This window comes from Mesorhizobium sp. M0052, assembly GCF_040323255.1.
In the GTDB taxonomy this organism is placed as follows: domain Bacteria; phylum Pseudomonadota; class Alphaproteobacteria; order Rhizobiales; family Rhizobiaceae; genus Mesorhizobium.
The window spans coordinates 114,041-163,328 of record NZ_JAMYUS010000017.1; the positions used below are offsets into that span (position 1 = coordinate 114,041).

The window sequence follows — 49,288 nt, forward strand, 5'->3', positions numbered from 1 at the left end:
GACAGCGATCCTGTCCGCGCCAATTTGATTGCGCCGCGCACGGGCGAGGCTATCAGCAGCGCCAGGCTTTTTGCAAACACCTTGGCGCCGGCGAATGGCGTGCCGGCGCGCTTCTTCTTTTCGACCAGCGTCGAGATTACACCGTTGCGTAAGGATCGGGCGCGGATCCAGTCAGCCTCGACGCGCCGGGCCGGAACGCCTTCGCGCACCTTTGCCTCGGCGCACCAGCCAAGCACGAAACCTTTCTGCGCCGAGCGGCTGAGGAAGTCGGAATCGCCGCCGCCCATGAAGTTGAACCGCAGGTCGAGGAAGGGTGGCCCCATGATGGTGAGCACATTGCGCCCGACCAGAAGGTTGCCCGAGGAATAGAGTGCGGCCACGCGCCCGGTCTGGCGATAGGGCGGCGCAAACACCGGGTGCTCGGCCCATTTGGCGTGAGCAGGATCGGTAAACACCGGCACTTGCGGGCCACCGACAATGTCGGCGCCAAGCGTCTCCGCCGTCCTGCACATGCGCTCCAGCCAGTCCGCGTCGGCGATCTCGTCATCGTCGATGACCAGCAGGTGGCGGAAATCCGGAAAATGCAGGATCGCCGTCTGCCAGCCAGCATTGTAGGCACTGCAATTGCCCCGCTCATGCGCGATGATGACCATGCCCTTCATATCGTCGCGTTCGAACAGCGGCACGGCCGCCTGGGCGCCCTCACGCGCCTCGGCCTCGTTTTCGATGACGATGACGGCGAAGCGCCGGCTGGTTTGCTGTGCCTTGAGCGACGCCAGCGTTTCGAGCAGCAGTTGCGGCCGCTTGAAGGTCGGCAGCGTGACGACGGCTTCCATCGTCTCTGCGGCGAGCCCCGGAGAGCGTCCCGCAATCGATACCGAACCGTCCGATGGCAAAGGGATCATCCGCTCCAGCCGCATGTTTTGAATCTGGCTTTCGATAACACCGCGACGATAACGTTTCGTTAATCACCTTTCGCAGCGGCGCCTGCCGGTCCGCGCCTTTCAGCCGTTGCGTTGCGTGATTTAATCAAGGGTTCACCCAGCTTTGCTAGTGGCTGACGCCTGGATAGGTGAGATGCATCTGCTGTTCGCCACATCGATCGTGCCCGACGGCGCTCTCGCTTCGGGCTATGAGATCGCCAATGCTGCGATCATCGCCGCCTTGCGGCGCGCCGGCGTGCGCGTCACCGTCATCGGCTTCATCTGGCCGGGCAAGGCGCCCAGCGACCCCGAAAACACCATCGTGCTCGGCGCCGTCGACGTGCGCACGGAAAGCGCCTCGGCGCGGCAGAAGCTCGCCTGGCTTGGCAAGGCGGTGCTGTCAGGGCTCACCTTCGCTTCCGTGAAGCTGCGCGCGGTTTCCGACAGCGAAGTCCGTGCCGCGATCGAGCGCGCCGGTCCCTTCGACGGTTATGTCCTGAATTCCGTGCAGTTTGCCGGCGCCTTCGAAAAACTATTCGCCGACCGTCCCTCGATTTTCGTCGCCCACAATGTCGAACATGGTTCGGCCAAAGAGAATGCGGCGGCAGCAAACAGTCGCTTCCAGCGCCTGCTGTTTACCCGCGAGGCCAGGCTGCTCAAGACCATGGAGGAGCGGCTCTGCCGCCGGGCTCGCTTCGTCTTCACGCTGGCCGAGGAAGACCGCGCCGCACTCGGCGTTGCCAGCGACGACCGCTCGGCGGTGCTGCCGCTGGTGACCACTGCCACGGCGCCAAAGCCGGTCAAGCCGCGCCGTATCGATTGCGACGCGGCGCTGATCGGCACCTGGACCTGGCAGCCGAACCGCATCGGCCTCGACTGGTTCCTGGAAAAGGTCGTGCCGCATCTTCGCCGGAGTTTTCGCGTCAGGGTCGCCGGCAACATGCCGTCGGATATCACCTCTGCCCATCCCGGTGTCGAATTTGTCGGCCGCGTGCCCGACGCCCAGGATTTCGTGCGCGGCGCCGCCGTCATTCCACTGATCAGCACCGCAGGCAGCGGCGTTCAGCTCAAGACCATCGAAACCTTCGAACTCGGCCTGCCGTCGGTCGCCACCAGCCGTTCGCTGCGCGGCATCGATCATCGCCCGGCAAATTGTTTCATCACCGACGATCCGGCCGCCTTCGCCGGCGCGCTGGAGGCAGCTGCGGCCGATGTCAGGGATGTCGATGGCAGCGCCTTCCATCGCCGGCAGATCAAGGCACTGGATGCCGCCATCAGGCTCGGCCTGGAAAAGCTTGGGCCGGTGGGGGAGGAGGCGTTTGCATGAACATGCACACCGCCCGCGCCGCCTTCGGGCTCGATACGCTGAAGACGATCCTTGGCATTTCGGTCCTTGCCATCGGCTGGGATGACGCGATCGCGCTGCTCGCTCGTCTGATCGCCGAGCGGCGCTTTACCAAGGTCAGTTTTCTCAACGCTCACAACGCCAACATCGCCTCTACCGATCCGGTCTTTGCCGAGGCGCTCGACGATTTCCTCATCCTGCCTGACGGCGTTGGCGTCGATCTGGCGGCAAAGCTGCTCTACGGCGCGCCGTTCCCGGACAATCTCAACGGCACTGATCTCATTCCGGCCTTTCTGCAGGCATCGGCGAGGCCGCTGACCGTCGGGTTGCTTGGCGCCACCCGCGCCAACGCCGAGGCGGCGTCGGTCAGGCTGGCCGCGCTGGCGGTGCAGCACGAATTCGTCGTCATCCATGACGGCTATTTCTCCCCCGCCGAAGAGCAGGCGATCGTCGATCGCATCGAGGCATTGCGGCCCGACGTGCTGCTTGTGGCCATGGGCGTGCCGCGCCAGGAATTGTGGATCGCCCGTCATATCGATGCCCGCCACTGCACGCTGCCGATCGCCGTCGGCGCGCTGCTCGATTTTCTCTCCGGCACGGTGCCGCGGGCTCCTCTGTGGATGCGCCAGCTGAGGCTCGAATGGTTGTTCCGTCTGTGCATCGAGCCCGGCCGGCTGTGGCGCCGCTACGTCCTCGGCAATCCGGTGTTCCTGCTGCGTGTCGTCAGGCAGAAATTCTCGCGTCGGCCCGAGCCCGCCGGAGAGTTGCGGTGAACAGCCGCGTCGTGCCGAGCCCTGCAGCCGAGACCGGTGCCCTGCCGCAAACGCCGACGGCGGCGGTGGTGACCGCCAGCTATGCGCCGGATTTCGAACGCTGCCGCCTGTTGTGCGAGACCCTCGACCGCCATGTCTCCGGCGTGGCGCATCATTACATTCTGGTCGAGCACCGCGACGTGGCGCTGTTTCGCCAGTTGGAAAACGACCGCCGCAGCGTTGTCGACGAGCGCGACCTGCTACCGCGCTGGTTGCGTGTGTTCGACGATCCGATGAGCCTCTTTCGCCGTCGCATCTGGCTCAGTCTCAAGACCCAGCCGCTGCGCGGCTGGCATGTGCAGCAGCTGCGCCGCATCGCCATCGCTGCGCATGCTGAAGAAGACGTGCTGGTCTTCTGTGATTCCGACGTCGCCTTCCTCAAGCCATTCGATCTGAGCGCCTTCTGGCGCGACGGCAAGGTGCGGCTGTTCCGGCGCGACGGCGTGCTGTCGAGCGACGGTCACGACGAGCATCGCATCTGGTCGCGCAATGCGGCCTCGGCGATTGGTATCGATGCATCCGAGGTTTCGAACCACGACTATATTTCGACGCTGATCGCCTGGCGCCGTCAGACCGTGACGGCGATGTGCGCCGAGATCGAGAAGGTGCACGCGCGCGGCTGGGTCGAGGTCATCGCTTCAGTGCGCCGGTTCTCCGAATGCATGATCTATGGCCGCTATGTCGACGATGTGCTGAAGGGCGCTGGCCATTTCCGCGGCTCGGAGGAATTCTGCCGCGTGCACTGGACCGGGGAGGCGCTGTCGGATGACGAATTCCGCAGCTTCGTCGCCGCTATGGCACCGGGGCAGGTGGCGATCGGCATGCAATCCTTCATCGGCACCGATATCGGCCGCATCCGCCGCCTGATCGGATTGGCTTAGATTGCCTTGGCGGGCTTGCGCAGCGCCGAATAGGTCAGCAGCGCCGAGGCGAGATAGAGCAGCAGGAAGACGACATTGAGCGATACGACAAGCCTGGGCGTGTCGGCAATCGTGGTCAGCACATAGGTCAACAGCACCGCCTTCAGCCCCGCCAGCAGGCCGAGGTTGAGCGCCCTGAGCGCGGTCTGGCCGCGCGCGAACAGCAGCTCGGCCTGGTATTCGACCAGGTTGCGCAGTCCCGGCACGCCGATTGCCAATGCCACCAAGGGCGACGCCTCGGCGACATTCCGGCCAAGTGCATTGGGGAAGAAATGCAGCACGATGCCGAGTGCGGCCAGCGCCAATGTCGACACCAGGAACACGCCGGCTTCGATACCGCTCTTGACCCGCAGTCGCGACAACAGCTCCGGCGACCGCATCATCTTCTGCACCAGCATCATCGAGAAGGTGCGGATCGGTATTGCCGTCAGGTCGACCAGCCGCATGATGATGGCATAGATGCCGGCCAGATGCGGCCCGCCGATCGCCAGGACAAGCAGCTTGTCGAATTCCGACTGCAGGTAGAACAGCACTTCGGCGCCGGCAACATAGATCGAATCGGCAAGCCGCCTGAGATAGAGCTCGGTGCGCAGCCTCAGCCGCTGGCGTGGATAATAGAAGCCGAAGGCCAGCAGCAGCGAGGCGGCGTTGGCGCCGATGTAGAACAATGACCAGATCCAGACGCTGTGCTGCCCCGACAGCATGAACAGCACGGCGCCCAGCGCACGGAACGCCGTGGTCACGATCGACAGCACCGCGGCGCGGCCGAATTTGCCGAGCCCGTTGTTGACGATCAGCACCACCTCGACCGGCCGCCACAAAAGCGCTTCGGCAAAGACGATTGCGGCAAAGACGGCCAGAGGCACGGTGCTGGCGAAGAAGATCAGGTAGACGCCCCAGGAGGCCGCCGCCAGCAGTGGTAAGGACACGGCGCCAAGCAAAAGGAAGCCGGCGGTGAAGGTGCCGATCAGATTGGGGCGGATGGTGGCTGTGCGGTAAAGCGCCGAGATGAAGCCGAAGGCGAGGATGCGCGACAGCATGACGCCGGCCGCCGAGGCGGTGGCGAACATGCCGAACTCGGCAATCGACAGCGTGTTGGCAAGTGCGATGAAATAGGCAAGCGAGAACACCAGCCGCCCGCCGGCGCCGCTGATGGCTGAAAGATAGTCGCGAACCAGCCCCCGTCTTTCGGCAAGGAAGGTGCCGATGCGGGCGAGTGTCCGCCTTTGCGGTATGTCGCTGGCCTGCGTCATATCGAGGAAAGCCGTAAGCCGGAAAGCTTAACGTGCGGTTCTGACGCCATTTTACAGATCCCGGCAATGCGTGGCGAAGCGAGAAACTTTCACTTGCAGACTTCGGAAATTAACCTTTTGTTTCCCATGCCTGTTTAGCGTGACTTAACGATTGGCCGACCGCCGCTCCCGCGCCGTCGAAGGTAAAGTTTCGAGACAATGGTCGACAGGGAAAACCGTGAAGACTGGAGGCGCGAGCGCTCCCTCCTGGCGCTCGGCAAAGCCGTGCGCGGCGATGAGGCGGCGGATGCGTCGGCGGTCTCGATCGGTGACCGGGTGGATCCGTCATGGCGCGAGGATGCCGCCACGCGTCACCGCATAGCCCGCTCGCAACGCGAGGCGCGGTCGAATCCGGCGCCAACGTCACCGCCCGAGCCGCCGCAGTTCCAGGCCGACGGCGAACCCGTTTCGGCCGCCAGCGCGCGTGAGGAGCCTGTTTCCGGCCGGCGTCAGCAGCACGCCGCCTATGAGCCCCGCTCTTTCCACGAGCAGCGACCGGACCGCGACGACGATGACGGGCAGGAATGGAAACCGCTGATCGATCCGCTCCAGGTCGTCCGCGGCATTAGTCGTTCCAAGTTGCTGATCGTCTCGACGACGATATTGGGGACGGTGCTCGGCGTCGCCGTCGCCGTTTCGACACCGAAGAAATACGAAGCCACCACACAGATGGTCATCGAGCCAGGCGACCTGAAGCTTTCCGACAACGATCTCACCCAACCGGTCGGGCAGCCCGATGCGGCGCTGGCTGTTGTCGAAACCCGCATCAAGATGGTGACATCCGGCAAGGTCCTTGACAAGGTCGTGGCCGATCTCAATCTCGTCGACGATCCGGAGTTCAACGGACAGGGCTCTGGCGGCCTTGGCGTCCTGTCGCTCATTCGCTCGATACTGTCGCGCCAGGATGGCCCTGGCGGCGGCGGTGAAGTGCGCCGCCAGGCGCTGGCGGTCGGCAATCTGGCCAAGAGCCTGTCGGTTGAGCGCAGCGGCAAGAGCTTTGTCGTTTCCATCAGCGCCACCACTCAAAGCGCCGACAAATCGGCGAAGATAGCCAATACGACCAGGGACGTTTTCCAGCAGGAGGCGGCCCAATACCAGTTCGGGATGGCCGGGCGCGCGACGGACCAGCTGACGGCCAAGCTCGATGACCTGCGCAAGGATGTCGAGACAGCGGAGCGCAAGGTCGAGGATTTCAGGGCCACGCATGATCTCGTCGACGCGCAGGGCCATCTGATCAGCGACGACCAGATGCTGAAGCTCAACGAGCAGTTCTCAGTCACCCGGGCCCGTACGCTGGAACTCAATGCCCGGGCCGCGTCGGCGCGTTCGCTGGACGTTAATTCGGTCATCAACGGCACGTTGCCGGAAGAAATCAATTCCAACACGATGAGCGAACTGCGCGCGCAATATGCAGCTTTGAAGCAGGAGGCCGACCGCGCCGCCGTGCGTCTGGGACCGCGTCATCCCGAATACCAGGCGCTCAGTGCCCAGCTCGACGGCTCGCGCGAGCGCATCGCAGGCGAACTGCGCCGCATCGCCTCGTCGCTGCAGGTCGATTTGAAGCGCTCGGTCCAGCTTGAGCAGGATCTCGCTTCCCGCCTGGCTCAGGCAAAGGTCCAGAGCGGCGACGTCAACAGCGATCTGGTCAGCCTGCGCGAACTGGAGCGTGATGCCACGGCCAAACGCTCCGTCTACGAACAGTACCTTCTGCGCGCCAAGGAGACCGGCGAACAGCAAAACATCAACACCACCAACATCAATCTGATGACCCCCGCGCAGCCGCCGCTCGAGCCCAACGGACCGTCGCGGGCTGTAATAGCGCTGGCTGGCCTGCTGCTCGGACTTGCTTCGGGCATCGGTCTCGGCGCCATGCGCGGCGCCTTTGCCAGCCTGCGCGGCGCTGCCAATTCGCGTTCGCGCGGCAGAATGGACGAACGCCGCCCTCCGGTCGAGGACAAGATCTATCGCGCGCCGCTGCCTGCGCCGCCGCCGCCAGCAGCACCTCCGGTGTTGCCGGTCGAGACCGCTCCCGCCCGCAGCCCGGGTCTGTTCGGCGGACTGTTCTCGGCGATGCGCAAAGCCACGCCGGGTAGCGGGACGTCAGGCGATCGGCCCGTCGAGACCTACCGCGCCCAACCAGCCGCCGAAGATATAAGGCCGGTGCAGGAGCCTGTGGGCTATCGCCAGCCGGACTTCCGGAACGAGGTTCCGCACGCCAATCCCCCTGCGCAGCAGCCTGGCTACGCGCAGCCTCGTCAGCCGGCTGGCTATGCCTATTCGCAGGCTCAGCCGATGCCCGCGGCGTCCGGGCCGTGGTCTTCTCCGCAGCCCGCTGGGGCGGCGCAGGAAGACCAGCAGGCGCAAATCGACGATATCCGCGCCAGCCTGCGCGAATTTCGCGAAGCGGTGCGCGAACTCACCGAAAGCCGTTCGCACCGCCGCTATTTCTGAGCAATTCCAGGAAAAATGTGAAACGGTTTTCCCGGGAAAAGCGCGTAGCGCGCTTTCCCTTGGGAATTGCGTCAAAACAAGAAATAGACCGGTTCAGCCTTTCCGTGAAAGGATGAGTCGCTCTGAGCCCGTCAGCACAGAATAAAAGCTGCCGGTTTCGAGTTTACGGCATGTGACGGCGCTTTGACGGGATTGCTTAGGCCAAATTTCGTGACAATGCCGCGCAGCATGGCGCCCAAAAAGCGCTGCCGTCGGGCTTTACCCGAATGGGCGGAACGTTTGGAACAACGACATGCACGAAGCAACGTTCAAGGCGGGCGCCGCGCCTTGGCTGGAATGATGTCGAGGATGGTTCATGGCCGAAGTGATTGACGGAAAGATCGTCGCCGCAGACGTGGTTCAGAAGGTCAAGGCCTTGACCGACGACCTGGTCGCCAAGGGAAAGGCCCAGCCCGGCTTGGCGGTGGTCATCGTCGGCGAGGATCCGGCAAGCCAGGTCTATGTCGCGTCGAAGTCGCGCACCGCCAAGGAATGCGGCTTTCATTCGCTGCAGCACACACTGCCGGCCGACACGTCCGAAGCGGCACTGCTGAAGATCATCGGCGAACTCAACGCCGATCCGGCCATCAACGGCATTCTGGTGCAGCTGCCGCTTCCCGCCCATATCGATGCCGGCAAGATCATCCAGGCCATCGCACCGCAAAAGGATGTCGACGGCTTTCATTTCATCAATGTCGGCAAGCTCGGCACCGGCGAACTCGAAACAGCCTTCGTGCCCTGCACGCCGGCCGGCTCCATGCTTTTGATCGAACGCGTGCGCGGCAAGGATCTTTCCGGCCTCAACGCGGTCGTCGTCGGCCGCTCCAACATCGTCGGCAAGCCGATGGCAAATCTGTTGCTTGCCGCCAACTGCACCGTAACCATCGCCCACAGCCGCACCAAGGATCTGCCGGCACTGGCCCGCACAGCCGACATTCTGGTTGCCGCCGTCGGCCGGCCCGAAATGATCAAGGGCGACTGGGTCAAGCCCGGCGCCACCGTGATCGATGTCGGGATCAACCGCATTGCCGCACCCGAGAAGGGCGAAGGCAAAACCCGCCTCGTCGGCGATGTAGCCTATGCCGAAGCGGCCAAGGCCGCCGGCGCCATTACCCCCGTGCCCGGCGGTGTCGGACCGATGACCATTGCCATGCTGATGGCCAATACGTTAGCCTCAGCCTACCTTGCGGCCGGCTTGAAGCGGCCTTCCTTCTGACCCAGAAAGCAGCTTCTTTGCCGAACCTTACTATACCCTCTGAACGGCCGGTCGTGGATGATCCCGTTCAAGGGGGCCGGCAATTCGCGTTCCTGCTGGTCGACAAGTTTTCGATGTTTTCGCTGGCAGCGGCGATCGATACCTTCCGCTCGGCCAACCGCCTGCTCGGCCGCGATTTCTATGGCTGGACGACGGTCTCGGCCGACGGCGATCCCGTCATGGCCTCCAACGGCCTGCCGCTCAAGATCGACTATGCCGTCGCCGATTTGCCGCCCGTCGATATCCTGTTCGTGTCGGTGGGCCTGTCGGTCGAGTTCCCCGGCAAGAGCAAGGTGCTGGCGGCGCTGCGCAGCTGGGGCCGGCGCGGCAATGCGCTCGGCGCGCTGTCGGTCGGCTCTTACCTCCTGGCCGAAGCCGGTCAGCTCGAAGGTTATCGCTGCACCATCCATTGGGAAAACCGCGCCGGCTTCGTCGAGCGCTTTCCCGACATCAATTGCACCGGCAACGTCTTCGAGATCGACCGCAAGCGCTACACCTGCGCCGGCGGCACCACCTCGATCGACCTGATGCTGGAGATCGTGCGTGGCGACTTCGGCTCGAACCTCGCCAACGGCGTTGCCAACCAGTTCCAGCATGAGCGCATCCGCTCCGCCGGCGACCGCCAGCGCGTCGGGCCGGAGCGCGACCTGACCGGCAAGTCGGAGAAGCTAAGGCGCATCGTCGAACTGATGGCCGACCATCTCGACGAGCCGCTATCAGCCGTGCAGCTTGCCAAATCGGCGGGCCTGTCGGTGCGCCAGGTCGAGCGCTTGTTCCTGCGCCATTTGAGCGTCACGCCCGGTCGTTACTACATGCGGCTCAGGCTTGAGCGGGCGCGCGAACTGCTGCGCCAGACCAACATGCCGATCCTCGACGTGGCCATTGCCACCGGCTTTACCTCGCACTCCTATTTCGCGCAGAGCTATCGGCTGCAGTTCGGCCGTCCGCCTTCCGAAGAGCGGCGCACCACGTACTGACGCGGTGCTGAGCCGGCCTCGGAACAGGCCTCGGCCGGCGCCGATCCTGTTACACGGCAACCGTTCGTGACCCGCTCCGGGGCTTGTGCCCGGACGCGCCGTCAAATAGCTTCCGGCGCGGATCAGAGGGCGGTCTCAAGGAGATTTCCATGGCGGGACTTTTGCGGAGCGTCGCTGCGGCGCTGCTCCTTTTGTCGATGACTTCGCTCGGCTTTGCCGCCAACAAGGTCATCATCATTCTTGACGCTTCGGGCTCGATGTGGGCCCAGATCGACGGCAAGCCGAAGCTCGAGATCGCGCGCGAATCGCTGAGGACCGTACTGCAGTCGGTCCCGGGCGACGACGAGATCGGCTTAATGGCCTATGGCCACCGCGAAAAGGGCAGCTGCGACGACATCGAGCTGATCGTGCCGCCGCAAGCCGGCTCGGCTAGCGCCATTTCGGCCGCTGCCGACAGCCTGAAATTCCTCGGCAAGACGCCGCTGACCGCAGCCGTCAAGCAGGCGGCCGAAGCTCTGAAATACACCGAGGACAAGGCGACCGTGGTTCTCATCACCGATGGGCTTGAAACCTGCGAAGGTGACCCGTGCGCGCTGGGCAAGGAACTGGAGGCCTCAGGCGTCGATTTCACCGTCGACGTCGTCGGCTTCGGCCTGACCGCTGACGAGGGCAAGCAGATCGCCTGCCTTGCCGACAACACCGGCGGCAAATATATCCAGGCCTCGGACGAGAAGGCGCTGCAGGAAGCACTGGTCGAAACCGTCGCCGCGCCGGCTCCGGCGCCGGCACCCGAACCCGCTCCGGCGCCTGCCCCTGAACCGGCAAAGCCCGAATTCAATTTCATCCCGACCGTGGTCATGGCGGAAGGCGGCGATCCGATCACCGACGGCAATGCCTGGGAGGTCTACAAGGCCAAGCCTGATGGCACGCGTGGCTACAACGTCACCACCGAATACGGCGCCTACAAGGGCAATCTGGAGCCGGGCGACTACATCATCGTCGCGCGCGACGGGGAGGCCAAGACCGAACAAAAGCTCAAGGTCGAGGCAAGCCAGATCTACAAGCCGCTCTTCACCCTGAATGCCGGCACGCTCATCATTCATCCGCGACCAAGCGTGGGGGCGGATGTTGTCGATGGCGCGGCTGTCGTGATCGACTATCCGGGCGCCGATAACCCCGCGACCTACTATGGCACCACCAAGGTGGTGTTGCCGGCCGGCGACGAGAAAGTGACTGTCACCATCGGCCAGGGCGTGGCTACCGAGACGATTCCGCTCGCTGCCGGCAAGACGGTCGAAAAGGACATCATCGTCGGCGTCGGGCATGTCGTGGCCAACGCCTACTATGTCGCCGGCGGCGACAAGGCCGATGGTTCAGGCATCGGCTTCAAGGTCTTCAAGGCGAAAAAGAAGATCGACGGGACCAGGGAAGAGGTGACCTACTCCTATGGCCCTGACAGCAAGTTCGATCTGCCGGCCGATGACTATGTGTTGATTGCGACGGTCGACCTCGCGGTCGTCGAGCGGCCGTTCACCGTCAAGGTCGGCGAATTCCAGGATGTGAAGGTCGCCATGAACGCCGGCGTGCTGGCAATCACCGCGCCCGGCGCTTCAAAGATCGAGATTTTCGAGGCTAAGAAAGACATCAACGGCAATCGCAAGTCGCTTGGCTACGCTTACGACCAGAAGTATCAGGCGGCGATAGCGACCGGCGATTATGTGGTCGTTTCGGAGAAGTCGGACAACAGCTCGAAGGAAGGCACCGTAACGGTCAAGGCCGGCGAGCGAGCCGAGCTCACGGTGCAATAGGATCGTATGGACGAACGCAAAAAAGGGCGGCCACGAGTCGCCCTTTTTCATGGATAAGGCAATCTGGTCAGGCCGTGCCGAAAGCACTGGCGCCGTGGTCGGCGCGGCCGACCAACTGGCGGAAACCAGCGAACAGCTCGCGGCCGAAACCGAACTCGTTGCCGATGAGATCGATGTCGGCCGTGCGGCGCAGCGCGAGCTCAGGCCCCGGCACCAGCACTTCCAGCGTGCCGGCATCGGCGTCGAGCCGGATGATGTCGCCGTCATGGATCCTGGCGATCGGCCCTTCCTCGACCGCTTCCGGCGTTACATGGATCGCCGCCGGCACCTTGCCGGAAGCGCCAGACATGCGCCCGTCCGTGACCAGCGCGACGCGCTGGCCACGATCCTGCAGGATGCCGAGCACGGTGGTCAGCTTGTGCAGTTCCGGCATGCCGTTTGCCTTCGGGCCCTGGAAGCGGATGACGGCGATGAAGTCGCCGGTCAGCGTGCCGGCCTTGAAGGCTTCGTTCAGTCCCTGCTGGCTGTCGAACACCTTGGCCGGCGCCTCGATGACGCGGCGTTCCGGCTTCACGGCGGACGTCTTGATGACGGCGTGGCCGAGATTGCCGGCGAGCACTTTCAGGCCGCCGGTCGGCTGGAAGGCCTTCTTGAACGGCGCCAGCACCTTCTCGTCGCCGCTTTCCAGCGGCGAGGCTTCACGCACGACGCCGCCATCTTCGCCGAGCCGGGCCTCGACCGCATAGGGCCTCAGGCCTTCGCCCCATACCGTCTGCACATCCTCATGCAGGATGCCTTCGTCGAGCAATTCGCGGATCAGGAAGCCGAGCCCGCCGGCGGCATGGAAATGGTTCACGTCGGCAAGCCCGTTCGGATAGACGCGCGCGAGAAGCGGCACCGCTTCCGACAGGTCGGAAATGTCCTGCCAGGTAAGCGTGATGCCGGCCGCCGCGGCCATGGCGATGAGATGGATGGTGTGGTTGGTAGAGCCGCCGGTGGCGTGCAGGCCGACGACGCCATTGACGAAAGAGCGCTCGTCGATCATGCGGCCGACCGGCGTGTAGGCGTTGCCGAGCGCGGTGATCGCCAGGGCTCGCCTGGTCGCCTCGCGCGTCAGCGCGTCGCGCAGCGGCGTGCCTGGATTGACGAAGGACGCGCCGGGCGTATGCAGGCCCATGATCTCCATCAGCATCTGGTTGGAATTGGCGGTGCCATAGAACGTGCAGGTGCCCGGCCCGTGATAGGATTTGGACTCCGCTTCGAGCAGTTCTGCGCGTCCGGCCTTGCCCTCGGCATAGAGCTGGCGGACCTTGGCCTTCTCGTCATTGGGGAGGCCCGTCGTCATCGGCCCTGCCGGCACGAACACCGCCGGCAGATGGCCAAAGGTGAGGGCTGCAATCACCAGCCCCGGCACGATCTTGTCGCAGACGCCGAGATAGACGGCGGCGTCGAACATGTTGTGCGACAGGCCGATCGCCGCCGACATGGCGATGACGTCGCGCGAAAACAGCGACAGCTCCATGCCGGGCTGTCCCTGGGTCACGCCGTCGCACATGGCGGGCACGCCGCCGGCCACTTGCGCGATGCCGCCAACTTCCTTCGCGGCTTCCTTGATCAGCGCCGGGAAGGTTTCGAAGGGCTGATGCGCCGACAGCATGTCATTGTAGGAGGTTATGATGCCGAGGTTCGGCACCTTGTCGGCGCCGAGCGCCAGCTTTTCAGACGGGCTGCAGACGGCAAAGCCATGCGCGAGGTTGCCGCAAGACAGGACGCCCCGGTTGGCGGTGCGGCTGGACGCCTCGGCGATGCGGCCGAGATAGCGCTCGCGGCCGGCTTTCGAGCGTTGGCGGATGCGTTCCGTGATGGCTTCGATGTCGCGTCTGGCTGTCATGGTCGGTCCTTTCGAGCCCCGGAAGAACGTCCTCCACCGTCTGCCGGGACTACTTTGCGTGAAATCAGGGTGCCCAGAACACCTCTACCGGGGTGGGTGCCGCTTCGAGCACTTTGCGGATGGGCTTTTTCGCACCCGGTCCCATCGCACCGTCGAAGGCGGTGCGCTTGTCCTCGCCTTCTATATGCAGCGCGATGAAGCCGGCGTCGACGATCCGCGCCAGCGGCAGCGTCAACCGGGGTTCGCCGGCGCTTGCCGCGTGAACCGGCAGCACGATCCTTGATGAGGCCGGGTCGAGCAAATCGCCGAGATTCTCGGCGTCGGGAAAGAACGAGGCGGTGTGGCCGTCGCCGCCCATGCCGAGCACGACGACATCGAGGGGCCAGGGCAGAGCCTTCAGCGCCGCATCGTCGGCCGCCGCGGCGGTCTCGATGCTTGCCGCCTCATGGTAGAGCGGCACGAAGTGCGCGGCAGCCGCCTTGTTCTGCAGCAGGTTGGCCGCGACCAGCCCCGCATTCGAGCGCGGCGAGGAGGCCGGCACGAACCGTTCGTCGACCAGCGTCACCGTCACCTTGTTCCAGGCGATCGGAATGGCCGAAAGTGCTGCAAAGAACTTTGCCGGCGTGGTGCCGCCGGAAACGGCAAGCAGGGCCGTGCCGCGCTCGTCGATGGCCTTGGTCAGGCGCGCCGCGACATTGCCGGCAAGGGCTGCCGCCAGATCCTGGCGCCCGGCAAAGCCGTTCCAGTTATAGACGGGCTCGCTCAATTGCTTTCGTGCCATGTCCGCCCGTCGCGTTCGATCAGCGCAATCGAGGCCGAGGGACCCCATGTGCCGGCCGTATAGCCTTGCGCCTCCTGCCTGGCGCTTTCCCAGGCGTTCTGGATCGGGTCGATCCACTTCCATGCCGCCTCGACTTCGTCGCGGCGCATGAACAGCGTCTGGTTGCCGCGGATAACATCCATGATCAGCCGTTCATAGGCGTCCGGCGCGCGGCCGTCGAAAGATGTTGCAAAGCTCATGTCGAGCGGGATCTGGCGCAGCCGCATGCCGCCCGGGCCTGGATCCTTGATCATGATGAACTGCTTGACGCCTTCGTCGGGCTGCAGCCGGATCACCAGTTGGTTGGCTGAGATCGGCCCGGCGCTGTCGCCGAAGATCGAATGCGGGATCGGCTTGAACTCGATGACGATTTCCGAAACGCGGGTCGCCAGCCTTTTTCCGGTCCTGAGATAGAATGGCACGCCGGCCCAGCGCCAATTGCCGATCTCAGCCTTGATGGCGACGAAAGTCTCCGTGGAGCTGTCTTTGCCAAGTTCCTCGACATAGCCTTTCACCGCGCCGCCTGCAGAGGCGCCGGCGCGGTATTGGCCGCGCACGGTGTGCTTGGGTGCCTCATTGCCGTTGATGCGCTTCAGCGCCCGCAGCACCTTCAGCTTCTCGTCGCGCACGGCATCGGCATCCATCGACGATGGCGCCTCCATGGCAACCAGGCAGAGCAACTGCAGCATGTGGTTCTGCACCATGTCGCGCAGCGCGCCGGCCTTGTCGTAGTAGGTGACGCGGTCTTCAAGACCGACGGTCTCGGCCACCGTGATCTGCACATGGTCGATATGGGCAGAATTCCAAAGCGGCTCATAGAGCGCGTTGGCAAAGCGCAGCGCCATCAGGTTCTGCACCGTCTCCTTTCCGAGATAGTGGTCGATGCGGAAGATCTGGCTTTCGTGGAAGTCGTCTCCAACCACGTCGTTGAGCTTGCGCGCCGAATCGAGGTCGCGGCCGATCGGCTTCTCCAGCACGATGCGCGAATTCGGCGTGATGAGATTGTGGGCTTTCAGCTGGTGCGAGATGTCGCCGAACAGCGCCGGCGCAACCGCCAGATAGAAAGCGCGAATGCGGTCGCTTTCGCCGATCGCCTTTTTCAGCTTGTCGAAGCCGGCACCCGTCGTCGCGTCGGCCGACACGTAGGACAGCCGGGCAAGGAATGTCTTGAGTTCCTCGGCGTCGATGTCGGCCGGCTTCACATGCTGGGAGATCGCCTGCTTGGCGAAAGCCTGGAATTCCTCGTCGCTCATTTTCGAGCGCGAGGTGCCGATGATGCGGGTCGGCTCGGAAAACTGGTGGTCGCGCTGGCGGTGGTAGAGCGAGGGAAGCAGCTTGCGTTCCGACAGGTCGCCGGTGCCGCCGAAAATGATGAAGTCGAAAGGATCGACGGGAATGATCTGGCTGGTCATGGTCTGTCCGCTTTGACGCCGCTCGCTGTGACGCGGCAGGATATAATCTAATCGATTTAAACTATCCAGTGCCATGGTGTCACATCGAGGCCAAATCACTGCATATTGATTCGCTCCAAATGTGCCTTGACACTGGCTGCCACCCGGAGGCTTTTCGTCAAGCGATGGTCCCGGGGCTTTCGCGCCTGCAACATAAAGCGGGAATGTGACGAAAGCTAATGCGTGTCGCCCAGAAGTGCGAAGCGGTTCTGGGAGACAGACACGCATCAAACAAAAAGGAAAATGCGCTTGCGACGTGGGTCTTCAATGAGCGGAAAAAGCATGCGTCTGGAAAACAAGGTTGCCGTCATCACGGGTGCTGCGTCAGGTTTCGGCGAAGGCATGGCCAGGCGCTTTGCCGAAGAGGGCGCCAAGGTCGTCGTCGCCGACCTCAACGCCAAGGGCGCGGAGCGCGTTGCAGCAGAGATCGGCCAGGCCGCGATCTGGACCCAGACCGACGTTTCGCAGCGTTCCGAATTCGACGAGATGGTCTATGCCGCAAAAAGCGCCTTCGGCCGCATCGATATCATGGTCAACAATGCCGGCTACACCCATCGCAATGGCGACATGCTCGACGTCGACGAGGCGACCTTCGACCTGATCACTTCAGTCAACATGAAGGCGATCTATCACGCCGCACTTGCCGTGGTGCCGATCATGGAGCGGCAGGGCGGCGGCGTCATCCTGACCACGGCTTCGACCGCCGGTCTGCGGCCGCGGCCGGGGCTCACCTGGTACAATGCCTCGAAGGGCTGGGCGATCACCGCGACCAAGTCGATGGCGGTCGAACTCGCGCCCAAGAACATCCGCGTGAACTGCCTTTGCCCGGTCGCCGGCGAGACCGGCATGCTGGAGAAATTCATGGGCACTGACACGCCCGAGATCCGCGAGAAATTCCGTGCCTCGATACCGCTCGGCCGTCTGTCGACGCCACTCGATATTGCCAACGCTGCGCTTTGGCTCGCGTCGGACGAAGCCGCCTTCATCACCGGCGTGGCGCTGGAGGTCGACGGCGGCCGCTGCATTTGAGCAATTCGGGAAGTACCTCGCTGTTAGCAATGCATGGCAGACAGAGCCACGTCGGCAAGAGTTCGCATTGGTGCGCCGGCCAGCCGAGGAACGAACAGTTGACGTCGTCACGCCGGACCCCAGTTTGACTTCTCGATCCCCCGAAAGGCATAACGGATCGTGGATAGTGTTGGCGGGTGATGAAGATCAGGCAGCAGAAAAGTCGCTACGATCTGGGATGGCGGCTGCGGCTTTACCTGGCCACGCGTGCGCGGGCACAAAGCAAGGCAATTTTCATCGGCATTACCGGAAGCTCCGGCAAGACCACGGCGGGAAGCCTGCTTGGACACATCCTGGCCGGTCATGGTTCGGTCCATACACAGGTTCTGGCCAACACGATGAAACTGTTGGTCTCGACGCTATCCAGGCGAATGGGAAAGGGCGGCAAAACCGACTACGTCGTCTTCGAGGCTGCTGCATTCGGCCCGGATACAATGAAGCCCATGGCCGAATTGCTTCGCCCCAACGTGGCTGTTGTCACAATGGTCCGGCTGGAGCATCGGGCCAGTTTCAAGACTGTGGAAAACGTCGCTCGAGAAAAGAGCGCCCTGGTCGCGGCGCTGGAGCCGGGCGGCTTCGCGATGCTCAATGCCGATGACCCTCTTGTGATGGGCATGGCCTCGGCGAGCGACTGCCGTTCCGTCACATTCGGCACATCGGAGCAGGCGGATTATCGCGTCAGCGATATCGAGGCCTCCTATCCCAAGCCGTTGCGGTTCTCGCTCCACTGGCGCGGCGGTGTGCTCAATATCGAGACGTCGTTCCCCGGCGAGCATTTCTGGCTGCCGACTTCAGCGGCGGTGGCAACCGCTCTTGAGCTGGGCGTGCCTGCGCAGATGGTCAAGCACAGGATCGCGACGTTCCAGCCTCTGGAAAATCGCGGCCAGGTGCTCGTCCCCGCGGGTGGCCCCCACTTCATCGTGGATGCCGCAAAGGCGCCCTGGCATTCGCTGAGCCTTGCCTTCGACATGGTAGCCGGATCGACATTTGGGCGAAAACGTATCGTTCTTGGCCAGCTATCGGATTTTTCCGGCTCGAATAACAGATATGCCCAAGCTTACAGCAGCGCGCGCGAGATTGCAGACCAGGTGATTTATGCCGGCGATCATGCCCATCGCTCCAAGGCGAACCAGGCAGATCGCGACAGCGGCCGCTTCATCGAATTGCGCACGGCGAGGGAAGTGTCGGACTACATCGCCCAAACCGCGCAGCCTGACGAGTTGATCCTGCTCAAGAGCTCGTCCAATCTGCACCTCGAGCGTGTCGCACTTGCCTGGACCCACAACGTCGAGTGCTGGGTTTCGGTATGCGGCAAAACCGAGGGATGCGAGCAATGCGGCCTCTATGAAGTGCCGTTTGAGCAGCACCGTGAGTTTGTGGCGCAGAGAAAATCGAAGCGCCGCAAGCACAGACTGCTGCGGCTCCTCGGTCGCTAGAACTCTTTGGCTCAAGCACGCCAGCGCCCGTTTGACTCTGGAACTTGGCACGACGCATATTAGGCTGAGCTAAAAGCTGGCGGGGTGTGAAACTGGAATCGCTGAAAATTCGCAAGGACTTGGGCTGGGCGCTGCGACGGCTGCAGGCGCGCTGGGTGCGGGCGCGTAACGAGGCGACGTTCATCGGCATTACCGGCAGCTCCGGTAAATCCACATCCACCAGCCTGCTTGCACACATACTGGGCGCCCAAGGCAAGGTGCATCTACAGGCCCAGGCCAATACAATGCCTGCGCTCATCCGAACGCTTTACAAGCGCCTGAGGAAGGCCGGCAAAGTCGATTACGTCGTTTTCGAAGCCGGCGCTTCCGACTTCGGCACGATCAGCGCCATGGCGCAGATGCTGAAGCCGAGTGTGGCGGTGGTTACGATGATCCGTCTGGAGCATTTCGGCAAGTTCAGGACTCTGGAAGCTGTGGCGGGAGAGAAGCGGGCGCTGGTCGAGGCACTCCAACCCGATGGACTTGCGGTTCTCAATTGCGATGACCCACTGGTGATCGGCATGGCGTCTGGCGCGAAATGCCGGATTGCGACCTTCGGCCAGTCCGGCGAGGCAGACTACCGCGTGAGTGACGTGCATGCCGCGTATCCGGAATTGCTGCGGTTCACCCTTCATTGGCGCGGTGGCAGCCTGAATATTCAAGCGCCTTTTCCCGGCGAGCAATTCTGGCTGCCGACTGCAGCGGCCATGGCCGCCGCCTTGGAACTTGGCGTCCCGCCAGAGCAAGTCGTAGCAAGAACGGCATCGTTTGCACCACTGCCCAACCGCTCTACGGTGCAAGAGGTATCCGCGGGTCCGAAATTCCTGGTCGATACGGCCAAAGCGCCCTGGCATTCGCTCAACATTGCTCTGGAGATGATTGCAAAGGCCAAGGCCGCTCGCAAGCGCATTGTGCTTGGGCAGATATCCGACTACGCCGGCTCGTCGAGGAAATACGGCAGTGCGTACAAGATCGCTCGCGAAATCGCCGATGAGGTCATCTACACGGGCGGCAATGCGCATCGCTCGCGCGCCAGCCAGGCCGACCGCGACAGCGGCCGGTTCATTGAGCTTCGCAGTCCCAAGGAAGTTTCGGATCACATCAAACAGACGGCAGTCCCAGGAGAACTGATTCTGCTGAAAAGTTCGTCCAACCTTCATCTGGAAAGGATCGCGCTCGCCTGGACGCACGATGTGAAATGCTGGACCCCGCTATGCGGCAGGTCAGAAAGCTGCCAAATGTGCGGCCTCTATGAGGTGCCGTTCGAGGAACACCGGGATTTCCTGGCGAAGCGCAAACTTGCTCGCAGGAGACACCGTTTCAGGTGGTTGCTCGGCGGCTGACCAGATCTGGCGGCTTGTGTCTCAAGCCCCGGTCTTGATGTAGCTCTTGTAGATCCAGCCGCGCTTGCCGTTGTAGACGATCTGGCACCATTTCTTGCAACTCACCACCTGCACCGACGACTTGGCGGGCACGGTGCCCATGGCGGCGGCGTTTTTCTGCGGACCGCTGCGCATTGTCACCGTCCTGAGGATGCGTCCGGTGCCGGCGGCAGCAGCCACCTTCTGTGGCTTGGCCTTGGCCTGGGTATCGTTCGTTGCGGCGGAAGATTGCTCGTCTGGAAGTTGCGGTTTTGGCGTCGGTATGGCGGCGGTTTCCGCGTCGTCGTCATTGGCGGGAGCAGCGACCTTTGACAACTGCGTCGTGGCGTCGCCCTGGGCCGCCGGTTCTTCGAATGCCGCGGCATCGGACGGTTTGGCGGCAGCCTGCTCGGTAGGCGCCTGATCGGATGGCGTCGCGGCAGGGTCGCTGTTGGATTGCGCCGCAGTCCAGCGCGGATCGTTGGCCGACAGCGGCGGCATCGCAGCCCCACCCACAGCGACCGTCGATGAAACCGCGTCGCCCTTGCGCGCGGCTTGTGGCGCCGCTACCGCTGCAGCCGTCGCTGCGACCGGGGCAATCTTGGTCGTCTTGACCGGAAAAGTCGGAACGTTCTGCTGTGTGCTGGCGATCGCTTGCCGGTCGTTGGCCGGCAATGCCAGCCAAAGCGCTATGCCTGCCACGCCAAGCAGCGCTGCGGTGCCGACCGCGGCGATCACCAGATGCGAATTCGTGCGCACCCCCTGCCAGAAGGAGGGCCGCATGTCATAACCGAATTGCATGGCGAAGCGCCGACGTTCCGGCGCGCCGAAACTGAAGGGCTCGTTCACTCTTGCCACCTCCAAAAGATGGGCCGGTGTTCTTTCGATCGGCGCCGGCAGCCCGGCATTCGATCGGCATCGGTCCCAACAACAAAGCGGGCAGGCCCGCAGAAATCCCCGTTCAATCGCCCAGAACCGGCATCCTTTGCCCTTGATTGTGGCATCAGTGCGCCCTCAGGGGAATTGTGCGCTCTTGTTAAGGATTCTGCAACGTCTCGCTGCGGCAACCAACAGCTCAATAGAATCAGCTCAGTACCAGCCCCGGCTGATATGAGATACTTTCCCTATATTCGGTCCCTCAGGGCAAACCAGTTCAGTGCGAGGAACAATAATGGCGTTCTAAAGCGCCGGCCACCTGGAAAAGCCGGGATGTTCAGGTCCTCGATCAGCTTCAGTCTTTCGCGGTTGCCCGCGACGGCCTGGGCATAGAGCTTGCCGAAGAAGTTCGACAGCATCACGCCGTGGCCGGAATAGCCTCCGGCCGAGATCACATTGGGCATCACCTCGCGCACGAACGGTTTCCTGGGCATGGTGATGCCGACATAGCCGCCCCAGCCATGGGTGATCTTGACATCGCTCAGCTCCGGATAAAGCTCGGCTATCTGCCGGCGGATATGGACATGGATGTCCTTCGGATTGTTGACGCCATAGACCTCGCGCCCGCCGAACAGCAGCCTTCCATCCCTGGATTTGCGGAAATAACGCACGACGAAACGCGAATCGTCGACCGCCTCGCCGCCCGGCAGCACTTTCGAATCGACGCCCAGCGGCACCGTCGCGCCGATGAAGGAACCGATGGGCAAGATGTGCGCGGCACTCACCGGCTCGAGCGTGCCGCCATAGGCATTTACACCGATCAGGCATTTCTGGGCGGTGATGGTGCCTCTCGAAGTCGTCACCCTGACCTTGCCGCCGCTGGAGGTAACACCGGTCGATAGTGTCTGCTCGAACAGGTGCGCGCCGGCCGCTGCCGCGACCTTTGCCGTGCCGATCACCAGCTTCATCGGGTGGATGTGTCCGGTGCCGGTGTCGCGGGTGCCGCCGAAGTAGCGTGTGGAGCCCAGCCGTTCGGCCGTTTCCCTGGCATCCATGAAGGCGGTGTGCGGATAATTGAAGCGGCCGGCCATGATCTCGGCATGCGCCTTGTAGTCGTCGAGATAACGCGGCTTGTGCGCCACGGACAACTGGCCGGGCATATAGTCGATGTCGATCTGGTTAACGGCGGCGAATTCGAGCAGGTGCGCTTTCGCCTCCTCGGCAAGGTCGAACAGCGCCTTGGCGCGGGAGAAGCCGTATTCGGCCTCCATCTCTTCGGCCCAGGCGCGCTGGCCCGTGCCGAGCTGGCCGCCATTGCGCCCTGAAGCGCCGTCGCCGAAGCGATGCGCCTCGATCAGAACGACGTCGGCTCCCGCCTTCGCCAAATGAGCGGCCGCCGACAGCCCGGTGAAGCCACCGCCGACGACGACGACGTCGCAGCTGCGGTCGCCGTCCAGGGCAGGGTACTCAGGGCGTGGTCCGGCTGTGTCTTCGTACCAGGAGCGACCGGGGGAGATAGGTGATTGGTAAGGCATGGGGACACCAGCCAATGGTGAATGGTGAATGGCTGCGAGACGCACGACGTCTGCGCTCATCCATCCAATATGAAACTACTCACCATTCACTATTCACCATTCACACGACGAAGTCGCCGCTCACACGTTGAGCAACAGATACTCCCGCTCCCACGGGCTGATCACTTCCATGAAGGTCTCGAACTCCGCCCGCTTGATCGCTGCATAGGTTGCGGCGAAGGACTTGCCCAGAAGAGCGCACAGCTCCTCGTCGCCTTCGAAAAGATCGACGGCTTCGAGCAGGCCTCGTGGCAGGTCGATCTCATCGGCGTTTGCGGTGGTCAGCACCGGAGGCTCGGCCTTGATCTTGTTGGTGATGCCGATCAGCCCGCAGGCAAGTGAGGCCGCCAGCGCCAGATAGGGGTTGGCGTCGGAAGACGGGATGCGGTTTTCGACACGCCGCGCCGCCGGATCCGAGCGCGGCACGCGGAACGCCGTGGTGCGGTTGTCATAGCCCCATTTGTTGTTGACCGGCGCCGAGGCCGACTGCGTCAGCCGGCGGTAGGAATTGACGTAAGGGGCAAACATCACCAGCGCGTTCGGCACATGCTTCTGCATGCCGCCGATGAAATGGAAGAAGTGGTCGGTTTCCGAGCCGTCCTTCGCCGAAAAGATATTCAGCCCGGTCTTCTTGTCGATGATCGACTGGTGGATGTGCATGGCAGAACCTGGCTGGCCCTGGATCGGCTTGGCCATGAAGGTGGCATAGATCTCATGCTTCAGCGCTGCCTCGCGGATGGTGCGTTTGAACATGAACACCTGGTCGGCGAGCTCGACCGGATCGCCGTGACGCAGATTGATCTCGAGCTGGCCGGCGCCTTCCTCGTGGATCAGCGTGTCGATCTCCAGGCCCTGGCTTTCGGAGAAATGGTAGATGTCGTCGATCAGTTCGTCGAACTCGTTGACGCCGGCGATCGAATAGCCGGCTCCGCCGCCGATTGCCCGTCCGGAACGCCCGACGGGTGGGGTCAGCGGATAATCCGGGTCGGGGTTCTTGCGCACCAGATAGAATTCGATCTCGGGCGCCACCACCGGCTTCAGCCCGCGCTTGTCATAGGCTGCTACCACGCGCTTCAGGACGTTGCGCGGCGTGAACTCGACCGAACGGCCATCCTGATGGACGAGGTCGCAGATGACGGCGGCCGTCGGGTCTTCTTCCCACGGCACGACGGTCAACGTCGACAGATCCGGCATAAGCTTCAGGTCGCCATCATCCTCCGGATAGTGGAAACCGTTGCCATCCTCGGGATAGCCGCCCGAAATCGTCGTCATGAACACTGCCGATGGCAGCGCCAGCGAGGTGTTGGAAGTGAATTTCTTCGACGGCATCATCTTGCCGCGCGCGACGCCAGCCTGATCAGGCGTGATGCATTCTATGTCTTCGATGCCGCGCCATTCCAGCCAAGCGCTGACTTCCTTCCAGTTCTTCACGCCGCGTTGATTTTTCACGAAGGCAGGCGTTCGGACGCGTCCTCCGCGGGTCGACGGACGGACTTCCTTTTTCGCAGGCGGCATCATTCACCAGTTTGGGTTGCAATTATCACAGTATAGCTGTTGCCGGTGATGGAAGGGAAGGGGAGCCGGCCCGATAGGTGCGGCAACGAGGCTGGACGGCCTCTGTCAGACGGCCTTGCCGGGCAGCGCATTTGCATCCAGCCATCTGCGCAAGGCACCGGCATAGAGCCTGCGCCATCCGCTTTGCGGCGCGGTCAGGAACCAGGATTGGCTGAGGTCCCAGCTGTCTGCGCACAGATCCCTGAGCCTTGTGTTGATGATGCCTTTGCCGGATAGCGGATAGACCGAGAATTCGGAAAAGAAGATCGCGCCGTCGATTTCGTAGAAATCGCAACGCATGTGATCGAACGGCACGGTCAGCCGCTCGGCGATGGCAAGCATGCGCGGGAAGGATGCCGGCAGGTCGATCCGGACCCACTGGGGGCCGCTGCCTGGCGGTGGCGGCGCATAGGTTCCGTCCCGGTCGAAATGACATTTCTGTTCGTTGCCGTGCTCATCCCGACGTGCGGCATAGACATAGGCCGTCGTCCCGTTGGACACGTGGAATTTGTACTCCAAAGCGACAGGCTGACTGTCCTGAAGGAGCATCTCTTCCACAAGGATGCGCCTGCTGGCGTACTTGTAGCCCCATTCGCCGAATTTCCTGCCGTAGCGACGGCGCATCCAGCGAGCTGTACGCCGGCGCAGCCTGGCTCTGTCCACCTCACCGTTGCGCACCATCATGTTCCAGCGGCAGCCATGATTGGCCTTCACCATGACATTGCCGGCAAGAACCTCCGCCGGAATCTTTGTTGCGTCTTCCCCGGACCATAGGACCTCGGCAGTCTTTAGTTCGGGGCAGGTGGACAAAGCGTAGGTTTTCGAGGCGAGCTTGTCGCAAGCTGTCGTGAAAAACGGATTGTGATCGAAAAGCTTTCGCCACAGGAACTTGTCTGCATAGGAAGCCGGTCTCGCCGGATCCGGCAGCATGCCGCTATGGTCGAATGTGCGTTTGCAAATCATGGGATGGCGCACCAGGCACCATGCCCGCGCCAGGGCGAGGATCACTCGATCGCTCTTTCCAAGAGCCGACACGATCAGCCCAGCTGCCGGGTCGAAGATGAACCGTCTCGTCGGGCGACGAACACGTCTCTGGTCATGTTTCGCGAGATGCTCGTGCGGCCGATGACCTCTAGCCGAGGGTCAAGTGTGCGTTCCGCATTTTCAGCCCAAAGCCTGCCTAGCGAAACAGGCTCCCACAAAACGATCTGCACAGTCTCGGCCGCGGTATCGGCGATACGAGACACGACAGCTGCCTTAGGCGAAACCATGCTCGCGACATAGACAACCTGAGCGTCGCTGTAATCATAATCGCATCCGTCGCACAGCTCGGCCCGCATGCGCGCATAGCTGAGCTTGGCGGCGAGCCTGTTTGCCGTTTCGACGGCTTCGGGAACGATGTCGAGGCCGATGATCTCAGGGACAGTTGTCTGGTCGTGAATACGGAACATGGTGAACGGTCGCCCGCCGCAGCCGACCATGACAGCGCGGCGGCAATTATTGAAATCGACATGATCGAAGACTTCGTCGAGGCGGTTATAGGCATCCTTTGATGACAGCACGCCGATGCTTGTTTTCCCCGCTGCGATCTGTCTGAACGATGCCGGACCGCTCAGGTCCTGATCCAGCATCTGCCTGATCTCGGCGGCATCTTGCGCCTGCACCATCTTGCCGAATGCGGCGGTCAGCGCCGGTCGGTGCGAAAGGATCTCCGGGTAGGTTTCAAGCAACGCCTCGCCGGTATCGTGTCCCATGGCGATGCCAAGATCTCGGATGGCATTTATGAGTTCGGTCGGAGCGCGACCTGGCAAGGAGCTCAGAATTTGCTCCAGTTCACGCTTCCAGGCGCCCAATTCCGGCATTGTTGCCCACCATTCCCCTTGCCGTAGCTAGCAGTGCGCGGCGACAACGTCTACATCACTGCCTTCACTTGAAACGGGACAGTCGACCATGCCCCTGACCACCATCGGCTTCGACGCCGACGACACGCTGTGGCAGAACGAACAGTTCTTCCGCCTGACCGAGAAGCACTTTGCAGCCCTGCTCGCCGATCATGGCGAGGCCGAGCACATCTCGGCGCGGCTGCTGGAGGCCGAGAAGCGCAACCTCGCCGTCTACGGCTTCGGCATCAAGGGCTTTACCTTGTCGATGATCGAGACTGCGATCGACTTGACCGAGGGCCGCGTTCCGGCCTCGACCATCGCCGAAATCCTGGCTGCCGGCCGCGATATGCTCGGCCATCCTGTCGAGGCGTTGCCGCATGCGCGTGAGACCGTGGAAAGGCTCGCCGGCGCCTACCATCTGGTGCTGATCACCAAGGGCGATCTGTTCGACCAGGAGCGCAAGCTGGCGGCGTCCGGCCTTGGCGACCTGTTCGATGCCGTCGAGATCGTCAGCGACAAGAGCGCCGCCACCTATGCCAGGATCTTTGGCCGTCACGGCAGCCCGCAGACCAGCATGATGGTCGGCAATTCGCTCAAGTCGGACGTGGTGCCGGCCCTCGAGGCCGGGAGCTGGGGTGTGTACATCCCGCACGAACTGACCTGGGTGCTCGAACATGTCGAACCGCCGGTGGCAGCACCGCGCTTCCGCCAGATTGTCGATCTTGGCGAACTGCCGGCTTTGATCGAGAGCATCGGCAAGGAAGGCTGACCGCCCCGCACGCGTTCGGGCGGATTGCGATCAGCCGCGCCCGAGACTGATCAGCCGGTCGACCACCGGCTGTAGCCTTTCGGTGGTGATCGGCTTGGTTACCACCACATCGACCACGCTCGACAGGCCCAGGCTGTCGGGCGTGCCGGTCTTGGTTGAAAGCAGGATCACCTTGGGGAGCGACCGCCCAGATGTCCGCCGCAAGGCGTCGATGGCCGCCATCAGCGCGCGGCAGTCCTCGTTGTCGGGGCCGCCATCGAGAACGACGGCGCCCGGAATGAGGGTTCGCAATGTCTTGGCCGCCATTTCGGGCGACTCGGAGATCGGCTTCAGTCCGGACTTCTCGACGATCTTCGACACCACCACCCGGTTGATCGGCGATTTTCCAACGACCAGCACGTGGGAGAAATCCGTTGATATCTCGGAGTTCGCGTCCCTGCTTGACGAATTCAGATGTTTGGCGGTGTCGGTCTCGCGGTTCACAGGGCACATGGGCGGGGCGGGCACTCGGCGCTGCTTCAATGCAGGGTTGAAATCCGAGAGCCAATTGGCGTGAGATCGCCCGCCATGTCAAGCTGAAATGACGGACCTGCGAAATATAGCCGGAAATATTAAACCCCCGAGACAAGGTCTGTTTTCGAACTGTAGTTAAGTTTACGCTCAAAATCAAAAGTCACCCGCGCTGAAAACCCGCGGGTGACGTTGAAATCGGCCAGTGAGCGGCGGGGTTCATAGGTTCCACAAGCACAAAGCTTCCGTTAGGGAAGATCAGCCGTGACTCTTCTGCGTGACGATCACCGGGATCAGCAGGTCGCCCCAATTGCCGTCGCCGCCATGATGCCGGGCCGAGCGCACCAGTTCCACCGAGACGCCGGCCTCCACTGCCTTCATCACCGATTGATTGAGCCGGTGCAGGTCGTTGGCCAGCATGCGGATGGTCGCCTGTTGGTCGACACTCATCGTGGTGGACTGCTCTTCTGCACGTTCCTTGACGCGGCTTATCGATGCCATTTTCTTCTCCCTTGCCCTTCGGGCGTTTCCTCTGTTGGTTATGTCGATCGGTTCATTCCGCTGCCGGCTTGAACTGGACGTGCTCGGTCGATTCATGCATGGCGGTGGTCGACGACTGGCCGCCGCTGATTGCCATCGACACGGCGTCGAAATAGCCGGTGCCGACCTCGCGCTGGTGCTTGGTCGCGGTGTAGCCGTGGACTTCGGCCGCGAACTCGGCTTCCTGCAACTCGGAATAGGCCGCCATCTGCCGCGCCTTGTAGCCGCGGGCCAGCTCGAACATGCCGAAATTGAGCTGGTGGAACCCGGCCAATGTGATGAACTGGAACTTGTAGCCCATGGCGCCGAGCTCGCGCTGGAACTTGGCGATCGTCGCGTCGTCGAGGTTCTTCTTCCAGTTGAACGACGGCGAGCAATTATAGGCGAGCAGCTTGCCCGGATGATGCCTGCGCACGCCTTCGGCGAATTTCTTGGCCTGCGCCAGATCGGGCTTGGATGTTTCGCACCAGATCAGGTCGGCATGCGGCGCATAGGCAACGGCGCGCGCTATGCACGGTTCGATGCCGTTCCTGACCTGGTAGAAGCCTTCAACCGTGCGGCCGGCATCGTAGTCGACGAAAGGCTGGTCGCGCTCGTCAATGTCGGAGGTCAGAAGCTTTGCCGCTTCCGCATCGGTGCGTGCCACGACTAGCGTCGGCGTCCCCATCACGTCGGCCGCCAGACGCGCCGCGTTGAGGTTGCGGATATGCGCGGCGGTCGGGATCAGCACTTTGCCGCCGAGATGGCCGCACTTCTTCTCAGAGGCCAGCTGGTCCTCATAGTGGACGCCGGCAGCGCCGGCCTCGATGAACGCCTTCATGATCTCGAAGGCGTTGAGCGGTCCGCCGAAGCCGGCCTCGGCATCGGCGACGATCGGCGCGAACCAGGTGTCGACCGACAGGCCGTTGCCTTCCGAGGTCTCGATCTGATCGGCGCGCTGCAGCGTGCGGTTGATGCGCTTGACCAGTTCGGGCGCCGCATTGGCGGGATAGAGCGACTGGTCCGGATACATGGCCGACGCGGTGTTGGCGTCGGCGGCGACTTGCCAGCCCGAGAGATAGATTGCCTTCAGCCCGGCACGCACCTGCTGCATCGCCTGGTTGCCCGACATGGCGCCGAGTGCATTGACGAAGTCTTCCTCGTGGATGAGCTTCCACAGCCGGTTGGCGCCCATTTCGGCAAGACTCTGGCGTATCTGGACCGACCCGCGCAGCCGCTTCACATCGTCCGGCGAATAGGCTCGTTCGATGCCGTCGAAGCGGCCTTCGGGCGCGGATGGGACAAGATTGTAAAAATCAGTCATTGGTCACTCCAGATCAATCGATGCCAGTGTCTTGAAACGCCGCGCCCTGGGATGGTGTGCGTCGTCTGTGTGTGACATCATTTACATTGCGCCGCGACGAGAGCGAGGAAAACCGCCATTTCCGATAGAAAATAAAAGAAAACCTGTGTTGTGTTTGACTGCTTGCCGCTGTAAATCTGTTATGATTGTAAAAAGATGGTGCGCCGTTCATCGCTCGCAAGCCGTGTAAATTCCTGTCAAAGAAAGCCGATGGCCGACCAGAAGATATTCGCCGGGCCGCGCATCCGCCGCATCCGCATCGCCAAAGGCCTGACCCAGACGGCGATGGCCGAGGGGCTCGGCATCTCGCCGTCCTATCTCAACCTGATCGAGCGCAACCAGCGGCCGCTGACGGTGCAGCTGATCCTGAAGCTGGCCTCTGTCTACAAGGTCGACCCGCATGAATTGCAGGGTGAGGCGAGAGGGTCAATCTCGGCCTTGAAGGAAGTGTTCGGCGACCCGCTGCTTGCCGGTGAACTGCCGGGCGACCAGGAATTGATCGAACTGGCCGAGGCAGCCCCCAACGCATCGGCTGCGATGATAAAACTGTTTCGCGCTTACCGCGAGCAGGCCGAGCGGCTGTCCGATCTCAACGAGCTTCTGGCGCGCGAGGGCCGCGCCACGGCGGCGTTCGGTGCGCGGCTGCCGATCGACGAAGTGCACGAGATTTTCGAGCGCCGGGCGAACCATTTTGCAGCACTCGAGGAAGAGGCCGAGGCCTTCACCTCGGTGCTCGACCCCGGCGACGATCTGTTCGGCGCGCTGAAGGCGTGGCTGAAGCGCGAGTATGGCATCGTCGTCAAAGTGCTGCCTGTCGCCACCATGCCGAACTGGCGCCGCCGTTATGACCGTCATTCGCAACGCCTTTTCCTGTCCGAGCGGCTGTCGCCGTTCGACCAGTTGCGCGAAGTCGCCATGGAGGCCTGCCTGATCCGCATGACGGTCGCGATCGCCAGCGAAATTCAGGCGCTGAAGCTCGGTACGGACGAAGCCCGCCGGCTCGCCCGCTTCGAGTTCGGCCGCTACGCCGCCAATGCCTTGATGATGCCCTATCAGGCATTTCATGCCGCCGCCGTGCGGGCTCGTTACGACATCGATGTGCTGCGCTCGCGTTTCGGCGTCTCCTTCGAACAGGCGGCGAACCGCCTGACCATGCTGCAGCGTCCTGGCTTGTCCGGAGTGCCGTTCTTCATGCTCGAGGTCGACAATGCCGGCAACCGCTTCCGCAAGGCCGGCGGACAGGGCTTTCCGCAAAGCCGCTTTGGCGGCGGCTGCCCGAAACTGCCGGTCCATGCCGCTTTCGCTTCGCCTGGCCAGATCCTGGTCGAGGCGGTGGAAATGCCCGACGGCGCCGAGTTCCTCTGCATCGCACGCACGCTCGAGGGGCCGCAGGGTTCGTTCTCTGAGCGCCCGCGCCGCACCGCGCTGCTGTTGGGCTGCGATATCGGCTTTCGCGACGAGATCGTCTATGGCGCCGGGCTGCCGGCAAAGGCCGGACAGGGCGCCGCCACGCCGGTCGGTCCCGCTTGCCGGCTGTGCGAACGCATCGGCTGCCTCGCCCGCGCCGAGCCGCCGGTGACCCGCCCGCTGGGCCTCGACGAGATGGTGACGGGCCTGAGCGCCTTCGATTTCCAGTGATGCTTCTCGGGCTGGAGGTCGCGGAAGACTGCAGCTGTTTGCGCTAAGCAATAGAGCGCGGCCCGAACCATCGCCGAACCAAATATTGATTAAGCATCGGCGCTGCGCTATCGAAGGTGAGCTGCAGGGCAGCCAAGGGGGGACGGCTTATGAACAGGAAAGCTTTGTGGCTTGGCGTGGCGCTTGCCCTTTTGGCGGGGCCTGTTCTGGCAGAAAAATCCTCGGAATTCTTCAAGGACTATCAACAGTATAGTGACGACGGCAAGGCATTCCTGGACAAGATCGATCCAAAGACCGGCGCGGTCGACCTTCCCGAAGGCATCCATCTCGATCTCAAGGACAAGTTCTATTTTCTGGGCAAGAAGGACGCGACGTCCGTCCTGACCGAGGCCTGGGGCAATCCGGCTGATACCGCGTCCGAAGCAATCGGCATGATCTTCCCGGCCAAGTACGAGCCCATCGCCGGCAACGGTTGGGGCATCGAATTGCGCTATGAAAAGATCGGCCATGTCGATGACGCGGACGCCGCATCCATCGACTACACCGAATTGCTGAGCAGCATGCAGGCGGACACATTGTCGGCCAACGATCAGCGGGTGAAGGACGGCTTTCCCCCGATCAAGCTGATCGGCTGGGCCTCGCCGCCGGTCTATGATTTCGTCCACAAGCGGCTGCACTGGGCCAAGGAACTGCAGTTCGGAGACGATACCGTCCACACGCTCAATTACGACGTCCGTTTCCTCGGCCGGGAAGGCGTCTTCGTGATGAGCTACATCGCTACGGTCGAACAATTGCCGGAGATCAAGCAGAGCCTGGACGAAGTGCTGGGCGTGGCGGACTTCAACACCGGCAAGAAATACACCGATTTTCTGCCAGGCACCGACACGGTCGCCGCGGTTGGCATTGGCGGCCTCATCGCCGGAAAACTCGCGGCAAAGGCCGGCCTGATTGCGGTCGCGCTCATCGCCCTGAAAAAGTTCGGCATTCTGCTGCTGGTACCGTTGGCCGGTCTTTGGCGCTTTATCCGCGGCAACAAGGGCACGTCCTAGAAACGGCGGTGTTTGCCCGTATGGCTGCCGGTTGGCGGTGCGCCAAAGGGAATGCCGGGCTGGATCACGTCCGGCGGTAGCCTATGCGCTAGGCGAATACGGCACGTTTCTGTCGTCCATTGTGCATTATGCCACCCCGAGATAGCCGACAGTCGCACCCCATGACCGATACCGCATCTTCTCCAATCGCCGCACCGCCGATCGTCTCGCCGCGCGAAGAGCGGGTCGGCTTGCTGCTGGTGTTCCTGTCGGCGCTGATGTGGAGCTTTGGCGGCACCATCGCCCGCTTCATCGACACCGCTGACAGTTGGACGGTGGTGTTCTGGCGCTCGCTGTGGGCGGCTGTGTTCCTGATTTGCTTCATGGCCTGGCGCGACGGCTGGCGCGGCATGTTGCGGCTGTTTCGCGACATGGGCCTGCCCGGCCTTGCCGTGGCCGTCTGTTTCGCCACGGCGTCGACGTGCTTCGTTGTCGCGCTCGCCTACACCACCGTTGCCAATATCCTGTTGATGCAGGCCGGTGTGCCGCTGCTGGCGGCATTGCTTGCCTGGGTGCTGTTTCGCGAACGCGTCGCCGTCGCGACCTGGGTGGCGATCGCCGCCGTCATCGCCGGCGTCGCCATCATGGTGTCGGAATCGCTCGACGGCGCCGTATCGCCCATCGGCGACGGGCTGTCGCTGCTGATCGCCGTCATGTTCTCGATTGCCACCGTCATCACCCGGCGCTTCGCCCATGTGCGCATGACGCCGGCGACGTGCCTCGGCACGATGCTGGCAGCGGCTTTCGCCGCATCGCAAGCCACGCAGTTTGCCACGTCGGCCCACGACATGGCTTTCCTGTTTGCCTTCGGCGTCATCAATCTCGGCCTGGGCCTTGCCTTCTTCGCCACCGGCGCGAGGCTGGTTCCGGCGGCGATCGCAGCACTCCTCGGCACGTTCGAGCCGATCCTCGGACCGATCTGGGTCTGGCTCGTTCATGGCGAGGTGCCCTCGGTGCGCACCATCATCGGCGGCGCGGTGGTGGTCGCCGCGCTGCTCGTCCATATCGCGCTTGAATTCAAGCGCCAGGCGAGGCCTGCACGGCCGGGGACCACCGGCCTGCCATCGCCTAATTGACCTGCCTTTCCCTTAGTTGAGCCCGTCTTCCCTAATTACGCCCGTCTTTCCCCAATTAGCGAAGCCGCACGCCCTATTGACCGAGCTTCCCCGCGCGGGCCATTGACAACCTTGCTGCGGCACGGGCAGGCTGGGGGCACGGCAACAACAAGACAGGCTTATCTTGCCAAGTGTCCCCGCCGGTCGGACCAAGACCGGACCACAGCGTCGTATCCCTGCCCGCGCCACGGCGAAAGCCTCTGACGGCGTCAGCGCGCCCGCCATGCGGGCACACAGAGCCATGATCTGCCGCTTGTCGAACCGCCCGGATGGCGCCGGCAGTTCACGCTTGTGGCTGCCCGGAAAGCTCAATACTCTGAAGCAAATGCCCAATCGCGCTCGAACAGCGACGACTTGGCGAAGGAACACTCATCAAAGGAGAACAGCATGATCCGCAAAGCGCTCTGGCTTTCGGCAACCTCGGCATTTCTGACGCTTTTCGCCGTCGGCGGCCATGCCGAGGATCGCGTCGTCAACGTCTTCAACTGGTCGGATTACATCGACAGTTCGATCATTGACGACTTCACCAAGGAGACCGGCATCAAGGTCGTCTACGACACCTTCGATTCCAATGAAATCCTCGAAACCAAGCTGCTTGCCGGCGGCAGCGGCTATGACGTCGTCGTGCCCAGCGGCAACTTCCTGGCCCGCCAGATCCAGGCCGGCGTGTTCCAGAAGCTCGACAAGTCGAAGCTGCCCAACATTTCCAACATGTGGGACACGGTTTCGGAGCGCACCGCCAAATACGATCCGGGCAACGAATATTCGATCAACTACATGTGGGGCACGGTCGGCATCGGCTACAACATCAAGAAGGTGAAGGCAGCACTCGGCACCGACAAGATCGACAGCTGGGATGTGTTCTTCAATCCCGACAGCCTGGCCAAGCTGAAGGACTGCGGCGTCTATGTGCTGGACTCGCCGGCCGACATCATCCCGGCGGCGCTCAAATATCTCGGCCTCGATCCGAACAGCACCTCACCTGACGACATCGCCAAGGCCGAGGAGACGTTGCTGAAGGTGCGGCCGTATATCCGCAAATTCCATTCGTCCGAATACATCAACGCGCTCGCCAACGGCGATATTTGCCTGGCGGTCGGCTGGTCGGGTGACGTCTTCCAGGCGCGCAACCGCGCGGTCGAGGCCAAGCAAGGCGTCGAGATCGGCTATTCCGTGCCCAAGGAAGGCGCCCAGATGTGGTTCGACCAGATGGCGATTCCCGCCGATGCGCCGCATGCCGCCGAGGCACTCGAATTTCTCAACTACATGATGAAGCCGGAAGTGATCGCCAAGTCGTCCAACTATGTGCTGTACGCCAACGGCAACAAGGCTTCGCAGCAGTTCGTCGACAAGGCACTGTTGGATGACCCGGCTGTCTATCCGGACGCCGAGACCCTGAAGAAACTCTATACGGTCCAGCCCTACGATCCCAAGACCCAGCGCCTGATCACGCGCAGCTGGACCAAGATCGTCACCGGCCAGTAAGCAACGCGACTGGTCCCGGCAGTCATCTGCCGGGACCATTCTTCTCTGGGGCAAGAAGCAAAAAAACAGGACGGAGTGGGACATGAAATCGCTTGGCAGCATCCGCAGGGATTTTGCGCCTTGGACTGATCCGAATGCCAAGCCATATATTCAATTCGAGAACGTCACCAAGAAGTTCGGTGACTTCACAGCCGTCAACAATCTATCGCTGACCATTTTCGAGCGCGAGTTCTTCGCCCTGCTCGGCGCGTCCGGTTGCGGAAAGTCGACTTTGCTCAGGATGCTTGCCGGCTTTGAGGAGCCGACCGCCGGCCGTATCCTTCTCGACGGCCAGGATTTGCGCGGCATCCCGCCCTATCGCCGCCCGGTCAACATGATGTTCCAGTCCTATGCGCTGTTCCCGCATATGACGGTGGAAAAGAACATTGCCTTCGGCCTCAAGCAGGAAGGCATGCCGGGACCGGATATCGAAAAGCGCGTCGCCGAGATGCTGAAGCTGGTCAAGCTCGAGCAGTTCGCCAAGCGCAAGCCGCACCAGCTCTCCGGCGGGCAGCGCCAGCGCGTCGCACTCGCCCGCTCGGTCGCCAAGCGGCCGAAAGTGCTGCTGCTCGACGAACCGCTCGGCGCGCTCGACAAGAAGCTGCGCGAGGAAACGCAGTTCGAGCTGATGGACCTGCAGCAAAATCTCGGGCTCACTTTCGTCGTCGTCACCCACGACCAGGAAGAGGCGATGACCATGGCCGACCGCATCGCCATCATCGACAAGGGCGAGGTGATGCAGGTGGCGACGCCGGCGGAAGTCTATGAAGCCCCCAGTTCGCGCTTCGTTGCCCACTTCGTCGGCAATGTGAACATGTTCGAGGGCAAGGTCGCCGAGCGTGCGGCAAACACCACGCGCATCACCGGCGCGACAGGGGCCCAGATCGTGGTCGAAAACAGCACCGATACAAAGGCCGGTTCCGACATCGTCTTCGCCATCAGGCCGGAGAAGATCAAGGTGTCGTCGACGAAACCGGCCGACGCCGTCAATGCGCTTGAGGGCGAGGTCTACGACGTTGCCTATCTCGGCGACATGACCGTCTACCACATCCGGCTGGATGACGGGCAGATCATCAGGGCAAGCGCGCTCAACGCGGCGCGAGTCACCGAGGACCCGCTGACCTGGAACGACCGCGCCTGGGTCTCCTTCCGGCCGGATGCCGGCGTCGTGCTGACACGGTAGGGGGCGGCCATGTCCAACATTGCACTCACCGACGCCGGTCCATCGGCCGCGGCCAAACCGTTCCTGATGCGGCTCGGTGCCGGCTTTGTCAGCCGGCTCGTCATCATCGTGCCTTATCTCTGGCTGCTGTTCTTCTTCTTCATCCCGTTCATCATCGTCTTCAAGATTTCGCTGTCGCAGTCGGCGATCGCCATGCCGCCCTACACGCCGGCGCTCGATTTCAGGGACGGCGTGTCCGGGTTCTTTGTCCGCTTCCGCGAACTCAGCGTCGACAATTATGTCTGGCTAACGCAGGACGCGCTTTACTTCAAAGCCTACGTGACCAGTGTTATCATCGCTGCTGTCTCGACGATCCTGACCTTGCTCGTCGGCTTCCCGATCGCCTACGGCATGGCCCGCGCGCCGGCGACGATCCGTCCGACCTTGCTGATGCTGGTTATCCTGCCGTTCTGGACGTCGTTCCTGATCCGCGTCTATGCCTGGATCGGCATCCTCAAGCCCGAGGGTCTGCTCAATCAGATGCTGTTGTCGCTGCACATCATCAATCAGCCACTGATCATCCTCAACACTTACACGGCGATCTTCATCGGCATCGTCTATTCCTACCTGCCATTCATGGTGCTGCCGCTCTATTCGTCGCTGGAAAAGATGGATTACTCGCTGATCGAGGCGGCAAAGGATCTCGGCTGCCCGCCGACATCAGCCTTCTGGAAGATCACGTTCCCGCTGTCGCTGCCCGGGGTCATCGCCGGCTGCCTGCTGGTGTTCATTCCAGCGGTTGGCGAGTTCGTCATTCCCGATCTGCTCGGCGGCTCGCAGACGCTGATGATCGGCAAGACCTTGTGGAATGAATTCTTCGCCAACCGTGACTGGCCGGTGTCGTCGGCCGTCGCCGTCATCCTGCTGCTGCTCCTGATCGTGCCGATCATGCTCTTCCAGCAGGCCCAGGCACGCGCCCAGGAGCAGGACAAATGAACGCCACCTGGAGCCGCTTCAACGTCACCTCGGTCGTGCTGGGCTTTGCCTTTCTCTATCTGCCGATCGTGCTGCTCATCGTCTTCTCCTTCAACGAGTCGAAGCTGGTCACCGTCTGGGGCGGCTTCTCGACCAAATGGTATGCCTCGCTGTTCCACAATCAGGGGCTGATGGACGCCACCTGGGTGACCGCGCGTGTGGGTGTCATCTCCGCCACTGTGGCAACCGTGCTCGGCACGCTGGCAGCACTGACCTTGACCCGCTACACCCGCTTCCGCGGCCGCATCCTGTTTTCCGGCATGGTGTTTGCGCCGCTGGTCATGCCGGAAGTCATCACCGGCCTGTCGCTGTTGCTGCTGTTCGTTGCCGTCGGTCTCGACCGTGGCTTCCTGACCGTGACGCTTGCTCACATCACCTTGACCATGTGCTTCGTGGCTGTCGTCGTGCAGTCGCGCCTGGTGTCGTTCGATCGTTCGCTGGAAGAAGCTGCCTTGGACCTCGGCGCAACGCCGGTAAAGACCTTCTTTCAGATCACGCTGCCGGTCATCATGCCGGCCATCGTCTCCGGCTGGATGCTGGCCTTCACCCTGTCGCTTGACGACCTGGTCATCGCCTCCTTCACCTCCGGGCCTGGCGCCACCACGCTGCCGATGAAGATCTACAGCCAGGTGCGTCTCGGCGTGACGCCGGAAATCAACGCCGCCTGCACCATCCTGATCGCCGTCGTGGCGGTAGGCGTCATCATCGCTTCGGTCGCCAACAAGCGGCGTGAGGTGCAACGCCAGCTCGACGAACAGGCCGCGCAGCGCGGTTGATTGCGTCAAACGAGGGATAGGGCGGTCCCGGTAAGGGTCCGCCTATTCGCCTGAGACGCCGCGGCTGATCGGCGAGATGAACGGCGTGCTCCAGGTGCCGCCGACGAAGAATGACGACTGGTTGGATCCCTGCTGGCCATTGACCGGTGCCGCTGCCGGGTCGGCCTGGGTGACACCCCCCGAAAGCGCCAGCCCGCGTCCGCCGTAAGAGGCGATGCCGGACAGCCAGACCTTGTATTTCGCCGAATTGGCCTCGGCCTTGTCCAGCCTTGCCACACCCTTCGAGATGGTGGCCTTGAGCTCGGCGCCGTCCATCGGCAGTGTCCCGTCCGAGACGTCGTCGAGCGCGAAGAAGCCGCCCTGTTCCGTGTGCTTCAGAAATGCCGGCAAATTGAGCCCGCTCAGCGCGCCCGGCCCGAACGTCGCAGAGACCGAGCCGTCCGCGTTCTCGAAGATCGAGTCCCAGGATTTGCCCGGCCCTTTGAGAATGACCGAGACAGTGCCGGTGCTGGCCGGCACCAGCCGCGTCATTCCGGCCGCGGTGCCGAAAGCGGCGCCGTCAATGTCGGAGGCGAGCAGCCGGATCTCGACCTGCGAGCCCTCCGGTTTGCGGTCGAAACGCAGGCTACTTTGCACGTTGCCGCCAAAGGCCGACGCATCGGAGATATCGAAGACGGCAAGCCCGTTCTTCACCTGCGCCGTAGCGGCGACGTCGGCAAGCTGGATTGCGCCGGCCGAGGCATGTGCCGCTGACAGCCTCAGATCGAGATTGATCCGGTCGGCGAAGCTGGTGTCGATTTCGCCGGGACCGGTCTCGCCGGTCGGCGCCAGCGGCGTGAAGGCCGAAAACAGCGACCTGAGGTCGAGCGTATCGAAGGCGAGTGTGCCTGATATCACCGGCAAGGCGTCGCCGAACGAAAAATCCAGGGCCCCCATTCCCGGGTTGCTGTCGAGCGTCACCGCGGTGTTTTCGAATTTGACGCGGCCGGCGGTCGCCGTGATCTTGCTCGAAATCGAGACCGAACCGATCGCCGTACCAGGGGCAATGCCGGCCTGCGACCATTCCAGCACGCGCCGCAGCGAGGGCGCGGCGAATTTCGCCTGGCCATCGAAATAGGCGTTTTGCGACATGCTGGCCGTACCATCGAACGAGAAGCTGGCCGGCGCTGCCTTGAACGAAAACGTGACCGGTGCGGCGCCGCCGGCAAACAGCACCAGCGGCTTGGGCGAGGCGGCATCGACGGTGACGCTCTCGCCGCGCCAGATTCCGGTCGCCGACAAGGTCGCGTTGCTGTTCATCGCTGCCCAGCTCGCCTGGCCGGACAGGCTGGTCAGCAATTCGACGTCCTTGCCGCCGATGGAGGCGACCATGCGGCCGTCCCTGAATTCCACTGTGCCGAACGGATCGGCGGGCAGCTTGCTCAGGTCCGGCTTCGTCGGATCGGCGTTGACTAGGCCGCGCGCCGTGTCGATGGAGCGGGTGATGCGTCCGCCCGTTGGTATGGCGGGCAGGAATATGCCGTTTGCGGCGCGCTGGACCCGGATTGTCGGCCGCACCAGCCGCGCCGTCGAAAACACCACATCGCCCTGCAGCGCCGCCATCGCCGAAAGGTCGACCTCGACCCGTTCGGCCTCGATCACCGGCGGCGCGTCGGTCTCGGTCCACTGGGACAGCGTGACGTCGCTCAATATGGCGCGGAACTTCGGCCACACCTCGATGCGCGGCGAACCGGCGATGGTGACCCTGAAACCGCTCCACGCGCTCATCTCCCAGGCGATGCGATCGCGCACGATCCGGGTCGAGGCAAACAGCGGCAGAGCGGCGACGACCAGCGCGATGACGAGCACGGCAACGCCGATCGCCCATATTCCGCGCCGGATCAAAGGTGATGGCATATTGCCCCGGTTGCTTTCATTCCGATAAAAATCGCCTGACGGGTGTAACCGCCAGTTGTCACCACGCCTTCCAGTCGTCACTACGACTTAGGGCTGAGGCATTTCAAGTCTTTATGGCCCGGCGATGGCAATTGCGAACATATGGCCGAGTTTTAGCGGAACAAAATCTTGCTCTGCCGCACGGTGGTAGGCATAAGCGATGCAGCTTCAGCCTGCTACGAGGCGCGGCGTTTTTGGGACAGCGGCGCCTGTAAAGCTGAGGCTAGTGCATGTCGCCCGGAAGAGTGCAGCGGTTCCGGGACAACGACGTGCATCAAAACAAAAGCATATCTATCTTGCGACGCGACGGGCTTCAAGGAGGATCGATCATGGCTGCCGAAGCACCGCTCTGGACCCCGCCGCAAGACCAGATCGACGCAGCACCACTGACCGCGTTCATGAAGGCAGCAGCGGCCAAAAGCGGCACATCCTTCGCCTCCTACGCCGACCTGCACCGCTGGTCGGTCGAGGATCGCGAAGGCTTCTGGAGCCTGCTGTGGGACTTTTGCGGCATTGTCGGCGACAAAGGGACCGATGCGGGCGAGACCGTGCTCGTCGATGGCGACAAGATGCCCGGCGCATCGTTCTTTCCCGATGCGACGCTGAACTTCGCCGAGAACCTGCTGAAGAAGATCGGTTCCGGCGACGCGATCGTCTTTCGCGGCGAGGACAAGATCGAGCGGCGGCTGTCGTGGAGCGAACTGCACCAGCTGACCTCGCGCTTTCAGCAGCTTTTCCTGTCGCTCAAGGTGAAAAAGGGCGACCGCATCGCGGCGATGATGCCCAACATGCCGGAAACCGTCGCCGCCATGCTGGCGGCCGCCTCCATCGGCGCGGTCTGGTCGTCCTGTTCCCCCGATTTCGGCGAGCAGGGCGTGCTCGACCGTTTCGGCCAGATCGAGCCGGTCATATTCATTGCGCCGGACGGCTATTGGTACAATGGCAAGGCAATCGAGGTAGCCGACAAGATCGCTGCCGTTGCGGCGAAGCTCGAAACCGTCCGCAAGGTCGTGATCGTCGACTATCTCGGTACCTCGCGCGATATCGCAGCGATCATCGACAAGGCCGTGGCGCTCGAAGAGGCGCTGTTACCCTTTACCGCCAAAGCGGTCACGTTCGAGCGGCTGCCGTTCGCGCATCCGCTCTACATCCTGTTCTCGTCAGGTACCACCGGCATTCCCAAATGCATCGTCCATTCGGCCGGCGGCACGCTGGTCCAGCATGTCAAGGAACACCGGCTGCATGCCGGACTCATCGAAGGCGACCGCTTCTTCTACTTCACCACCTGCGGCTGGATGATGTGGAACTGGCTGGTGTCGGGCCTGGCCTCGGGCGCCACGCTGCTGCTCTATGACGGCTCGCCCTTCCACCCCGACGGCAATGTGCTGTTCAGCTTCGCAGATGCCGAGAAGATGACCTTTTTCGGCACTTCGGCCAAATTCATCGATTCCGTACGCAAGGCCGGGCTCAAGCCGATCCGCAGCCATGATCTGTCGTCCGTGCGGGCGATTTCCTCCACCGGCTCACCGCTGTCGCCGGAGGACTTCCGCTTCGTCTATGACGGCATCAAGAAGGACGTGCATCTGGCCTCGGTTTCCGGCGGCACCGACATCGTCTCCTGTTTCGTGCTCGGCGTACCGACGCAACCGGTCTGGACCGGCGAGATCCAGGGTCCCGGCCTCGGCCTTGCCGTCGATGTATGGGACGATGACGGCAAGCCGATCCGCGAGCAAAAGGGTGAGCTGGTCTGCACAAAAGCGTTCCCGTCGATGCCGATCGGCTTCTGGAACGATCCTGAGGGCAAGAAATACCAGGCCGCCTATTTCGAGCGCTTCGACAATGTTTGGTGCCACGGCGACTTCGCCGAATGGACCGCGCATGGCGGCATGATCATCCACGGCCGTTCCGACGCGACGCTCAATCCGGGCGGTGTGCGCATCGGCACGGCGGAGATCTACAATCAGGTCGAACAGATGCCGGAGATCCTTGAGGCGCTGTGCATCGGTCAGGATTTCGACAATGACGTCCGCGTCGTGCTGTTCGTGCGGCTGGCCGCCGGCGTGACGCTGGACGAGGATCTGGAAAAGCGCATTCGTTCCAAGATCCGCAGCGGCGCCAGCCCGCGCCACGTGCCGGCAAGGATCGTCGCCGTCAGCGACATTCCGCGCACCAAATCGGGCAAGATCACCGAGCTTGCAGTGCGCGACGTGGTGCATGGCCGCGCCATCAAGAACAAGGAAGCGTTGGCCAATCCAGAGGCGCTGGAGCTGTTCACGAACCTGCCGCAGCTGGCTGAGTGACGCGGCCGGGATGGTTAACCAGATATGTCGGTCGAATTTACCTAGATTTCATGAGTGGTACACATTCGTAAATTTTTTGGACGGCCGGTAAGGATTTGTTAAGGCCCGGCGTTGATAGTCGCACGTAACTTGAGGGAGAAATCCCGTTCCTCGTCCCCTGAGGATCAGATTCGCTCAAGCCCCCGTTGTGACAGCAAATCCCATTTAAGGCGTCCTGTTGGACGCCTTTTCTTTGTCCGGGATTCTCGCCCGGGAATGGCCGGCCCTATTCGGCCAGCACCCGCGTCGACGGGAAGGCGACCTCGACCAGCGTCCCTTCGCCCGGCGTCGAGGTGATGGTGAAGCGGGCGCGGTTGGCTTCCACCATCGCCTTGGTCAGCGGCAGGCCGAGACCGGTGCCGTCGCCACGCCCGCGCTTCAGCGCATTGATCTGCTTGAACGGCTTCAGCGCCTGCTCGATCTCGGCATGGCTCATGCCAATGCCGGTATCGCGCACCCGCATGACAACGTCGCCGGAGGTTTCATAGGCGGTCGACACGATCACCTGTCCGCCGGCTTGCGTATAGCGAATGGCGTTGGACAGGATGTTGAGCGCGATCTGGCGCACGCTTCTGAGGTCGGCGACGACTTCCGGCAGTCGCGAGGCGAAGCTGGAGCGAATGATGACACGCTCGCGGTTGGCCTGCGGCTGCATCATCGCCACCGTCTCGGCCAGCGTATCGTTGAGCGACACCGCCTCGTAGTCCATTTCCTGCTGGCCGGCCTCGATCTTCGAAATGTCGAGGAGGTCATTGACGAGATCGAGCACATGGTTGCCCGAGCGGTTGATGTCTCTGAGATAGTCGCGGTAGCGGTCATTGGCTACCGGGCCGAACTTCTCGTCCACCATCAGCTCGGAAAAGCCGATAATGGCGTTGAGCGGCGTCCGGATCTCGTGGCTGATGCGGGCGAGGAAATCGGTCTTCTGCGAGGAGGCGCGCTCGGCCACCGCGCGCGCCTGGGTCAGATCCTCTTCGGCCCGCTTCCACTGCGTGATGTCGCGCACCACGGCGCAGAAGCCGCTGTCATTGGGCAGCCTGCCGATGGTCATGAACAGCGGGATGAAGCGCCCTTGCGCCTCGCGCCCGATCACCTCGCGGCCATCGTTCATCACACTCGCCACGCCGGGCTCGGACAGGCCGTTCAGATAGTCGCGCGCCGCGCGCTGGCTTTCGATGGCAAACAGCGAGGCGAACGGTTTACCGGTGACGTCGTCGCTGTCGAAGCCGAACAGCGCCTCGGCCGGCCGGCTGATCGAGCGGATGTCGCCGTCGCGGCCGATCAACACCACACCATCGGTCGCGGTGTCGATGATGGTGCGCATCTCGGCAATGCGCGCTTTGAGTTCGGAGACATCGGGCTGCGTCTGCTCCTCGGCTGCGAGATGCGCAACCATCGGCGGCTCGTTATCGCCGGTACGTCGCACCACCAGCATCAGCGCCTTGCCGGCGCGCCACGGCACCGAACGCAAAATGGCTTCGATCGGAAATTCCTGGCCCTCGCGCGTCTTCAGTTTGAGTGTGTGGTCGCTTTCGCCGGCCGTTTCTGAATAGGGGTCGGCAAACAGCGCGTCGAGCCCGCCGGCGTCGCTCAGGTCCTCAAGCGTGTCATAGCCGGTCAGGCCGAGGAATTCCTCATTGGCGTAATGAAGCTCGTCGCCCGAATGGATGAGCAGCGGCACCGGCAGCTTGCCGAGGATCGACGTGTCAGGGGCCTTGTGTTCATCTCCGGCCGAGAATGCCGAAGGCATGAACCCCTCAAGCTTGAGCGGCGGCACTTTCAGGCGCTGTGGTTCTGCCGGCACTGTGTCCGCATCGCCGGCCTTGTCCCCGTCTTCCACGGCCGAGTCAGTCGCCTCGTCGGACGGCGCCCAATCCTCATTGTCCTCGGCATCGCGGAAATCGGCCGACGTCATGCTGTCGTCTTCACCGGCATTGGCCGGCGTCTCGGCAACAACCGGCTGTGGCTCTGCGGCCTCGACGATCTCTTGGGCTTGCGTATCATCCGGTTCGGAAGCCGGCGCAGGTTCGTCGTTGGACGACGTTGCTTCCGTACTGTTTTCGGTGACGGAGCCTGGTTCGGGATCGGCATAGTCGAGCAGGGAGCGCGACACTGTCGGCGCCTTCGCCTCGCCTGCTTCGCCGTCCGCAAGGCCGTCGTCCGGCTGCTCGCCGTCAAGCCGCGCGAGATCCTTTTCGTCCTCGGCATCGCTTTCCGGCGGTTCGGCCTCAGCCGTTTCATTTTCGGGTGCGGTTGCCGATGGTTCAGCCACGGCAGCCGGGCCGGCTTCGCCCGGACTCGAGACCTCGGCGGGCCGCCGGGCTGGCGCGGCTGTTTCAGCCTGGTTCGCCTCGACATGATCCGGCTTGAGCTCATCTGCCTTGGCCTGGTCTGGCGTTACCTGATCCGGATTGGCCGGTTCGGCCTGCTTGGCAGTCTCCGGCTGCTCCGGCGGGGGATTGTCCTTCTTCAGCCGCTCGCCGATTTCGCGGAAAGCGCTGCGCTCCAGCGTCGACAGGCCCCTCTCGCTTGTCGGCTGCTTGTCGTTGGCGGGCTGCCGATGCTCGGCCAGCCGGATGACCTTGTCGGCAAAACGACGTTCCTGCTTCGGCACGATGGTCAGCGCCGGCACTTCGCCCTCGAACGGATCGGCCGCCTTGGGAGCTTCCGCCACGGGCTGTTCCGGGGCCGGCTCAGCTGCTGCCGCTGGCGCGCCATTGGGGACCAGCGCCATGCCGATTGCTTCCGGATCGACCACCGCATCGCCGGCGCGGGCGACGCCGAAACCACGAAAACCTTCGAAGGCGCGGCTGCGGCCATAGACAGGCAGTGCTGCCAGATCGACCGGTATCTTCAGGTCGGAGCCGGCAACCGGCCACAGTACCGAGCGGCCCGACCAGGTGTCGCGCCGTTCAAGCAGGCCCGCGATCTCGCCCGAGGCGTCGAGGCCGAAAGTTGTCGCGACGTCCTTGAAGCGGCGGCCGATCACGTCGGCGGCGGCTTTGCCGACAATGTCGCCGAATTCCGGCGACAGCGCGCTGAACTTGCCGTCGGCGTCGGTGCGCCAGACGAAGCGCAGCGGCGGCGTCGAGCGGTCGACCTCACGTTTGGCGGGAGGCGCAGCCGGTAGGGCTGCGTCAGACGGCAGGGCGGGCGCAGCGGCACCGCTGTCCAACTGCGCACTCTCGGCCGGGGAAACAGAGTCCGGCTCGGCCTGCGCCGGGCTGTCCGGCTCGCCCGCCTGCGGCTCTTCGCCGGCATGGAAGTACCAATGATCATGTTGCGCCGGCGCGCTGTCATTCGCCGCCTGCTCGCGGCCGGTCGTCTGCTCGCGATGGTCCGCCTTTGTATCGGTTGACGCCGAAGCATCATGCTTGGTGGCAGCCGGACCTGTCTCCCCGACATCAGGTGCGGCCGCGAGTGGGGCGCCCTGATTCCCGCTTGCGGTGGGGTGGTCAGCCACCGCATCCACCGTTACCGCGTTCTCCGCGGCGGCTTGCGCCGGGCCATCGTCGACCAGCGCTGCAGCAGGTTCGGCATCCAGCTCGCCGACAGGATTTTCCTCACCGAGCTGATCCTCGTCGATGACCACCAGCAGATGCCTGGACTCGGTCAGGCGCGCGAAGCCGGCCGGATAGGACGTGGCGCCGCCGGGGACCAGCCGCTTGACGATGCGGTCGTCCTGGCTCGCCACGTCGGCGACAAGCGCGGCCAGCGTCTCAGGCCGGATGGCGAGCGCGCCAAAGCCATCCGAAGCCGCCTCGACAGTGCCGGCGGCGTCGACAAAGGCGATGAAATGGCCGTCTTCGGTAAAGCCGCTGATCGCGCGGGCCGCAATGTCGGCAGCACTGCGCGAGCCGGCCTGCGCTGCCGGCACCACCAGCATAATGGCGCTTTCGCCGTCCGGCATAGTCACCGCACTGGCCAGGAAGCCGACGGCGCGGCTGGTGATGCCGGTCGCCAGCCGTACCGTAATGGCGCGGTCGCTGCCGATCTGCGGGAACCCCGCGGTCGCCATGATCTGACGCCTGGCGATCAGCGGCAGCTGTGCCGAGGCGCCGATGATGGCCTCGATATCGGGATAGCCGAACACCGCAGCGCCCGAGCCGTTGGCCCAGATCACCTGTTCGAAGTCGGCCGACAGAATCGCGATCGCGTCGCCGGCGGCGAAGCGCTGGCGAACCGCATCAAGCACGGCGACATCGAGGAAAGAGTAGTTCTCGGAAGGCATGCGCTTGGCGGACCCTTTCGGTGAAACCTCTTGGCGAACCCCTCTTGGCGAACCTACAAGGCGGGCAATTTGCAGTTAACGCTTTGTTAATAAAAGCCCGCGCGGCGAAGGTCCACAAGCCATGGCGGGAAGCAGGTGGAATCTCTGGCCACTTGGTTAACAGCCTCTCGGAATGCCCTTGGATAACCTCTTGGGTGACGCATGGGAAGAAATTTATGGTGCACTGCAACAAAGATATTGCATCGCACAAAAAAACCGCTATATTGCCATCATACATGAACGAGACGGCTTTTTGTCAAAGCCGCTACCCCGAAAGGATGGAAAATGACCAAGGCCAAGACCGCTGAGACCATCGAAAACGTCGAATTCCCGAGCTTCGACGCTTCCAAGGCAACCGACCAGATCCGCGCTTTCGCCGAAAAGGGCGTCGAGCAGTCGAAGGAAGCCTACTCCAAGCTGAAGACCGGCGCTGAAGAGACCCAGAAAGTCCTGGAATCGACCTTCGAGACTGCCAAGACCGTTTCCAGCGACCTGTCGCTCAAGACCATCGCCGCTCTGCGCGCCAATGCCGAAGCCGGCTTCTCGCATCTCGAGGCCCTCATCGGCGCCAAGTCGCTGTCGGAAGTGGTCGAACTGCAGACCGCCTTCCTGCGCAAGCGCGTCGAGACCACGGTCGAGCAGGCCAAGGACTTCCAGGCTGTTGCTTCGAAGGCTGCCGAAGACGTCTCCAAGCCGGTCAAGACCGCTTTCGAGAAGGCCCTGAAGGACATCAAGGCCGCCTAATAATTGCGCACAACTCTGCGATGCATCAAAACGTCGCATTTCGTCAGACAAATAGGTGTGCGATAGAGTTGTCCAAATGAATACCCGGCGAGTGGAACCTCCTCCCTCTGCTCTCCGGGGTGACCAGCCAGCACCTTCTCCCGCTGGCTCGTAACAGGAAAAGGCCGGCACCTCCTCCCGCCGGCCTTTTTCTTTTGCCGAAGAAACCAGCGTCTGTTGGCAGACCGGCTTTGCCTTATCAAAGGCCTTGAATTAGTGTCTGATAGACCGTATTGGACGCATCGCCGAACGACAGAGCGGATCTCGGAGAATGAATTTTCACCACGATCTGGCTCAGGCGAACGTGCCGTTGTAGCTCAGATGGTTAGAGCGCCGGATTGTGGATCCGGAGGTCGCTGGTTCGATCCCAGCCAACGGTACCACCGAATTTCCCGCTAAGTATTGATTGCCGATCCCGCGATCCACGAGAGATCAAGACCTGTGTGCGCTGTCGGCAGGGCAGGAAGACCCTGACTGCACACACACCGCGGTGCGGATACCCGCGCCGCAGCTTAGGTTTCATTTTACTCCAGCGGTTCGTCGGTCGGCCGAGGCGTCGTGCCTGCCTGATGAGGACGGCCGGCATTGCGATTTGCAACGCGGCTGTCGAGCGGCGATCTGGACGCTTGCTGGGCGCCAGCGGTCTTGGGCGCCGTCGGCCTGGCGCCGGAATCGCTGTCTTCAGCATCGCGAGGGGGATGTGGCAGGCCGGCGGCCTCAGGCGATCTGACCGAAGGTGTGGCGGCCGGGTTTGTCGATGCGGGTTTGTCCTTGGCCATTTTCAACTCTCGCCTTTTCAGCATGCAGACGGCCGGACAACAAAGTCGGGCCATTGGACAGAACGGTCAGCCGTGCGGGCGCATCACGACTTTGATGCAGCCGTCCTCCTTGTCACGGAAGGTTTTGTAAAGTGCGGGCCCGGCCTTGAGGCCAGCCGATGGGTGATCACGAATGACGGGTCGATATCGCCGTTCCGAACTTTCTGCAGCGATGTCGCGTTCATCCTGGATCGTCGGATCGGCCACCTGTTCGCAACGTATGTCGCATTTGCCGTGCCATGTCAGGGCCTTCATGTGCTGTTCCTTGACGACAAGCTCTGCGAGCCCGAACTTGGCTTGATGTGAAATGTTCCCGCTTCGAACGAGCATCCGGCCTCAACCCTTGGCGGCCGAGCCGGGTTCGGCCATGCCGCAATGCTGCTCGGTCAGGGTGCCGGCCGGCGTGCCATGCGCCGCTGCAACCTGCAGCTTGTTTTTCCAGCCGCTGATCGCCTGCTGCCACGACCGCATCCCTGATCGCTTCGCAGGGCAGAGGTTTGGCGCAAGCGCAGGATCTGCTATCGCGCCAGAATCGCGGCGACAACGAACACGACGGCGGCAACGACGACAAGCGCGACAATGGCCAGCACCGGGCCGTTTTTACTCGGGGCCGGGGCGCGCTCGTCGTCCGGCCGCCGCATCGCATTGGCGAAGCTTGCTTGATTAGCGAAAGCCGGCGTGCCCGTCGCTGCGGGAACCGGCACGGCGCAGGTGTCTGCTGCTTCGGCATCGGTTTCCATAGGCGCCGCCGCCGGGTCGAATCCCGGCGTCTTGTCCTCTGTCACCCCAGACTGAATATCGCCTCTGTCTTCGGCCGGGTTACGTTCGACGTTCATGATGATGCTCCTGCCGCTGGCCCGGGCTTCCCCAACCGCGAGCGGATCAGGATGTTCCATCGGGCGGAATCGCCAACAACGAGGAGCAAATTCAGATAGCCTTCAAACAGATGTCCCTGGTGGCAACGCGGGCCTTGCAACCGGTCAGCACCGGATTGGTGGTCTCGTTGTAGTCGGCCATGGTCGGCAACGCGGCAGATTCGGCAAAGTTCCAGTCTGGCTCGCAATGCCCGCTTACGCACACCGCCGCTCGTTGACCTTGAGCTGGCTCGTTCCAGCCACTCCAACCCAAATTGCCAGTCCGGCTCCCGGCGGCGCGCTGTTTGGATTCCGTGGGAACATCAACAGCGCCAGCGAGTTCGGTATGTGCAGCGAGTTCCCTGTTCGCCGCATGGCCAACATCCGGAGCTCTTGACTGCCCGCGTCTTCGCTCCTGGAGCGCGGGCCACTCCTCTTAGCCCAAGGTTGCGATCATGAGCAGAAACATTCCGGAAAAGCGGGCCAGGCAGGGTGGCTTGGGGCGACCGGTCCTTGGCGTGCTCTTGGCAGGCCTTGTCTTGGCGCTCGTCGCCTGGGGGATCGCTGAAATCTATGGCGAGCAGGCTAAGACACCGGCGACACAGCAAAACAGCCGGGTTCCATCGCCAGATACTTACAGCCCAAATCCTGGCCAAACGGACCCTGCAAACTCCAAGGCCGACGATGTGAATGGCGAACCGGTGGACCGGAATCCCAAGCTCGACAAGGATCCCACGCCGCGATCAAGCACTGGCGGGGATCAGCCAGGAACGCCGCCAGCTCAACCTGCTTCGCCATAGCGTTCGCACTAGTTGATAAACACAATTCAAACAGATGCGGAAATGTGGAGCGGCGATTTCAGCCAATTTCAAGAGCCGGGTCTGTCAATAATCGCCGGCGCTCTCTGATAGCTGGGGAGCCACAAAACCTGGTTGTGTGCGTCAAGTTCTGCAAAATGGGGCAGCCACGATGCTGGTCATGCGGCTTGGCGCAGAGCGAGCTTCTTGTGCTCGCG

37 protein-coding genes, 1 tRNA gene and 2 pseudogenes (1 of these 40 only partly in view) are annotated in these 49,288 nt (G+C 62.8%); 22 read left to right on the forward strand and 18 right to left on the reverse strand.

Features of this window, described 5'->3' with window-relative positions; all coding sequences use genetic code 11:
* Positions 1–905: the 5' portion of a glycosyltransferase family 2 protein gene (locus NKJ77_RS22535; RefSeq protein WP_023692395.1), read on the reverse strand. The gene continues 94 nt to the left of window position 1, outside the view; only the first 905 of its 999 coding nucleotides appear in the window; it begins with the start codon at positions 903–905; its stop codon lies off the left edge, out of view.
* Positions 906–1,077: 172 nt separating this feature from the next.
* Between NKJ77_RS22535 and NKJ77_RS22540 the strand changes: the two genes are divergently transcribed.
* The 3 genes from NKJ77_RS22540 to NKJ77_RS22550 are packed head-to-tail and all read left to right on the forward strand — an operon-like array spanning position 1,078 to position 3,961.
* Positions 1,078–2,250, forward strand: a complete 1,173-nt coding sequence (locus NKJ77_RS22540; RefSeq protein WP_352535780.1) for a glycosyltransferase — start codon at positions 1,078–1,080, stop codon at positions 2,248–2,250.
* Positions 2,247–3,041, forward strand: coding sequence for a WecB/TagA/CpsF family glycosyltransferase (locus NKJ77_RS22545; RefSeq protein WP_352535781.1), 795 nt, complete (start codon positions 2,247–2,249; stop codon positions 3,039–3,041). Before NKJ77_RS22540 ends, NKJ77_RS22545 begins: the two co-directional genes overlap by 4 nt.
* Positions 3,038–3,961 carry a DUF6492 family protein gene (locus NKJ77_RS22550; RefSeq protein WP_352535782.1) on the forward strand — a complete coding sequence of 308 codons (924 nt, stop codon included), beginning with the start codon at positions 3,038–3,040 and terminating at the stop codon, positions 3,959–3,961. Before NKJ77_RS22545 ends, NKJ77_RS22550 begins: the two co-directional genes overlap by 4 nt.
* Here the strand turns inward: NKJ77_RS22550 and NKJ77_RS22555 are convergent.
* Positions 3,958–5,253, reverse strand: a complete 1,296-nt coding sequence (locus NKJ77_RS22555; RefSeq protein WP_352535783.1) for a lipopolysaccharide biosynthesis protein — start codon at positions 5,251–5,253, stop codon at positions 3,958–3,960. The genes NKJ77_RS22550 and NKJ77_RS22555 overlap by 4 nt on opposite strands.
* A 198-nt stretch (positions 5,254–5,451) precedes the next feature.
* Here NKJ77_RS22555 and NKJ77_RS22560 point away from each other — a divergent pair, with 198 nt between their 5' ends.
* The 4 genes from NKJ77_RS22560 to NKJ77_RS22575 all read left to right on the forward strand — a co-directional run bounded on the left by NKJ77_RS22560 (position 5,452) and on the right by NKJ77_RS22575 (position 11,822).
* Positions 5,452–7,743 (forward strand): GumC family protein, encoded by a 2,292-nt coding sequence (locus tag NKJ77_RS22560; protein ID WP_352535784.1) that lies wholly within the window; start codon positions 5,452–5,454, stop codon positions 7,741–7,743.
* Between the two features lie 355 nt (positions 7,744–8,098).
* Positions 8,099–8,998: a bifunctional methylenetetrahydrofolate dehydrogenase/methenyltetrahydrofolate cyclohydrolase FolD gene (gene folD, locus NKJ77_RS22565; RefSeq protein WP_352535785.1), complete on the forward strand. Its 900-nt coding sequence runs from the start codon at positions 8,099–8,101 to the stop codon at positions 8,996–8,998.
* A 17-nt stretch (positions 8,999–9,015) separates the two neighbouring features.
* The gene (locus NKJ77_RS22570) at positions 9,016–10,014 is read left to right on the forward strand and encodes a GlxA family transcriptional regulator (protein WP_032888631.1); all 999 of its coding nucleotides are present in this window, start codon (positions 9,016–9,018) and stop codon (positions 10,012–10,014) included.
* 149 nt (positions 10,015–10,163) lie between these two features.
* Positions 10,164–11,822 (forward strand): vWA domain-containing protein, encoded by a 1,659-nt coding sequence (locus NKJ77_RS22575; protein ID WP_352535786.1) that lies wholly within the window; start codon positions 10,164–10,166, stop codon positions 11,820–11,822.
* 67 nt (positions 11,823–11,889) lie between these two features.
* Here NKJ77_RS22575 and edd read toward each other — a convergent pair whose 3' ends face one another.
* From edd to zwf, 3 genes are all read right to left on the reverse strand, one after another.
* On the reverse strand, positions 11,890–13,713 hold the full coding sequence (edd, locus tag NKJ77_RS22580) for a phosphogluconate dehydratase (RefSeq protein WP_352535787.1): 1,824 nt from the start codon (positions 13,711–13,713) through the stop codon (positions 11,890–11,892).
* Between the two features lie 64 nt (positions 13,714–13,777).
* A complete protein-coding gene (pgl, locus tag NKJ77_RS22585) occupies positions 13,778–14,494 on the reverse strand; it encodes a 6-phosphogluconolactonase (RefSeq protein ID WP_023669306.1) in 717 nt (238 codons plus the stop codon).
* Complete coding sequence (zwf, locus tag NKJ77_RS22590) at positions 14,476–15,945, reverse strand: glucose-6-phosphate dehydrogenase (protein ID WP_023681884.1); 1,470 nt, start codon at positions 15,943–15,945, stop codon at positions 14,476–14,478. Before zwf ends, pgl begins: the two co-directional genes overlap by 19 nt.
* Before the next feature lie 321 nt (positions 15,946–16,266).
* Between zwf and NKJ77_RS22595 the strand changes: the two genes are divergently transcribed.
* The 3 genes from NKJ77_RS22595 (at position 16,267) to NKJ77_RS22605 (ending at position 19,870) form a co-directional block, all read left to right on the forward strand.
* A complete protein-coding gene (locus tag NKJ77_RS22595; protein ID WP_027049416.1) occupies positions 16,267–17,013 on the forward strand; it encodes an SDR family oxidoreductase in 747 nt (248 codons plus the stop codon).
* Between the two features lie 179 nt (positions 17,014–17,192).
* Positions 17,193–18,488: a Mur ligase family protein gene (locus NKJ77_RS22600; RefSeq protein ID WP_023832759.1), complete on the forward strand. Its 1,296-nt coding sequence runs from the start codon at positions 17,193–17,195 to the stop codon at positions 18,486–18,488.
* Between the two features lie 86 nt (positions 18,489–18,574).
* A complete protein-coding gene (locus NKJ77_RS22605) occupies positions 18,575–19,870 on the forward strand; it encodes a Mur ligase family protein (protein ID WP_023832758.1) in 1,296 nt (431 codons plus the stop codon).
* 21 nt (positions 19,871–19,891) lie between these two features.
* Here NKJ77_RS22605 and NKJ77_RS22610 read toward each other — a convergent pair whose 3' ends face one another.
* From NKJ77_RS22610 to NKJ77_RS22630, 5 genes are all read right to left on the reverse strand, one after another.
* Positions 19,892–20,737 (reverse strand): SH3 domain-containing protein, encoded by an 846-nt coding sequence (locus NKJ77_RS22610; protein WP_023832757.1) that lies wholly within the window; start codon positions 20,735–20,737, stop codon positions 19,892–19,894.
* 275 nt (positions 20,738–21,012) lie between these two features.
* Entirely contained in the window at positions 21,013–22,299 is a 1,287-nt protein-coding gene (locus tag NKJ77_RS22615) for an NAD(P)/FAD-dependent oxidoreductase (RefSeq protein WP_023832756.1), read from the reverse strand.
* Positions 22,300–22,419: 120 nt separating this feature from the next.
* Complete coding sequence (locus tag NKJ77_RS22620) at positions 22,420–23,856, reverse strand: glutamine synthetase family protein (RefSeq protein ID WP_023689329.1); 1,437 nt, start codon at positions 23,854–23,856, stop codon at positions 22,420–22,422.
* Positions 23,857–23,958: 102 nt separating this feature from the next.
* Complete coding sequence (locus NKJ77_RS22625; RefSeq protein WP_023832755.1) at positions 23,959–24,900, reverse strand: ATP-grasp fold amidoligase family protein; 942 nt, start codon at positions 24,898–24,900, stop codon at positions 23,959–23,961.
* 29 nt (positions 24,901–24,929) lie between these two features.
* Positions 24,930–25,754: a class I SAM-dependent methyltransferase gene (locus NKJ77_RS22630; RefSeq protein ID WP_023711778.1), complete on the reverse strand. Its 825-nt coding sequence runs from the start codon at positions 25,752–25,754 to the stop codon at positions 24,930–24,932.
* 88 nt (positions 25,755–25,842) lie between these two features.
* Here NKJ77_RS22630 and NKJ77_RS22635 point away from each other — a divergent pair, with 88 nt between their 5' ends.
* Complete coding sequence (locus tag NKJ77_RS22635) at positions 25,843–26,544, forward strand: HAD family hydrolase (protein ID WP_031195901.1); 702 nt, start codon at positions 25,843–25,845, stop codon at positions 26,542–26,544.
* Positions 26,545–26,574: 30 nt separating this feature from the next.
* On the opposite strand, the gene NKJ77_RS22640 is transcribed toward NKJ77_RS22635, so the two are convergent.
* From NKJ77_RS22640 to aceA, 3 genes are all read right to left on the reverse strand, one after another.
* Positions 26,575–27,036 (reverse strand): response regulator, encoded by a 462-nt coding sequence (locus tag NKJ77_RS22640; RefSeq protein WP_023669317.1) that lies wholly within the window; start codon positions 27,034–27,036, stop codon positions 26,575–26,577.
* Positions 27,037–27,312: 276 nt separating this feature from the next.
* The gene (locus NKJ77_RS22645; protein WP_023669318.1) at positions 27,313–27,555 is read right to left on the reverse strand and encodes an SMc00767 family acetate metabolism repressor; all 243 of its coding nucleotides are present in this window, start codon (positions 27,553–27,555) and stop codon (positions 27,313–27,315) included.
* Between the two features lie 52 nt (positions 27,556–27,607).
* Complete coding sequence (aceA, locus tag NKJ77_RS22650) at positions 27,608–28,897, reverse strand: isocitrate lyase (RefSeq protein WP_023689327.1); 1,290 nt, start codon at positions 28,895–28,897, stop codon at positions 27,608–27,610.
* 249 nt (positions 28,898–29,146) lie between these two features.
* Between aceA and NKJ77_RS22655 the strand changes: the two genes are divergently transcribed.
* From NKJ77_RS22655 to NKJ77_RS22685, 7 genes are all read left to right on the forward strand, one after another.
* Positions 29,147–30,574: a helix-turn-helix domain-containing protein gene (locus NKJ77_RS22655; protein WP_023832753.1), complete on the forward strand. Its 1,428-nt coding sequence runs from the start codon at positions 29,147–29,149 to the stop codon at positions 30,572–30,574.
* 149 nt (positions 30,575–30,723) lie between these two features.
* On the forward strand, positions 30,724–31,623 hold the full coding sequence (locus NKJ77_RS22660; RefSeq protein WP_031193251.1) for a DUF2167 domain-containing protein: 900 nt from the start codon (positions 30,724–30,726) through the stop codon (positions 31,621–31,623).
* 161 nt (positions 31,624–31,784) lie between these two features.
* Positions 31,785–32,738, forward strand: coding sequence for a DMT family transporter (locus NKJ77_RS22665; protein WP_023751980.1), 954 nt, complete (start codon positions 31,785–31,787; stop codon positions 32,736–32,738).
* A gap of 426 nt (positions 32,739–33,164) precedes the next feature.
* Positions 33,165–34,262, forward strand: coding sequence for a polyamine ABC transporter substrate-binding protein (locus tag NKJ77_RS22670; RefSeq protein ID WP_023681872.1), 1,098 nt, complete (start codon positions 33,165–33,167; stop codon positions 34,260–34,262).
* 82 nt (positions 34,263–34,344) lie between these two features.
* Positions 34,345–35,484, forward strand: a complete 1,140-nt coding sequence (locus NKJ77_RS22675) for an ABC transporter ATP-binding protein (RefSeq protein ID WP_023729070.1) — start codon at positions 34,345–34,347, stop codon at positions 35,482–35,484.
* A 9-nt stretch (positions 35,485–35,493) separates the two neighbouring features.
* Entirely contained in the window at positions 35,494–36,459 is a 966-nt protein-coding gene (locus NKJ77_RS22680; RefSeq protein ID WP_031195899.1) for an ABC transporter permease subunit, read from the forward strand.
* Complete coding sequence (locus NKJ77_RS22685; RefSeq protein WP_023669326.1) at positions 36,456–37,274, forward strand: ABC transporter permease; 819 nt, start codon at positions 36,456–36,458, stop codon at positions 37,272–37,274. Before NKJ77_RS22680 ends, NKJ77_RS22685 begins: the two co-directional genes overlap by 4 nt.
* 42 nt (positions 37,275–37,316) lie before the next feature.
* Here the strand turns inward: NKJ77_RS22685 and NKJ77_RS22690 are convergent, their stop codons facing one another.
* Positions 37,317–39,170: an AsmA family protein gene (locus NKJ77_RS22690; RefSeq protein ID WP_023692376.1), complete on the reverse strand. Its 1,854-nt coding sequence runs from the start codon at positions 39,168–39,170 to the stop codon at positions 37,317–37,319.
* A 368-nt stretch (positions 39,171–39,538) separates the two neighbouring features.
* Here NKJ77_RS22690 and NKJ77_RS22695 point away from each other — a divergent pair, with 368 nt between their 5' ends.
* Positions 39,539–41,509, forward strand: coding sequence for an acetoacetate--CoA ligase (locus NKJ77_RS22695; RefSeq protein ID WP_352535788.1), 1,971 nt, complete (start codon positions 39,539–39,541; stop codon positions 41,507–41,509).
* Positions 41,510–41,774: 265 nt separating this feature from the next.
* Here NKJ77_RS22695 and NKJ77_RS22700 read toward each other — a convergent pair whose 3' ends face one another.
* Positions 41,775–45,779 carry a PAS domain S-box protein gene (locus NKJ77_RS22700; RefSeq protein WP_352535789.1) on the reverse strand — a complete coding sequence of 1,335 codons (4,005 nt, stop codon included), beginning with the start codon at positions 45,777–45,779 and terminating at the stop codon, positions 41,775–41,777.
* 324 nt (positions 45,780–46,103) lie between these two features.
* Between NKJ77_RS22700 and NKJ77_RS22705 the strand changes: the two genes are divergently transcribed.
* Both NKJ77_RS22705 and NKJ77_RS22710 read left to right on the forward strand, forming a co-directional pair.
* Positions 46,104–46,562, forward strand: coding sequence for a phasin (locus tag NKJ77_RS22705; protein ID WP_023669330.1), 459 nt, complete (start codon positions 46,104–46,106; stop codon positions 46,560–46,562).
* A 345-nt stretch (positions 46,563–46,907) separates the two neighbouring features.
* Positions 46,908–46,984 (forward strand) — tRNA-His (locus tag NKJ77_RS22710).
* Positions 46,985–47,446: 462 nt separating this feature from the next.
* On the opposite strand, the pseudogene NKJ77_RS22715 reads toward NKJ77_RS22710, so the two are convergent.
* The 3 genes and pseudogenes from NKJ77_RS22715 to NKJ77_RS22725 form a co-directional block, all read right to left on the reverse strand.
* A pseudogene (locus NKJ77_RS22715) lies at positions 47,447–47,574 on the reverse strand (glutathione-dependent formaldehyde dehydrogenase); the annotation flags it as partial.
* Positions 47,575–47,755: 181 nt separating this feature from the next.
* Positions 47,756–47,869, reverse strand: a pseudogene (locus NKJ77_RS22720) (SDR family NAD(P)-dependent oxidoreductase); the annotation flags it as partial.
* Positions 47,870–47,937: 68 nt separating this feature from the next.
* On the reverse strand, positions 47,938–48,255 hold the full coding sequence (locus tag NKJ77_RS22725; protein ID WP_031195897.1) for a hypothetical protein: 318 nt from the start codon (positions 48,253–48,255) through the stop codon (positions 47,938–47,940).
* A 473-nt stretch (positions 48,256–48,728) separates the two neighbouring features.
* On the opposite strand from NKJ77_RS22725, the gene NKJ77_RS22730 reads away from it, so the two are divergent.
* Positions 48,729–49,073: a hypothetical protein gene (locus tag NKJ77_RS22730; RefSeq protein WP_081727320.1), complete on the forward strand. Its 345-nt coding sequence runs from the start codon at positions 48,729–48,731 to the stop codon at positions 49,071–49,073.
* Positions 49,074–49,288 lie beyond the last annotated feature (215 nt).

What these genes read in the sequence shown, in the direction of transcription:
- NKJ77_RS22700 (WP_352535789.1), bottom strand. Translation starts at nt 45,779, where the DNA reads ATGCCTTCCGAGAACTACTCTTTCCTCGATGTCGCCGTGCTTGATGCG.
- NKJ77_RS22635 (WP_031195901.1), top strand. Translation starts at nt 25,843, where the DNA reads ATGCCCCTGACCACCATCGGCTTCGACGCCGACGACACGCTGTGGCAG.
- NKJ77_RS22545 (WP_352535781.1), top strand. Translation starts at nt 2,247, where the DNA reads ATGAACATGCACACCGCCCGCGCCGCCTTCGGGCTCGATACGCTGAAG.
- NKJ77_RS22680 (WP_031195899.1), top strand. Translation starts at nt 35,494, where the DNA reads ATGTCCAACATTGCACTCACCGACGCCGGTCCATCGGCCGCGGCCAAA.
- NKJ77_RS22725 (WP_031195897.1), bottom strand. Translation starts at nt 48,255, where the DNA reads ATGAACGTCGAACGTAACCCGGCCGAAGACAGAGGCGATATTCAGTCT.
- NKJ77_RS22620 (WP_023689329.1), bottom strand. Translation starts at nt 23,856, where the DNA reads ATGATGCCGCCTGCGAAAAAGGAAGTCCGTCCGTCGACCCGCGGAGGA.
- NKJ77_RS22660 (WP_031193251.1), top strand. Translation starts at nt 30,724, where the DNA reads ATGAACAGGAAAGCTTTGTGGCTTGGCGTGGCGCTTGCCCTTTTGGCG.
- NKJ77_RS22630 (WP_023711778.1), bottom strand. Translation starts at nt 25,754, where the DNA reads ATGCCGGAATTGGGCGCCTGGAAGCGTGAACTGGAGCAAATTCTGAGC.
- NKJ77_RS22600 (WP_023832759.1), top strand. Translation starts at nt 17,193, where the DNA reads ATGAAGATCAGGCAGCAGAAAAGTCGCTACGATCTGGGATGGCGGCTG.
- folD (WP_352535785.1), top strand. Translation starts at nt 8,099, where the DNA reads ATGGCCGAAGTGATTGACGGAAAGATCGTCGCCGCAGACGTGGTTCAG.
- NKJ77_RS22645 (WP_023669318.1), bottom strand. Translation starts at nt 27,555, where the DNA reads ATGGCATCGATAAGCCGCGTCAAGGAACGTGCAGAAGAGCAGTCCACC.
- NKJ77_RS22575 (WP_352535786.1), top strand. Translation starts at nt 10,164, where the DNA reads ATGGCGGGACTTTTGCGGAGCGTCGCTGCGGCGCTGCTCCTTTTGTCG.
- NKJ77_RS22665 (WP_023751980.1), top strand. Translation starts at nt 31,785, where the DNA reads ATGACCGATACCGCATCTTCTCCAATCGCCGCACCGCCGATCGTCTCG.
- NKJ77_RS22640 (WP_023669317.1), bottom strand. Translation starts at nt 27,036, where the DNA reads ATGTGCCCTGTGAACCGCGAGACCGACACCGCCAAACATCTGAATTCG.
- pgl (WP_023669306.1), bottom strand. Translation starts at nt 14,494, where the DNA reads ATGGCACGAAAGCAATTGAGCGAGCCCGTCTATAACTGGAACGGCTTT.
- aceA (WP_023689327.1), bottom strand. Translation starts at nt 28,897, where the DNA reads ATGACTGATTTTTACAATCTTGTCCCATCCGCGCCCGAAGGCCGCTTC.
- NKJ77_RS22615 (WP_023832756.1), bottom strand. Translation starts at nt 22,299, where the DNA reads ATGCCTTACCAATCACCTATCTCCCCCGGTCGCTCCTGGTACGAAGAC.
- NKJ77_RS22685 (WP_023669326.1), top strand. Translation starts at nt 36,456, where the DNA reads ATGAACGCCACCTGGAGCCGCTTCAACGTCACCTCGGTCGTGCTGGGC.
- NKJ77_RS22670 (WP_023681872.1), top strand. Translation starts at nt 33,165, where the DNA reads ATGATCCGCAAAGCGCTCTGGCTTTCGGCAACCTCGGCATTTCTGACG.
- NKJ77_RS22675 (WP_023729070.1), top strand. Translation starts at nt 34,345, where the DNA reads ATGAAATCGCTTGGCAGCATCCGCAGGGATTTTGCGCCTTGGACTGAT.
- NKJ77_RS22560 (WP_352535784.1), top strand. Translation starts at nt 5,452, where the DNA reads ATGGTCGACAGGGAAAACCGTGAAGACTGGAGGCGCGAGCGCTCCCTC.
- edd (WP_352535787.1), bottom strand. Translation starts at nt 13,713, where the DNA reads ATGACAGCCAGACGCGACATCGAAGCCATCACGGAACGCATCCGCCAA.
- NKJ77_RS22555 (WP_352535783.1), bottom strand. Translation starts at nt 5,253, where the DNA reads ATGACGCAGGCCAGCGACATACCGCAAAGGCGGACACTCGCCCGCATC.
- NKJ77_RS22730 (WP_081727320.1), top strand. Translation starts at nt 48,729, where the DNA reads ATGAGCAGAAACATTCCGGAAAAGCGGGCCAGGCAGGGTGGCTTGGGG.
- NKJ77_RS22690 (WP_023692376.1), bottom strand. Translation starts at nt 39,170, where the DNA reads ATGCCATCACCTTTGATCCGGCGCGGAATATGGGCGATCGGCGTTGCC.
- NKJ77_RS22695 (WP_352535788.1), top strand. Translation starts at nt 39,539, where the DNA reads ATGGCTGCCGAAGCACCGCTCTGGACCCCGCCGCAAGACCAGATCGAC.
- NKJ77_RS22655 (WP_023832753.1), top strand. Translation starts at nt 29,147, where the DNA reads ATGGCCGACCAGAAGATATTCGCCGGGCCGCGCATCCGCCGCATCCGC.
- zwf (WP_023681884.1), bottom strand. Translation starts at nt 15,945, where the DNA reads ATGACCAGCCAGATCATTCCCGTCGATCCTTTCGACTTCATCATTTTC.
- NKJ77_RS22705 (WP_023669330.1), top strand. Translation starts at nt 46,104, where the DNA reads ATGACCAAGGCCAAGACCGCTGAGACCATCGAAAACGTCGAATTCCCG.
- NKJ77_RS22595 (WP_027049416.1), top strand. Translation starts at nt 16,267, where the DNA reads ATGCGTCTGGAAAACAAGGTTGCCGTCATCACGGGTGCTGCGTCAGGT.
- NKJ77_RS22540 (WP_352535780.1), top strand. Translation starts at nt 1,078, where the DNA reads ATGCATCTGCTGTTCGCCACATCGATCGTGCCCGACGGCGCTCTCGCT.